The organism is Pseudomonas sp. SM4 (assembly GCF_051913165.1).
Classification (GTDB): domain Bacteria; phylum Pseudomonadota; class Gammaproteobacteria; order Pseudomonadales; family Pseudomonadaceae; genus Aquipseudomonas.
The window spans coordinates 1-56,641 of sequence record NZ_JBODOE010000015.1 but is presented as its reverse complement, the minus strand read 5'-3'; the positions used below and the strand labels follow the sequence as shown (position 1 = coordinate 56,641).

52 protein-coding genes and 1 tRNA gene (1 of these 53 cut by a window edge) are annotated in these 56,641 nt (G+C 59.7%); 39 read left to right on the top strand and 14 right to left on the bottom strand.

Features of this window, described 5'->3' with window-relative positions; translation table 11 throughout:
- The 6 genes from ACQ4MY_RS24505 to ACQ4MY_RS24480 form a co-directional block, all read left to right on the top strand.
- Positions 1–893, top strand: partial view of an amidase gene (locus tag ACQ4MY_RS24505; protein ID WP_440096741.1) — the 3' portion only. The gene continues 502 nt to the left of window position 1, outside the view; the window shows 893 of its 1,395 coding nt (coding positions 503–1,395); the start codon falls outside the window, past its left edge; the stop codon is at positions 891–893.
- A gap of 98 nt (positions 894–991) precedes the next feature.
- On the top strand, positions 992–2,326 hold the full coding sequence (locus tag ACQ4MY_RS24500; RefSeq protein WP_440096783.1) for an OprD family outer membrane porin: 1,335 nt from the start codon (positions 992–994) through the stop codon (positions 2,324–2,326).
- 98 nt (positions 2,327–2,424) lie between these two features.
- Positions 2,425–4,113, top strand: coding sequence for a vWA domain-containing protein (locus tag ACQ4MY_RS24495; protein ID WP_440096740.1), 1,689 nt, complete (start codon positions 2,425–2,427; stop codon positions 4,111–4,113).
- Between the two features lie 29 nt (positions 4,114–4,142).
- Positions 4,143–4,724, top strand: a complete 582-nt coding sequence (locus ACQ4MY_RS24490; protein ID WP_440096782.1) for an RNA polymerase sigma factor — start codon at positions 4,143–4,145, stop codon at positions 4,722–4,724.
- Entirely contained in the window at positions 4,721–5,305 is a 585-nt protein-coding gene (locus ACQ4MY_RS24485) for a hypothetical protein (RefSeq protein ID WP_440096739.1), read from the top strand. The genes ACQ4MY_RS24490 and ACQ4MY_RS24485 overlap by 4 nt, the downstream gene beginning before the upstream one ends.
- 20 nt (positions 5,306–5,325) lie before the next feature.
- On the top strand, positions 5,326–5,592 hold the full coding sequence (locus ACQ4MY_RS24480; RefSeq protein ID WP_177323302.1) for a hypothetical protein: 267 nt from the start codon (positions 5,326–5,328) through the stop codon (positions 5,590–5,592).
- Positions 5,593–5,646: 54 nt separating this feature from the next.
- Here the strand turns inward: ACQ4MY_RS24480 and ACQ4MY_RS24475 are convergent, their stop codons facing one another.
- A complete protein-coding gene (locus ACQ4MY_RS24475) occupies positions 5,647–6,687 on the bottom strand; it encodes a virulence RhuM family protein (RefSeq protein ID WP_440096738.1) in 1,041 nt (346 codons plus the stop codon).
- 203 nt (positions 6,688–6,890) lie between these two features.
- A tRNA-Arg gene (locus ACQ4MY_RS24470) sits at positions 6,891–6,967 on the bottom strand.
- 432 nt (positions 6,968–7,399) lie between these two features.
- Between ACQ4MY_RS24470 and gabD the strand changes: the two genes are divergently transcribed.
- The 3 genes from gabD to ACQ4MY_RS24455 all read left to right on the top strand — a co-directional run bounded on the left by gabD (position 7,400) and on the right by ACQ4MY_RS24455 (position 11,655).
- Positions 7,400–8,842: an NADP-dependent succinate-semialdehyde dehydrogenase gene (gabD, locus tag ACQ4MY_RS24465; protein WP_008079999.1), complete on the top strand. Its 1,443-nt coding sequence runs from the start codon at positions 7,400–7,402 to the stop codon at positions 8,840–8,842.
- Positions 8,843–9,028: 186 nt separating this feature from the next.
- The gene (gabT, locus tag ACQ4MY_RS24460) at positions 9,029–10,306 is read left to right on the top strand and encodes a 4-aminobutyrate--2-oxoglutarate transaminase (protein WP_008080000.1); all 1,278 of its coding nucleotides are present in this window, start codon (positions 9,029–9,031) and stop codon (positions 10,304–10,306) included.
- A gap of 137 nt (positions 10,307–10,443) precedes the next feature.
- On the top strand, positions 10,444–11,655 hold the full coding sequence (locus ACQ4MY_RS24455) for a response regulator (RefSeq protein ID WP_008080001.1): 1,212 nt from the start codon (positions 10,444–10,446) through the stop codon (positions 11,653–11,655).
- A gap of 163 nt (positions 11,656–11,818) precedes the next feature.
- Here the strand turns inward: ACQ4MY_RS24455 and ACQ4MY_RS24450 are convergent, their stop codons facing one another.
- Both ACQ4MY_RS24450 and desA read right to left on the bottom strand, forming a co-directional pair.
- Positions 11,819–12,808: a GGDEF domain-containing protein gene (locus ACQ4MY_RS24450; RefSeq protein WP_440096737.1), complete on the bottom strand. Its 990-nt coding sequence runs from the start codon at positions 12,806–12,808 to the stop codon at positions 11,819–11,821.
- Positions 12,809–13,044: 236 nt separating this feature from the next.
- Positions 13,045–14,226, bottom strand: a complete 1,182-nt coding sequence (desA, locus tag ACQ4MY_RS24445) for a delta-9 fatty acid desaturase DesA (protein WP_440096736.1) — start codon at positions 14,224–14,226, stop codon at positions 13,045–13,047.
- Positions 14,227–14,372: 146 nt separating this feature from the next.
- Here desA and dibA point away from each other — a divergent pair, with 146 nt between their 5' ends.
- The 9 genes from dibA to ACQ4MY_RS24400 all read left to right on the top strand — a co-directional run bounded on the left by dibA (position 14,373) and on the right by ACQ4MY_RS24400 (position 25,221).
- The gene (gene dibA, locus ACQ4MY_RS24440) at positions 14,373–16,292 is read left to right on the top strand and encodes a phosphodiesterase DibA (RefSeq protein WP_440096735.1); all 1,920 of its coding nucleotides are present in this window, start codon (positions 14,373–14,375) and stop codon (positions 16,290–16,292) included.
- A gap of 323 nt (positions 16,293–16,615) precedes the next feature.
- A complete protein-coding gene (gene oscA, locus ACQ4MY_RS24435; RefSeq protein WP_007917682.1) occupies positions 16,616–16,798 on the top strand; it encodes a sulfur starvation response protein OscA in 183 nt (60 codons plus the stop codon).
- A 158-nt stretch (positions 16,799–16,956) separates the two neighbouring features.
- On the top strand, positions 16,957–17,970 hold the full coding sequence (locus ACQ4MY_RS24430; protein ID WP_008080017.1) for a sulfate ABC transporter substrate-binding protein: 1,014 nt from the start codon (positions 16,957–16,959) through the stop codon (positions 17,968–17,970).
- Between the two features lie 228 nt (positions 17,971–18,198).
- Positions 18,199–19,017 carry a sulfate ABC transporter permease subunit CysT gene (gene cysT, locus ACQ4MY_RS24425; protein WP_008080019.1) on the top strand — a complete coding sequence of 273 codons (819 nt, stop codon included), beginning with the start codon at positions 18,199–18,201 and terminating at the stop codon, positions 19,015–19,017.
- A gap of 12 nt (positions 19,018–19,029) precedes the next feature.
- Entirely contained in the window at positions 19,030–19,902 is an 873-nt protein-coding gene (gene cysW / locus ACQ4MY_RS24420; RefSeq protein ID WP_008080021.1) for a sulfate ABC transporter permease subunit CysW, read from the top strand.
- Positions 19,903–19,905: 3 nt separating this feature from the next.
- Complete coding sequence (locus ACQ4MY_RS24415; RefSeq protein ID WP_007963490.1) at positions 19,906–20,895, top strand: sulfate/molybdate ABC transporter ATP-binding protein; 990 nt, start codon at positions 19,906–19,908, stop codon at positions 20,893–20,895.
- Positions 20,896–21,137: 242 nt separating this feature from the next.
- Positions 21,138–22,505: a cytochrome C gene (locus ACQ4MY_RS24410; protein WP_440096734.1), complete on the top strand. Its 1,368-nt coding sequence runs from the start codon at positions 21,138–21,140 to the stop codon at positions 22,503–22,505.
- Positions 22,502–23,014, top strand: a complete 513-nt coding sequence (locus tag ACQ4MY_RS24405; RefSeq protein WP_440096733.1) for a sorbitol dehydrogenase — start codon at positions 22,502–22,504, stop codon at positions 23,012–23,014. The genes ACQ4MY_RS24410 and ACQ4MY_RS24405 overlap by 4 nt, the downstream gene beginning before the upstream one ends.
- Positions 23,011–25,221, top strand: coding sequence for a GMC family oxidoreductase (locus ACQ4MY_RS24400; protein WP_440096732.1), 2,211 nt, complete (start codon positions 23,011–23,013; stop codon positions 25,219–25,221). Before ACQ4MY_RS24405 ends, ACQ4MY_RS24400 begins: the two co-directional genes overlap by 4 nt.
- 44 nt (positions 25,222–25,265) lie before the next feature.
- Here ACQ4MY_RS24400 and ACQ4MY_RS24395 read toward each other — a convergent pair whose 3' ends face one another.
- Positions 25,266–25,790 carry an Mpo1 family 2-hydroxy fatty acid dioxygenase gene (locus ACQ4MY_RS24395; protein ID WP_440096731.1) on the bottom strand — a complete coding sequence of 175 codons (525 nt, stop codon included), beginning with the start codon at positions 25,788–25,790 and terminating at the stop codon, positions 25,266–25,268.
- 84 nt (positions 25,791–25,874) lie between these two features.
- On the opposite strand from ACQ4MY_RS24395, the gene ACQ4MY_RS24390 reads away from it, so the two are divergent.
- Positions 25,875–26,552: a Crp/Fnr family transcriptional regulator gene (locus tag ACQ4MY_RS24390; RefSeq protein WP_440096730.1), complete on the top strand. Its 678-nt coding sequence runs from the start codon at positions 25,875–25,877 to the stop codon at positions 26,550–26,552.
- A 160-nt stretch (positions 26,553–26,712) separates the two neighbouring features.
- Here ACQ4MY_RS24390 and uraH read toward each other — a convergent pair whose 3' ends face one another.
- Together uraH and ACQ4MY_RS24380 are read right to left on the bottom strand one after the other, a co-directional pair.
- Entirely contained in the window at positions 26,713–27,123 is a 411-nt protein-coding gene (uraH, locus tag ACQ4MY_RS24385; RefSeq protein WP_008080038.1) for a hydroxyisourate hydrolase, read from the bottom strand.
- A 12-nt stretch (positions 27,124–27,135) separates the two neighbouring features.
- Entirely contained in the window at positions 27,136–27,621 is a 486-nt protein-coding gene (locus tag ACQ4MY_RS24380) for a GlcG/HbpS family heme-binding protein (protein ID WP_440096729.1), read from the bottom strand.
- A gap of 135 nt (positions 27,622–27,756) precedes the next feature.
- On the opposite strand from ACQ4MY_RS24380, the gene ACQ4MY_RS24375 reads away from it, so the two are divergent.
- Together ACQ4MY_RS24375 and ACQ4MY_RS24370 are read left to right on the top strand one after the other, a co-directional pair.
- Positions 27,757–28,437 (top strand): heavy metal response regulator transcription factor, encoded by a 681-nt coding sequence (locus tag ACQ4MY_RS24375; protein WP_008080043.1) that lies wholly within the window; start codon positions 27,757–27,759, stop codon positions 28,435–28,437.
- A complete protein-coding gene (locus tag ACQ4MY_RS24370) occupies positions 28,427–29,812 on the top strand; it encodes a heavy metal sensor histidine kinase (protein WP_440096728.1) in 1,386 nt (461 codons plus the stop codon). The genes ACQ4MY_RS24375 and ACQ4MY_RS24370 overlap by 11 nt, the downstream gene beginning before the upstream one ends.
- A gap of 103 nt (positions 29,813–29,915) precedes the next feature.
- On the opposite strand, the gene ACQ4MY_RS24365 is transcribed toward ACQ4MY_RS24370, so the two are convergent.
- Positions 29,916–30,920, bottom strand: coding sequence for an AraC family transcriptional regulator (locus tag ACQ4MY_RS24365; protein WP_008080047.1), 1,005 nt, complete (start codon positions 30,918–30,920; stop codon positions 29,916–29,918).
- Between the two features lie 100 nt (positions 30,921–31,020).
- On the opposite strand from ACQ4MY_RS24365, the gene ACQ4MY_RS24360 reads away from it, so the two are divergent.
- A complete protein-coding gene (locus ACQ4MY_RS24360) occupies positions 31,021–32,094 on the top strand; it encodes a fatty acid desaturase (RefSeq protein ID WP_440096727.1) in 1,074 nt (357 codons plus the stop codon).
- Between the two features lie 105 nt (positions 32,095–32,199).
- Here ACQ4MY_RS24360 and ACQ4MY_RS24355 read toward each other — a convergent pair whose 3' ends face one another.
- The 3 genes from ACQ4MY_RS24355 to ACQ4MY_RS24345 are packed head-to-tail and all read right to left on the bottom strand — an operon-like array spanning position 32,200 to position 36,235.
- The gene (locus ACQ4MY_RS24355; protein WP_440096725.1) at positions 32,200–33,810 is read right to left on the bottom strand and encodes an arylsulfatase; all 1,611 of its coding nucleotides are present in this window, start codon (positions 33,808–33,810) and stop codon (positions 32,200–32,202) included.
- 14 nt (positions 33,811–33,824) lie between these two features.
- Positions 33,825–34,640, bottom strand: coding sequence for an ABC transporter ATP-binding protein (locus ACQ4MY_RS24350; RefSeq protein WP_008080052.1), 816 nt, complete (start codon positions 34,638–34,640; stop codon positions 33,825–33,827).
- The gene (locus tag ACQ4MY_RS24345) at positions 34,637–36,235 is read right to left on the bottom strand and encodes an ABC transporter permease (protein ID WP_440096724.1); all 1,599 of its coding nucleotides are present in this window, start codon (positions 36,233–36,235) and stop codon (positions 34,637–34,639) included. The genes ACQ4MY_RS24350 and ACQ4MY_RS24345 overlap by 4 nt, the downstream gene beginning before the upstream one ends.
- 392 nt (positions 36,236–36,627) lie before the next feature.
- On the opposite strand from ACQ4MY_RS24345, the gene ACQ4MY_RS24340 reads away from it, so the two are divergent.
- Entirely contained in the window at positions 36,628–37,641 is a 1,014-nt protein-coding gene (locus ACQ4MY_RS24340; protein WP_440096723.1) for an ABC transporter substrate-binding protein, read from the top strand.
- A 77-nt stretch (positions 37,642–37,718) separates the two neighbouring features.
- Here the strand turns inward: ACQ4MY_RS24340 and ACQ4MY_RS24335 are convergent, their stop codons facing one another.
- Entirely contained in the window at positions 37,719–38,639 is a 921-nt protein-coding gene (locus ACQ4MY_RS24335) for a LysR family transcriptional regulator (protein WP_008081763.1), read from the bottom strand.
- 180 nt (positions 38,640–38,819) lie between these two features.
- Between ACQ4MY_RS24335 and ACQ4MY_RS24330 the strand changes: the two genes are divergently transcribed.
- A complete protein-coding gene (locus tag ACQ4MY_RS24330) occupies positions 38,820–39,740 on the top strand; it encodes a TauD/TfdA dioxygenase family protein (RefSeq protein WP_008081764.1) in 921 nt (306 codons plus the stop codon).
- A gap of 107 nt (positions 39,741–39,847) precedes the next feature.
- Here the strand turns inward: ACQ4MY_RS24330 and ACQ4MY_RS24325 are convergent, their stop codons facing one another.
- Both ACQ4MY_RS24325 and ACQ4MY_RS24320 read right to left on the bottom strand, forming a co-directional pair.
- Entirely contained in the window at positions 39,848–41,464 is a 1,617-nt protein-coding gene (locus tag ACQ4MY_RS24325; RefSeq protein WP_440096722.1) for an alkaline phosphatase family protein, read from the bottom strand.
- Positions 41,465–41,609: 145 nt separating this feature from the next.
- Positions 41,610–42,554 carry a LysR family transcriptional regulator gene (locus ACQ4MY_RS24320; RefSeq protein ID WP_440096721.1) on the bottom strand — a complete coding sequence of 315 codons (945 nt, stop codon included), beginning with the start codon at positions 42,552–42,554 and terminating at the stop codon, positions 41,610–41,612.
- 165 nt (positions 42,555–42,719) lie between these two features.
- Here ACQ4MY_RS24320 and ACQ4MY_RS24315 point away from each other — a divergent pair, with 165 nt between their 5' ends.
- The 15 genes from ACQ4MY_RS24315 to ACQ4MY_RS24245 all read left to right on the top strand — a co-directional run bounded on the left by ACQ4MY_RS24315 (position 42,720) and on the right by ACQ4MY_RS24245 (position 56,516).
- Positions 42,720–45,080 carry a TonB-dependent receptor gene (locus ACQ4MY_RS24315; RefSeq protein WP_440096720.1) on the top strand — a complete coding sequence of 787 codons (2,361 nt, stop codon included), beginning with the start codon at positions 42,720–42,722 and terminating at the stop codon, positions 45,078–45,080.
- Between the two features lie 23 nt (positions 45,081–45,103).
- Entirely contained in the window at positions 45,104–46,447 is a 1,344-nt protein-coding gene (locus tag ACQ4MY_RS24310) for an aryl-sulfate sulfotransferase (protein ID WP_440096719.1), read from the top strand.
- 190 nt (positions 46,448–46,637) lie between these two features.
- Positions 46,638–46,964, top strand: coding sequence for a hypothetical protein (locus tag ACQ4MY_RS24305; RefSeq protein WP_008081769.1), 327 nt, complete (start codon positions 46,638–46,640; stop codon positions 46,962–46,964).
- 166 nt (positions 46,965–47,130) lie between these two features.
- Entirely contained in the window at positions 47,131–47,454 is a 324-nt protein-coding gene (locus ACQ4MY_RS24300; RefSeq protein WP_008081770.1) for a hypothetical protein, read from the top strand.
- Between the two features lie 65 nt (positions 47,455–47,519).
- A complete protein-coding gene (locus ACQ4MY_RS24295) occupies positions 47,520–47,855 on the top strand; it encodes a hypothetical protein (protein ID WP_440096718.1) in 336 nt (111 codons plus the stop codon).
- A 262-nt stretch (positions 47,856–48,117) separates the two neighbouring features.
- Positions 48,118–48,930, top strand: coding sequence for an energy transducer TonB (locus tag ACQ4MY_RS24290; protein WP_440096717.1), 813 nt, complete (start codon positions 48,118–48,120; stop codon positions 48,928–48,930).
- A gap of 45 nt (positions 48,931–48,975) precedes the next feature.
- Positions 48,976–49,701 (top strand): MotA/TolQ/ExbB proton channel family protein, encoded by a 726-nt coding sequence (locus tag ACQ4MY_RS24285; RefSeq protein ID WP_440096716.1) that lies wholly within the window; start codon positions 48,976–48,978, stop codon positions 49,699–49,701.
- A 1-nt stretch (position 49,702) separates the two neighbouring features.
- The gene (locus ACQ4MY_RS24280) at positions 49,703–50,104 is read left to right on the top strand and encodes an ExbD/TolR family protein (RefSeq protein WP_003220570.1); all 402 of its coding nucleotides are present in this window, start codon (positions 49,703–49,705) and stop codon (positions 50,102–50,104) included.
- Between the two features lie 272 nt (positions 50,105–50,376).
- A complete protein-coding gene (locus ACQ4MY_RS24275) occupies positions 50,377–50,958 on the top strand; it encodes an alpha/beta hydrolase (RefSeq protein WP_440096715.1) in 582 nt (193 codons plus the stop codon).
- A gap of 52 nt (positions 50,959–51,010) precedes the next feature.
- The gene (locus tag ACQ4MY_RS24270) at positions 51,011–51,931 is read left to right on the top strand and encodes a sigma 54-interacting transcriptional regulator (RefSeq protein ID WP_440096714.1); all 921 of its coding nucleotides are present in this window, start codon (positions 51,011–51,013) and stop codon (positions 51,929–51,931) included.
- 260 nt (positions 51,932–52,191) lie between these two features.
- Positions 52,192–52,989, top strand: a complete 798-nt coding sequence (locus ACQ4MY_RS24265) for a MetQ/NlpA family ABC transporter substrate-binding protein (protein WP_007918708.1) — start codon at positions 52,192–52,194, stop codon at positions 52,987–52,989.
- Positions 52,990–53,562: 573 nt separating this feature from the next.
- Positions 53,563–54,228, top strand: coding sequence for an amino acid ABC transporter permease (locus tag ACQ4MY_RS24260; protein WP_440096713.1), 666 nt, complete (start codon positions 53,563–53,565; stop codon positions 54,226–54,228).
- Positions 54,209–54,868 (top strand): amino acid ABC transporter permease, encoded by a 660-nt coding sequence (locus ACQ4MY_RS24255; RefSeq protein ID WP_053116496.1) that lies wholly within the window; start codon positions 54,209–54,211, stop codon positions 54,866–54,868. The genes ACQ4MY_RS24260 and ACQ4MY_RS24255 overlap by 20 nt, the downstream gene beginning before the upstream one ends.
- On the top strand, positions 54,865–55,647 hold the full coding sequence (locus tag ACQ4MY_RS24250) for an amino acid ABC transporter ATP-binding protein (protein ID WP_158830843.1): 783 nt from the start codon (positions 54,865–54,867) through the stop codon (positions 55,645–55,647). The genes ACQ4MY_RS24255 and ACQ4MY_RS24250 overlap by 4 nt, the downstream gene beginning before the upstream one ends.
- A complete protein-coding gene (locus tag ACQ4MY_RS24245; RefSeq protein ID WP_212546434.1) occupies positions 55,644–56,516 on the top strand; it encodes a transporter substrate-binding domain-containing protein in 873 nt (290 codons plus the stop codon). The genes ACQ4MY_RS24250 and ACQ4MY_RS24245 overlap by 4 nt, the downstream gene beginning before the upstream one ends.
- The last annotated feature ends 125 nt before the right edge of the window (positions 56,517–56,641 follow it).

Below are 56,641 nucleotides of genomic sequence, written 5' to 3'. Positions count from 1 at the left end.
GCCCGCTGCATGTCGGTACCGACATCGGCGGATCGGTACGGCTGCCGGCGGGCTGGTGTGGCCTGGTCGGGTTCAAGCCAACGCTGGGGCGAATTCCGATAGACCCGTATTACACCGGCCGCTGTGCCGGGCCGATGACCCGCACGGTGGATGACTGCGCCTTGATGATGGGTTATCTGGCGCAGCCGGACGCTCGCGATGCGACCAGTCTCGCCGCGCAGGCGCTGGACTGGAACCTGCAGGCACCGTCGATGCAGGGCTTGAAAATCGGCTTGATGCTCGACCCCGGTTGCGGCTTCCAGCCCGACAACGAAGTGTGTGAGGCGGTACGGCAGGCTGCACGGCTGTTCGAGGCCAATGGTGCGCACGTGGAGTTGATCGGGCCGGTGATGGATCGCCGTTTGCTCGACGGCCTCGATGATTTCTGGCGGGCCCGGCAGTTGTCGCAACTGCAAGCCCTGAGCACGGAGCAACGCGCCAAAGTCTTGCCATACATCGAGGATTGGGCGGCGCCGGCGGCGAAGATGAGCGCGGTGCAAGCGGTCGAAGGTTTCAACCAGACGTTCGAGATTCGCCGACGCTGCGCGGCGGTGTTCGAGGATCTCGATCTGGTCTTGTCACCGACCAATCAGGTCAGCAGTTTCCCGGCCGAATGGCCTTCACCGGGCAACGATCCGCGCCAGCCTTTCGAGCACATCGTGTTCACGGTGCCGTGGAACATGGGCGAGCAACCGGCCCTGTCGATCAACTGTGGTTTCACGTCTGAGGGCATGCCGATCGGCTTGCAGATGATTGCCCCGCGATTCTCCGATCAGTGGTTGCTGAAGTGCGCCAAGGCCTATGAAAACTGGCGCGGCCCGATCAAACACTGGCCGTCCGCACCACCCCGCTGAATCCCGATGGTTGTGGTACACCGCACGAGCCTCTGGCGCTTGCGGCGGTGCACCTTCTTTTTGCAGGCGTTCCGATGAAATCACATGCACTTCGCGCGATGGTCGCGATGCTGGCGGTTGTTCCGCCCGGCTGGGCCGCCGAAGCGGTCACTGCGCAGGATCAGGCCACGGGGCTGCTGGACGGCAGCCACCTGAGCCTCAACTTGCGTCACTACTATTCCAATCAGCACACCCAGCGCAGCACGCACCTGGTGATCAAGAAAAACGGCGTCGCCGAACCGACCCGCGAGCGCATCACCTGGGTGCAGACCGGCATGCTCAATTACAGCTCCGGCTACACCCAGGGTTGGCTGGGCGTAGGGATTGATGCGGCATTGTTCAGCGCGGTCACGCTTGAGCGCGGCCAAGGTGCAGTGGCCAACGGTGGTGATCGTGTGCTGGTCGACAGTGATGGCGACGCCGTGCCGACCTGGAGTCGCCTGGGCGTGGGGGATCTGAAGCTGCGCGTTTCGAGCACCGAGCTCAAGGCCGGCCGGATGCTCACGGAAAACCCGATCCTGCGCTACAAGGACAACCGCGCCTTGCCGTCGACCTTTCAAGGCGTTGCGGTCAACAGCAACGAATTCGACTGGCTGGCGCTGCAAGCCGGCAGCTTCGAACGCGCCATCCCGCGCACCGGCAGCGGTAGCGAACGGCTGACCACGACGTTCGGTAATCGCGCCTACAGTGGTTCGCGTATCAGCTACGCCGGCGGCACGGCGACAGCCCCGGCCGGGCTGACACTCAGCGCCTACGGCTCGCGCTTCGAAGACATGTGGCAACAATATTATCTGGGCGCGACGCACCTGGTCGGCAATCGCGCAGACCTGGCGCTGAAAACCAGTTTCAACTATTACCGCACCCGCGATCAGGGCGAACAGCGCCTGGGTTTTATCGACAACGACGCCTACAGCCTGGCGGTGACGGCCGCCCACGGTGCCCATGGCCTGACCGCAGCGTGGCAACAAGTGTTCGGCGACGAATACTTTGACTATGTGTGGGAGTCCACGGGCAACTACATGGCCAACTCGCTGTACTCGGACTACAACGGCCCCAACGAAAAATCCTGGCAGTTGCGCTACGACCTCGATCTGGCCAGCTATGGCGTGCCGGGCCTGACCGCCAGCCTCTGGCACGCCAAGGGCTGGGGCATCGACGGCACGCATTACAGCGGCGACCGCGACGGCCACAACACCGGCTACAACGTGCGCGGGCTGGATGGCGCCAAACACAATGAAAACGGTTTGATGGTCGCTTACGTCGTGCAGTCTGGCAGCCTGAAAAACACCGTGTTGCGCAGTATTGTCTACAACCATAGGGCCAGTGGCGGGCAGATTGACGGCAGCTACGACGAGTTCCGGCTGGTGGCGAACGTGCCGTTCAATCTGTTCTGAATAATCCGCGAAAAATTTTTTCAGCAGGGTTAACCCGAACCGCAAGGGCTGGCCGTCTCAGTGGATGAATGCTCAATTTCATCCCGAGGTCAGCCCCCATGTCCCTTCCTCTGCCTTTCCTGCGCCCCGTTGCGTTCGGTGTTTTGCTGGCCCTCGGTGGCTGTGGCGTTTCCTCGCATCCGGAGTCGGCCGCCGTGCCAGCACCGGCGCAACCTGAAGAAGCTCAGGTTCAACACGAAGCGGTCATGGCCGCAGGCTCGATGGCCAAGCGCTCGGCGCGTCCGGCACCGATCGCCAGTTTCGCGGCGATGCCCGCCGCCGACAGTTATCCACAGGGCTATCGCGACGAGTCGCGCGAGCAGTATCAAACCCTCGCCGACAACCCGATCCACAGCGTTGCCGAATCGCCGGTTTCAACCTTCAGTGCCGACGTCGACACCGGTGCCTACGCCAACGTGCGCCGCTTGCTCAATCAAGGGCGACTGCCGCCGGAAGGCGCGGTGCGCCTGGAGGAAATGGTCAATTACTTTCCCTACGACTACGCATTGCCCAGCGATGGCTCGCCCTTCGGCGTGACCACTGAGCTGGCCGCGTCACCGTGGAACCCGCACACGCGCCTGCTGCGCATCGGCATCAAAGCCTCCGACCAGGCCGTGGCGCAACTGGCCCCGGCCAACCTGGTGTTTCTGGTCGACGTCTCCGGTTCGATGGATCGCCGCGAAGGGCTGCCGATGGTCAAAAGCACGCTGAAGTTGCTGGTTGATCAATTGCGCGATCAGGATCGCGTGTCGCTGGTGGTGTATGCCGGTGAGTCGAGGGTGGTACTGGAGCCAACTTCCGGACGCGAGAAAGCCAAAATTCGTACAGCCATCGAGCAATTGACCGCCGGCGGCTCGACCGCTGGGGCCTCCGGCATCGACTTGGCTTATCAAATGGCCCAGCAAGCCTTTATCCCCAAGGGCATCAACCGCATCCTGCTGGCCACCGACGGTGATTTCAACGTCGGGGTCAGCGACTTCGACAGCCTCAAGCAAATGGCTGTGGATAAACGCAAAACCGGGATCTCGCTGACCACCCTGGGGTTTGGTGTGGATAACTACAATGAACACTTGATGGAACAACTGGCCGATGCCGGCGATGGCAACTACGCCTACATCGACAACCTGCGTGAGGCACGCAAAGTGTTGGTCGATCAACTCGGCTCGACCCTCGCCGTGGTGGCGAAAAACGTCAAGTTGCAGGTGGAGTTCAACCCGGCGCAGGTCAGTGAATATCGCCTGCTCGGCTACGAAAATCGTGCCTTGAAGCGTGAGGATTTCAGCAATGACAAAGTCGATGCCGGCGAGATCGGCGCAGGGCACACGGTGACCGCGCTGTACGAAATTGTCCCGGCGGGCGAAAAAGGGTGGCTGGAACCGCTGCGCTACGGTAAATCAGCCCCGGTTGTTTCCGGCAAAAACGGAGAATTGGCGATGCTGCGTGTGCGTTATCAACAGCCTGAAGGTGGGAAAAGTCTGCTGATCGAGCGGCCGATTTCCGATCAGGTCGTAACCGCCAGTGAAGATCTGCGTTTTGCCGCGTCGGTCGCAGCGTTTTCCCAGCAACTCAAGGATGGCCGCTACACCGGCGACTTCACCCTGAAGGACACCGAAACACTGGCCCGTGGTGCGCGGGGCGATGATCGCTTTGGCTTGCGTAACGAGTTCGTGCAACTGGTGGAACTGGCGCAGAGCTTGCGCGCCTCGACCGTCGCGAATGCGTTGCCCACTGAGCGACGGATTGAATAGTGAGTCGTCTGAAGGGTTTCATCAGCCAGTTGTTTGCCTCGGCAGACAGCCCAACCGCCAGCAGCGATGAAGCGCTGCTGGCGCGTTATCGCGAGGGCGACGGCGCGGCGTTCGAGATTTTGTACGCCCGTCATCGTCAGGGTTTGTACCGGTTTCTGCTCGGCTTGAGCGGCAAAGCCGAACTCGCTGACGAAGTCTTTCAGGAGACTTGGTTGAGCCTGATTCGCAGCAGCAGTCAGCCACAAGGGAGGGCGACTTTTCGTACGTGGTTGTTCCAGATTGCCCGCAATCGTCTGATCGATCACTGGCGCAAGCATGGCGCCCAACAACCGCTGCACGACAGTTACGACGAGCAGGCCCACGCGGTCAGCGACGACACCAACGATCCTGCACAATTGCTCAGCCTCAGCCGCGACAGCCAGCGCCTGGACAGCGCCCTGCAAATCCTGCCGGCCGACCAGCGCGAAGTGTTTCTGCTGCGCGCCCACGGCGACCTCGACCTGGCACAAATCGCCAGCCTCACCGACACACCGCTGGAAACCGTCAAAAGCCGCTTGCGCTACGCCCAGCAAAAACTGCGTCGGCTGCTGGCCGAGGAGGTACTGACATGACTGACGCCCGCCAGACACCCGAAGATCCGCTGATCAAACATGTGCGCGAACAGCACAACGCTGAACCGCCAGCGCATATCGATGCGTACATTCTCAATGCCGCACGCGGCGAAACTCCAACGCCGAAGCCAGGCCTGTGGCAACGCTGGCTCGACGCCTGCCGCCAGCCGCGCTGGCAAGTCGCGTTCGCCAGCCTGGTCGGCGTCGCGCTGATGTTGTCGCTGGTGCAACGCACGCCCGAACCGCAGCCGCAATTCGACTACGCTCCCCCAGCTCCGGCGCCACTGGCGCGCAAACACGCGCCCGAAGCCTTGAGCGCTCCCGCTGGCGCCATGTCCGCTCCTGCGCCCATGGCGGAAATGGCCGCGCCGATGCAAAGCCAGGCGATCAGCGCCGATGAAGCCAAACTGAGCAAGCGCGCCGCCGCACCGGCCAATGGCCTCGACGCACAATTGCGCGAAGTCCTGCGCCTGCGCGAATCCGGCCAGTCGCAAGCGGCCGACAGCCTGTTCAACAACCTGCACAAACGCTACCCGAACGCCGACCTCGACGCGCGACTCGAGCAGTTGCAGAAAAAATGACCCCCTGAACCCTCAGCCATTTGGCATTGCCCCGCAAAAACGCGCACTATCGGGCCATTGCCAATACGCTGGAGGACAACGTGGCATCGAAAATTGACCGCATCGCCCAACTCCTCAACTGCCCGGAAAAGGGCGAAGAGATGCGCCGCGCGATTACTGAAGCACGTAAGGAATTTCTGCTGAACCAGCCGGAAGAAGATGTCGTTGAGGAAGACGAGGTTTTTGAGGAGGTTGAGGGGGAAGAAGATGACGATGAATATGATGAGTTTGACTGGACGACGGAGTAAATCGAGCTTCAGGCGTTGCTCCAGTTCTTGGTTGCCTGATCCAAGGCCGTGTGCTCACTGCTGGCTCTTTTGTGAAATGCCGCGGAGCGCTTCAATGGCTGACCGTTCGCCTTCTGTCTCTTTCAGAGCCCTGCGTCGTTCGGCATAGATTTCATATTGAGCTCGGGCTTTTTCTTCGGCTACTTGATTACTCGTTTGTCCCGATCCTTGCAAAATCTGGCGGCTATTGAACTCCAAAAACTGGTCCAACTTCTCTTGCCAATCCCTCAGGAAAATCTGTTTGCGCATCAATGCTTGATCTTCCGCGAAATCCAGCCACATCGTAACGATACGATTGAGAGCATTGATTTCCTCTTGAGTGAGATAGTTTTTAGCGATTGTGACATCGCTTTTACGCACCTCATCTCCCTTAAAGTTGGTTAGACCCATATCTACTTTTGAGGCGTCAACGCGCTGGAAGATTAGCTCGGCGGCAGTCAAGCCGGTGCTGGCGAAATGAAGCTTATTTTGGATGATCTGAAAGAACGCAGTCGTTTCCTTGTTGGATGGCACGTAATCGGCCGCCATCGCGAAGATATCCTTCACCCTTAAATAAACCCGTCTCTCGCTGGCACGAATATCTCGGATGCGCTCAAGCAGTTCGTCAAAATAGTCAGGTACCTGTGAGCGCCCCACGGGTGGGTTTCTCAAGCGCTCGTCGTCCATGGCGAAGCCCTTGACCAGATATTCTTCAACTACCTGCGTGGCCCATTGACGGAATTGGGTGCCTCGCTTGGAACGGACGCGGTATCCCACCGCGATAATCAATGGCAGGCTGAAATACTTGACGTTGTAAGGTTTGTTGTCGGCGGCAGTTGTTCGGTAATACCGAACAACTGAATCCTCTGACAACTCGCCCTCGACAAAAATATGGCTAATGTGTTCGCTGATAGTTGCTTTGGCCTTACCGTACAGCTCACAAATCATCGACTGAGATAACCAAAGCGTTTCGGATTCGAATCGACATTCCAGGCGTATCTGTCCCTCGGAGCTTTGAAAAAGCAAAAGCTCCCCTTGAGGGGCTGCAGGATAAGCTGTGTCGTTCTGATCAATCATTTGGGCTGTTCCGCGAGCAGTTCTGGCGAGTCTTTACATTGATCGCAAAGGGTCAGGGAGGCTACACAGTGTGGCGAAAACCGCTGATCTAATGAACCCGATTCTCGTGTAATTTTGTTTCCAATCCCCGATGTTTTCATAAAGCCATCGCCCACAAAAAAGCCCCGGACCATCACAGTCCGGGGCTTTCTCGTTTAAATCAATGGTGCACCAGGCGGGATTCGAACCCACGACCCCTGCCTTCGGAGGGCAGTACTCTATCCAGCTGAGCTACTGGTGCAGCGGGCGACATCATACCTAGGTCGGCTCGGGGCGTCCATGCCGGGGTTTGTCAGTGCGCGTGTCCGCTGAAATCACTGTATTCCTTAAAGCTGTAACGTCCTGCAAAACCCTCGCTTGGCGCTTTCACGGGACTGATCTATGGTTCTGTTGCCGCGAGGGCTTTTTGCTCGTTGATCTGAAAATTTCCACAAACGCGGCGTTTTTGTTCTTTTTTTCGAACGACCTATTGTCCTTTACCCCCTTTGATCCTACGATCCGTTTGAGATTTCAAACGCTCTTAGGCTGGGTGTTGCAGCGCTGGTGGTTCGAAACGTCCACGCTTGATGCGCCACACCCGGTCACTGATTTCCCTGACGGCAGCCTTGCGAGGCGCCTTTCTACAATCATAATTTGCTCCGCGCAGGCCGCGGTGCTGTTAAGGAAAGCCGACATGCAGCTTAAAGACACCCAGTTGTTCCGCCAGCAAGCCTTTATTGATGGCGCTTGGGTTGATGCGGACAACGGTCAGACGATCAAGGTCAATAACCCGGCCACCGGCGAAATCCTCGGTACCGTGCCAAAGATGGGCGCCGCCGAAACCCGCCGTGCCATTGAGGCGGCCGACAAGGCGCTGCCAGCCTGGCGTGCACTGACCGCCAAAGAGCGTGCCGGCAAGCTGCGTCGCTGGTTCGAACTGATGATCGAGAACCAGGACGACCTCGCGCGTCTGATGACCCTCGAGCAGGGCAAGCCGCTGGCCGAAGCCAAGGGCGAAATCGTTTACGCCGCTTCGTTCATCGAGTGGTTCGCCGAAGAAGCCAAGCGCATCTACGGCGACGTGATTCCGGGTCATCAGCCAGACAAGCGTCTGATCGTGATCAAGCAGCCAATCGGCGTGACCGCCGCGATCACCCCGTGGAACTTCCCGGCGGCGATGATCACCCGTAAAGCCGGCCCGGCTCTGGCCGCTGGTTGCACGATGGTGCTCAAGCCTGCTTCGCAAACGCCGTTTTCCGCTTTCGCCCTGGCCGAACTGGCTCAGCGTGCGGGCATTCCTGCGGGCGTGTTCAGCGTGGTGTCCGGCAGCGCCGGCGACATCGGCAGCGAGCTGACCAGCAACCCGATCGTGCGCAAACTGTCCTTCACCGGTTCGACCGAAATTGGCCGCCAGCTGATGGCTGAATGCGCCAAGGACATCAAGAAAGTCTCGCTGGAACTGGGCGGCAACGCGCCGTTCATCGTGTTCGACGACGCGGACCTGGATAAGGCCGTCGAAGGCGCGATCATTTCCAAATACCGCAACAACGGCCAGACCTGCGTCTGCGCCAACCGTCTGTACATTCAGGATTCGGTCTACGACGCGTTCGCCGAGAAGCTGAAAGTGGCTGTGGCCAAACTGAAGATCGGCAACGGTCTGGAAGACGGCACCACCACTGGCCCGCTGATCGACGAAAAAGCCGTGGCCAAGGTCAAAGAACACATTGCTGACGCCGTATCCAAAGGCGCCACCGTGCTGGCTGGCGGCAAGGCGATGGAAGGCAACTTCTTCGAGCCGACCATCCTCACCAACGTGCCGAAAAATGCTGCCGTTGCCAAGGAAGAAACCTTCGGCCCGCTGGCACCGCTGTTCCGCTTCAAAGACGAAGCCGAAGTGATCGCGATGTCCAACGACACCGAGTTCGGTCTGGCTTCGTACTTCTATGCGCGCGACCTCGGTCGTGTGTTCCGTGTCGCTGAAGCGCTGGAATACGGCATGGTTGGCGTCAACACCGGGCTGATCTCCAACGAAGTCGCGCCGTTCGGCGGCATCAAGGCCTCGGGCCTGGGCCGTGAAGGCTCCAAGTACGGCATCGAAGATTACCTGGAAATCAAATACCTCTGCCTGGGCATCTAAGCCCGGTCAAAGATCGCTGCAAACGCAAAGGGCACGAGAGCGCTGCCCCTTTGCGTCGTTTCAAAACCGGAATTTTCTCTGCGGCCGGGAACGCCGTGGCAGTCGATCATCGCATGCTGCCACCGTCGCTTCCTCCCGCTTAATCCTTGAACCACGCCGCCCGATGAGCGGCGAATGAGGACTGTAATGAGCAAGACTAACGCTGAACTGATGGCCCGCCGTACCGCAGCTGTTCCACGTGGTGTTGGCCAGATTCACCCGATCTTCGCTGAGTCGGCAAAAAACGCTACCGTGACGGACGTTGAAGGTCGTGAGTTCATCGACTTCGCCGGCGGTATCGCTGTACTGAACACCGGCCACGTGCACCCGAAAATCATCGCCGCCGTGACCGAACAGCTGAACAAGCTGACCCACACTTGCTTCCAGGTGCTGGCTTACGAACCGTACGTAGAAGTGTGCGAAAAGATCAACGCGAAGATCCCGGGTGATTTCGCCAAGAAAACCCTGCTGGTCACCACCGGTTCCGAAGCGGTAGAAAACGCCGTGAAAATCGCCCGTGCCGCCACTGGCCGCGCTGGCGTGATCGCTTTCACTGGCGCCTACCACGGTCGCACCATGATGACCCTGGGCCTGACCGGTAAAGTCGTGCCTTACTCGGCCGGCATGGGTCTGATGCCTGGCGGCATCTTCCGCGCGCTGTACCCGAACGAACTGCATGGCGTGAGCATCGACGACTCGATCGCTTCCATCGAACGCATCTTCAAGAACGACGCCGAGCCGAAAGACATCGCCGCGATCATCATCGAGCCTGTACAGGGTGAAGGTGGTTTCTACGTTGCGCCGAAAGAATTCATGAAGCGTCTGCGCGCGCTGTGCGACCAGCACGGCATCCTGTTGATCGCTGACGAAGTACAGACCGGCGCTGGCCGTACCGGTACCTTCTTCGCCATGGAACAGATGGGCGTTGCTGCCGACCTGACCACCTTCGCCAAATCCATCGCGGGCGGCTTCCCGCTGGCCGGTGTCTGCGGCAAGGCCGAATACATGGACGCCATTGCTCCAGGCGGCCTCGGTGGCACCTACGCCGGTAGCCCGATCGCTTGTGCCGCTGCGCTGGCAGTGATGGAAGTGTTCGAAGAAGAAAACCTGCTGGATCGCTGCAAGGCAGTCGGCGAGCGTCTGGTCACTGGCCTGAAGGCTATCCAGGCCAAGTACCCGGTGATCGGTGAAGTCCGCGCGCTGGGCGCGATGATCGCCGTCGAGCTGTTCGAAAACGGCGACAGCCACAAGCCAAATGCTGCTGCTGTGGCATCGGTTGTGGCCAAGGCGCGCGACAAGGGTCTGATCCTGCTGTCTTGCGGCACCTACGGCAACGTTCTGCGCGTACTGGTACCGCTGACCTCGCCGGACGAGCAACTGGACAAAGGTCTGGCGATCATCGAAGAGTGCTTCTCCGAGCTCTGATCTCCCCGTGTGACCTGATCGACAAAAAACCCGCTTCGGCGGGTTTTTTTACGCCCCTTGAAACACATCGAGCGCTTTAGCACTGTATCGAATGGCCAGCATTGGCTAAGGTTCAGGCATTGCAAGGGAGAGCGCGCATGACTGCCGTTGAATTACCCGCCGTACCGCGAGTGTTGATTGCCGAGGCTGACCCGTGGTCGCGCGACCTGCTCAAACAAGTATTGCTGAACGTGCGTTGTGATGCGCGGCTGGATCTGTGTGCCGATGGGCAGCAAGCCATGTCGATGCTCAGCGAAATTCCGTATGACTTGGCTATCGTCGATTGGGAGCTGCCCGGCGTCGATGGTTTGAACGTGCTGCGCAGCGTGCGCCAGCGCAAACGCAATCCGCCGCTGCCGTTCATTCTGATGAGCAGTCGCAATGACAGCGCCAGTGTGCGCGAAGCCATTCCGTTGGCGCCGACGGCGTATCTCACCAAACCCTTGAACATGGAAAGTCTGACCGCCCGTTTGCAGGGCTTGCTGCTCAATGCCGGGGAAGAAGTGTTCTGTGAAGTGCCGGCGCTAGCGCCGGGCATGACCTTGTCGGTGTTTCTTGAGCGTCGCCGTGAGCAAGCCGATGGCGCGCCGTTGATGACCGACGTTCAAGTGGCCGTGAAGCGCAGCCTGAATCCCAATGGCCTCGACCTGAAGCTGCTGGAAGATGAGATAAAAACCGATCCGCAAATCACCGCGGTGTTGATCGCGGCGGCCAACAGCGCCGCGCAACACCATGGTGCGCCGGTGCAGACATTGGCTCAGGCGCTGCATCGACTGGGCACCGGGCAGAGCATGAATCTGATTCTCGGCCTGGCGCTCAAGCGCAGTGCCAAACTCAGTGATCCGTGTCTGGCCGACTATGCCGAGCGTTATTGGGGTTTGTCGCTGCACACCGCTGAATACGCGCGCACCTTGGCGCGCTTGCTCGACCTGGATCAGGAACGCTGCTATTGCGCGGGCATGCTCCATCGGCTCGGTGATCTGGCGCTGTTGCGCTGCTTGCAGGAGTGGCAGCAGGCCGGTGGTGAGCTGGATGAGCTGGAGGAAGTCGGTGAGGCGCTGGCTGAGTTTGGTGCGGCTTATGGTTCGGCCTTGCGTACACGTTGGCGTTTGCCGCTGGAATTGCGGGAGTTGATTGCCTCGGTCTACCAGCTCGGCGGCGGGGTCTATTCACGCGAAGCACTGGTGATGAACATGGCGGCGCAGATGGCGCGCCTGACCGAGCATGAAGGCGTTGAGGAGCTGGCGAAGAGCCGCACGGCGCGGTTGCTCAAGATCGGCTTGCCGGAGCTGATGCGGATGCGTAAGTAACCCGCCCACACCTTTCTTAAGAGTCGAGCCTTTGTGGCGAGGGGATTTATCCCCGTTGGGCTGCGCAGCGGCCCCTCTTTTGATCCAAAAAACGCAGGGGACTGCTGCGCAGTCCAGCGGGGATAAATCCCCTCGCCACAGGTTCGCATTTCAAATCGAATATTCAGGCAGAGATGATGCGGTTCTTGCCCTGGCGCTTGGCCTCGTACATTGCCGCATCCGCACGGGCGAACAGGCTGTCGAGGTTCTCGTCATCTTCGGTGAGGCTGGTCAGGCCCTGGCTCACGGTGATAGCGAAGGTCTGGCCGTCGTGGTTGAAGCTCAACCGCTGAATCTCCTGCTGCAACCGTTCAGCCACCTGCATCGCCATATCCGGCGCACAACCCGGAAACACCGCAGCAAATTCTTCCCCGCCAATGCGTCCGAACAGGTCGCCGCGGCGCAACGATCCACGCCCGCACTCGGCAATCCGTTGCAGCACGTTGTCGCCTTCAGGGTGGCCGTAGGTGTCGTTGATCATTTTGAAATCATCGATATCCAGCAGCAGGAACGCCATCTGTGAACCTTGCAGACGCGCCTCGTCGAACTCGCGGTTGGCGCATTCGAAGAAGTGACGGCGGTTGCTGCTTTGGGTCAGCACATCAGTGGTCGCCAGACGATGCAGTTCGGTTTCCATCTGCTTCTTGTCGGTGATGTCCTCGGCAATGCCGACGATGATCACCGGCTGTCCGGGCTCGTCCTGACGATTGATAAAGCATTTGTCGCTGAGCCAGCGCACCTGGCCGTCGGCGGCGATGATCCGGTATTCGCGATCTTCCACTGCGCCCTTGTGCAGGACTTCGGCAAGACTGCGTTCGGCGTATTCGAGGTCGTCGGGGTAGATGCTGTCGCGCCACTGGTTGTAGTCGGCGAGCAACAGGCCGGCGGAACGGCCGAAAATCCGTTCATAGGCGGGGCTGACGTACAGCACCTGACGGGTTTCCCAGTTGAAAGCCCAAAGCACGGCGTTGACGCTGACCAGCAGCGAGCTGAACAGCTGCTCGCGTTCGCTCAAACGGGCGACTTCGCCTTGCGCGTGCATCAATGCCATAAGGGTTTGCGCGGCCTCGGGCCACTGCGGGAAGGATGAGTCTTTTTGGTTGTTATTGACCATCGGCACAAGTCTCAAAGGGCGTGCCGCAATCGACAACGGCCACAGTACAGCCCGCCGGGATGGCGAAGTGTCTTTGAGATAGGGGATTTTGGGCGAAGTTCCCGGTGTTTACCGGATACTGCCAAGCGGCCATCGCGGCACGCCTGTAGGAACTGTCGAGTGAAACGAGGCTGCGATCTTTTTTGATTTCAACAAAGAGAATCAAAGGATCGCAGCCTGCGGCAGCTCCTACACCGTCAGGCGGTGGGGCGTAGAGAATAGGTTTTCAGCTGGCCGGCAAAGTCGCGCAGGGACTGGATGCCGCTGGCCTCTGCTTCGTGAACCCACTCTTTGATGGCTGCGAGCATGTCGTGGCCGTTCGCGCTGGTCTTGACCCAGATCTGCTGCAGGGCCAGGCGTTTTTCGTAAATTACCTTCAGCGCCTGGCTGTGCTCGAGCATGTTCTGGATACGCAAGTGGTGACGATCTTCCAGCAGGCTGGTTTCCCGCGACAGCAGACGCTTGGCGCGGTGGAACTGGTGACGTACCGAATGATCGACCTTGGCCAGCTCTTGTTTGACCAGCGGGCCGATCACCAATTTGCGGTACTGGGCCATGATCTGGAAGCGGTTGTTGAGGATCGCCATGGCGGTGTCCATGTCCAGACTGCCTTTGCCTTCCACGCGATGGGCAATCGGTGCGACACGCTGAACCTTGGCCAGACGCAGGAAGCTGAAGACTTTGATCCACGCCCAACCGAGGTCGAACTCCCACTTCTTCACCGACAGCTTGGCCGAGTTAGGGTAGGTGTGATGGTTGTTGTGCAGTTCTTCGCCACCGATCAGGATGCCCCAAGGCACCAGATTGGTCGCCGCGTCGCGGCATTCGAAGTTGCGATAGCCGACCGCATGGCCCAGACCGTTGATTACGCCGGCGGCCCACACCGGGATCCACATCATCTGGATCGCCCAGATGGTGATGCCGATGGTGCCGAACAGCAGCAGGTCGATGACGCCCATGATCGCCACACCCAACAGCGGATACGGCGTGTAGACGTTGCGCTCGATCCAGTCGTCCGGGCAGTTCTTGCCATAAATGCGCAGGGTTTCCGGGTTCTGCGCTTCGGCGCGGTACAGCTCGGCGCCGGTACGCAGTACCGTGGACAAACCCTTGATGACCGGGCTGTGCGGGTCGTCTTCGGTTTCGCATTTGGCGTGGTGTTTACGGTGGATGGCGGTCCACTCGCGGGTGTTCTGCGCCGTGGTCAGCCACAGCCAGAAGCGGAAAAAGTGTTTCAGGCCAGCATTCAGCTCCAGCGAGCGATGGGCCGAGTAACGGTGCAGATAAACCGTGACGCCGACAATTGTCACGTGGGTCATCAGCAGGGTGACTGCGACCAGAGACCAGGCCGACAAGCCAAGAAAACCTTCGTACCACATAGGCTATAGGGCCCTCGATAAAGATAAAAACAGCCGTTGCATTATCACTAAGCACACAGATAAAACCAGTCGCCCTTTCAGATAAGAGTCGCTGGATGTTTCTTGACCTATAATTCCAACCTTTTTGTAGGGACATGGACAGCCGAATGTCTGCCACTTATCGCGATGCCTTGCGTGCAGCGCTGCTCTATCTCGTGCTTGCCGCTGTCTGGCTGCAAGGTTCTGATCATTTATTAAACAATTTCTTCGATAGCTCCGTCGATCTTGCCCGCTGGCAACTGATCAACGGTTACCTGTTTGCGGCGGTCAGCGCCGGGCTGATTTTCCTCGCGCGGGCGCATTTATGTGCGTTTCTGGGAATTGGTGCGCGTTTGCGTGAGCGCCACGCAGACCGTGAACGCTTGCGTCAGGCGGCAGCGGTGTTCGACTGCACGCGAGAAGGGGTGCTGGTGACCAATCATCAGGGGTTGATCGTGCACGTCAATCGCGCCTTCATGGAGATCACCGGTTATCAGCGCGAAGAAGTCCTCGGGCAGCAGCCGAGCCTGTTCAAGTCCGGCCATCATCCGCCGGGTTTCTATCAATCGATGTTTGCCACGCTGGAGTCGCAGGGCGAGTGGAGCGGCGAGATCTGGAACCGGCGTAAAAGCGGCGAAATTTATCCACAGTGGCAAACCATCCGGGTCATTCACGATGATCAGGCGCGGATCAGCCACTATGTGGCGGTGTTCTCCGACATCAGCGCGATCAAGGACTCGGAGTCCGAGCTCAAGCGCCTCGCCCACCATGACCCGCTGACCGACCTGCCCAATCGCCTGCTGTTCAGCGACCGCGCCGAGCAGGCGCTGGCGTCGGCGCAGACCCACAAGCGCGGCTGTGCCTTGCTGATGCTCGATCTCGATCACTTCAAGATGATCAACGACAGCCTCGGGCATAACGTCGGCGACCGCTTGCTCAAGGCGGTGGCGGCGCGCTTGCAGGAACTGTTCGGGCCGGGGATCACCCTGGCGCGCCTCGGCGGCGACGAGTTCGCCGTGCTCGCGGAAAGTTGTCCACAGCCGGTGCAGGCGGCGGCACTGGCCCAGCGCATTCACGATGCGCTGAAGGAGCCGTTCTGCAGCGACGGTCACGAACTGTTCATCAACGCCAGCATCGGCATCAGTCTGTTCCCCAGCGATGCACTGAGCGCCGAGCAGTTGCTGCGCAATGCCGATACCGCGCTGTTCAAGGCCAAAAGCAGCGGACGCAACGGTTACGCCCTGTACACCGAAGAACTCACTGTCCACGCCCAGCAACGCGTCGAAATCGCGTTTGAACTGCGCCGCGCGCTGGAACAACAGGAACTGCGTGTCTACTACCAGCCGGTGCATGACCTGAAAACCAGTCGCCTGATCGGCGTCGAAGCGTTGGTGCGCTGGCAGCATCCGCAGCGCGGTCTGGTATCACCGGCAGAATTCATCCCGATTGCCGAGCGCACCGGGCTGATCGCCGAAATCGACGCTTGGGTCATGCAGCAGGCGTGTCGGCAGATGTGTGAGTGGCAGCAGGCCGGCGTGGTGTTGTCGTTTGTTGCGGTGAATGTTTCGTCGCGATTGTTCGCCCGTCGTGAGCTGTATCAACAAGTGGCGCAGGTGCTGCGCGATACCGGGCTGGATCCGGCCTACCTGGAGCTGGAAGTCACCGAGAGCGCGGTGATGGATGATCCGGAAGTGGCGCTGGAGCAGATGCACCGTTTACGTGAACTGGGGATTCGCCTGGCCATTGATGATTTCGGCACCGGCTATTCGTCGCTGCTGAGGCTCAAGCGTTTGCCGGTGCAGAAATTGAAGATCGATCAGGGATTTGTTGCAGGTTTGCCGTGGGATGAGGACGACGCGGCGATTGTTCGGGTGATCATCGCGCTGGCGCGGAGCATGGGCATGCAGGTGCATGCGGAAGGGATCGAGCAGGCGGAGCAGGCGGTGTTTTTGCTGGAGCAGGCATGTGAGTTGGGGCAGGGGTACTGGTTTGGCCGGCCGGTGCCGGCGTTGGAGATTGATTGGATGAAAGCACCTGTTATTGGCTGACAGCTGACACAAAACCTGAGGTGCACACAAAATCTGTGGTGAATACAAAACCTGTGGCGAGGGGATTTATCCCCGTTGGACTGCGCAGCAGTCCCAAATTTTCAGGGTCGCTTCGCAACCCAACGGGGATAAATCTCCTCGCCACAGGGTTATCTGTCGCTCTGAGATCGGCGCAAACCCTTGCCCCGCCACATAATGTTTTTCAGTTATATAAACATTCTTAAATAGTCTTTTTAAGAATATCCGCGCCTCTCTTATATTGCTCCCACGCCGAACGCAGTGCCGCCCACTGCCAGGCATATCCCATTCAAAGGAGCAGCACCATGAGCGCATCCCTTCGCAGCGTTGACGGTCAGGACGAAAGCACCATCTTGCGTGAAATCCAGAGCGCCCTGCGCGATCTGCGTTTTGGCGCGGTGGAAATCACTGTGCACAACGCGCAAGTCGTGCAGATCGAACGCAAAGAGAAATTTCGTTTGCAGCAACCGGGTAAGCAACCGGGCTGAGTGAAGATCAAAAGATCGCAGCCTGCGGCAGCTCCTACGGGGGATTTATGTAGGAGCTGCCGAAGGTTCGGGCCGCGATCGGACGATCTTTAGCCGGCACACCCGATTCCAGATAGTCATAAGAAAAAGCCACCACCCGAATACCAGGAGCTTTCACCATGTCGTCGATTCGCCGTTACGCTTTGGCCGCTCTGGCCAGCGCTGTGTTTGCCGGTTCCGCGGTTGCCAAGGATTACGAACTGCTCAACGTGTCGTATGACCCGACGCGCGAGCTGTATCAGGACTACAACGCTGAATTCATCAAGTTCTGGCAGAAAGATCACGCCGGCGACACCGTGAAAATCCAGCAATCCCACGGTGGTTCGGGCAAGCAGGGCCGTGCGGTGATCGACGGTCTGCGCGCCGACGTAGTAACCCTGGCGCTGGCTGGCGACATCGATGAAATCGCCAAGCTTGGCAAGACCCTGCCCGCCGACTGGCAGAAGCGTCTGCCGGAAGCGAGCACGCCGTACACCTCGACCATCGTCTTCCTGGTGCGCAAGGGCAACCCGAAAGGCATCAAGGACTGGGGCGATCTGGTCAAGAACGACGTCTCGGTGATCACGCCGAACCCGAAAACCTCCGGCGGTGCGCGCTGGAACTTCCTCGCCGCGTGGGCCTACGGCCTGAAAGCCAACGGCGGTGACGAAGCCAAAGCCAAAGAATACGTCCAGACCCTGTTCAAGCACGTGCCGATTCTCGACACCGGTGCACGCGGTTCGACCATTACCTTCGTCAACAACGGTCAGGGTGACGTGTTGCTGGCCTGGGAAAACGAAGCGTTCCTGGCGCTGAAAGAAGATGGCGGTGCGGACAAGTTCGACATCGTCGTGCCTTCGCTGTCGATCCTCGCCGAGCCGCCAGTGGCCGTGGTCGACAAGAACGCCGAGAAGAAAGGCAACGAGCAGATCGCCGAAGCCTACCTCAAGCACCTGTACAGCCCGGCCGGGCAGGAAATCGCCGCGAAGAACTTCTACCGTCCGCGTGACAAAGAAGTCGCTGCCAAATACGCCCAGCAGTTCCCGAAACTGGACCTGGTGACCATCGACAAGGACTTCGGCGGCTGGAAAACCGCGCAACCGAAATTCTTCAACGACGGTGGCGTGTTCGACCAGATTTATCAGGCGCAGTAATCTGACTTATAACGAGCCTGATGTTTGGGCACTTGAGATGTGGGAGTGAGCTTTTGTGGTGAGGGGATTTATCCCCGATGGGTTGCGCAGCAGCCCCAACGCCGACATTTGCGGTAAATCAAATCAACCGCAAACTATGGTTTTGCGACTGCTGCGCAGTCGATCGGGGATAAATCCCCTCACCACAAGTTCACTCCCACATTGATGCGTTTTTAACCAAGGACTTTTATGTCGCGTCGTATCTCCCCCGTCATACCCGGCTTCGGGCTGACGCTGGGTTACACCTTGGTGTACCTCAGCCTGATTGTGCTTATCCCGCTGGCGGCGATGTTCGTCCACGCCGCTCAACTCACCTGGGATCAGTTCTGGGCGATCATCTCCGCACCGCGGGTGCTGGCGGCATTGAAGCTGAGCTTCGGCACCGCGCTGTGTGCCGCGATCATCAACGGCATCATCGGCACACTGCTGGCGTGGGTGCTGGTGCGCTACACCTTCCCCGGGCGCAAGGTGATCGACGCAATGATCGATCTGCCGTTCGCGCTGCCGACAGCCGTTGCCGGTATCGCGCTGACCGCGCTGTACGCGCCGGCCGGTCTGGTCGGGCAATTCGCTGCCGACCTCGGTTTCAAAATCGCTTACACCCCACTCGGTATAACCCTCGCGCTGACCTTCGTCACCCTGCCGTTCGTGGTGCGCACGGTGCAGCCGGTACTGGCCGACATCCCTCGTGAAGTCGAAGAAGCCGCCGCGTGCCTCGGTGCGAAACCCTTGCAGGTGTTCCGCCACATCCTCGTGCCCGCGCTGCTGCCTGCCTGGCTGACCGGTTTTGCCCTGGCGTTCGCGCGTGGCGTCGGCGAGTACGGTTCGGTGATTTTCATCGCCGGCAACATGCCGATGAAAACCGAGATCCTGCCGCTGCTGATCATGGTCAAACTCGACCAATACGATTACACCGGCGCTACCGCCATCGGCGTGCTGATGCTGGTGGTTTCCTTCGTCCTGTTGCTGCTGATCAACTTGCTGCAGCGGCGCATCGAAACCCCATAAGGAGGCGCGAACATGTCCCAATCGTCTATTGCGGCCGCCTCTTCGGCCAACGCTGCACGCCGTGGCAGTGCCACTTCGCGCAGAATCCTGATCGGCCTTGGCTGGCTGGTTTTTTTCCTGTTTCTGCTGTTGCCGTTGTTCATCGTCGTATCGCAGGGTTTGAAAAATGGCCTCGGTGCGTTCTTCACCGCGATTTTTGAACCGGATGCACTGTCGGCACTGAAACTCACCGTGTTCGCCGTGCTGATTTCGGTGCCGCTGAACCTGGTGTTCGGCGTCAGCGCTGCATGGTGCGTGAGCAAATACTCGTTCCGTGGCAAGAGCATGCTGGTGACGCTGATCGACCTGCCGTTCTCGGTGTCGCCGGTGATCGCCGGTCTGGTCTACGTGCTGATGTTCGGCGCGCAAGGCCTGTTCGGGCCGTGGCTGCAGGATCACGACATCCAGATCGTCTTCGCCTTGCCGGGCATCGTGCTGGCGACGATCTTCGTCACCGTGCCGTTCGTGGCCCGTGAGCTGATCCCGCTGATGCAGGAACAAGGCACGCAGGAAGAAGAAGCCGCACGCCTGCTCGGCGCCAACGGTTGGCAGATGTTCTGGCATGTCACCGTGCCGAACATCAAGTGGGGCCTGATCTATGGCGTGGTGCTGTGTACCGCGCGGGCCATGGGTGAATTCGGTGCGGTGTCGGTGGTTTCCGGGCACATTCGTGGGGTGACCAACACCTTGCCGCTGCACGTCGAGATCCTCTACAACGAATACAACCACGTGGCCGCGTTCGCCGTGGCGAGCCTGTTGCTGATCCTGGCGCTCTTCATCCTGCTGGCCAAGCAGTGGAGCGAAAACCGTATCAACCGCCTGCGCGCCAGCGCCGCGGAGGAATAATTCATGTCGATCGAAGTGCGTAACGTCAGCAAGAATTTCAATGCGTTCAAGGCGCTGGACAACATCAGCCTGGATATCCACAGCGGTGAACTGGTCGCGCTGCTCGGCCCCTCGGGCTGCGGCAAGACCACGCTGCTGCGGATTATCGCCGGTCTGGAAACCCCGGATAACGGCAATATCGTTTTCCACGGTGAAGACGTTTCCGGCCACGACGTGCGTGATCGCAACGTCGGTTTCGTGTTCCAGCACTACGCCTTGTTCCGCCACATGACCGTGTTCGACAACGTCGCGTTCGGCCTGCGCATGAAACCGAAAAACCAGCGCCCGAGCGAAAGCCAGATCGCGACCAAGGTTCACGAACTGCTGAACATGGTGCAACTGGATTGGCTGTCGGATCGTTATCCGGAGCAGTTGTCCGGTGGTCAGCGCCAGCGCATCGCTTTGGCCCGTGCCTTGGCGGTGGAACCAAAGGTCCTGCTGCTCGACGAGCCCTTCGGCGCCCTTGACGCCAAGGTGCGTAAAGAGCTGCGCCGCTGGCTGGCGCGGTTGCACGAAGACATCAACCTGACCTCCGTGTTCGTGACCCACGACCAGGAAGAAGCGATGGAAGTCGCCGACCGTATCGTGGTGATGAACAAAGGCGTGATTGAGCAGATCGGTTCACCGGGCGACGTCTACGAGAACCCGGCCAGCGATTTCGTTTATCACTTCCTCGGCGATTCGAACCGCCTGCTGCTGAGCGACGACAATCACGTGCTGTTCCGCCCGCACGAAGTGTCGTTGTCCAAACACGAACTGGAAGACCACCACGCCGCCGAAGTACGCGACATCCGGCCGTTGGGCGCGACCACGCGGGTGACATTGAAGGTCGAAGGGCAGACTGATCTGATCGAAGCCGAAGTGGTGAAAGACCACGACAGCCTGATCGGCCTGGCCAAGGGTGAAACCTTGTTCTTCAAGCCGAAGGTCTGGCAGAAAGTCGCCAGTCTCTAACGCCAAAGAACTGGGGGCGCTGCGATCTTTGATAGTGATTTTGAAGATCAACAGATCGCAGCGTACCGCAGCTCCTGCAGGGTGGCTTGTCGTGTGGCTATTGGACTTAACTCGATTTGGTCTAACGCCCCCGACAACCTTGATCGGTTCCTTGCCTAATCTCCTGTCTGTGCCAGGAGGCGCAGTGAAGAGTCCATGACGGACCGGCGTATCTCCTGGGCCCTGATGCCAAGGAGATGACGATGAGAATGGAAGTCCACCGGCCCGCGCCGTGGCTCGGCTGCGCGCTGTTCGGCGCAATGCTGAGCCCACTGGCCAGCGCCGACCCGACGCTGTCCACGCAGATACCTTTCGATGTTACGGCGACCCCGCCGTTTTCCCTGACCAGCCTGCAGCAGAACTTCGATGAAATGTCGTGGCAGACGTTTATCGCCTTGAACTGGCCGGCGCTGGACAACGGTGACCCGAACACCGGCACGCCGATCGGCCAACAGGATGGCGCGACGGTCTGGGAGAGCTGGAAAGAGAGTTATCAGATATTCCTCGCCAACGGCCAGACACCCAACCCCTGGAGCGCGCCAGCGACCCTTCCCAAAGCCTGTGAAGGCCTGGGTTCCGGGCGTTTGCTGCAACAGATGGGCAAAGTACCGGACGTGCTCGATGAGTTTATCCAGCCGTTTGAGAGCGGGCCGCTGGTCGATCAGAGCGGGGTATATACGCGCAACGAAATCGTGGTCAACCAGCCGATGTTTGACGACATCGTCAACAACGGTCTGTACAGCGTGCAGGGCCAGCAGAAGTTTTTCGCGGCGGATCCGAAGAACACGGTGGCGTTCAGTTGCGGCAATAGCGACACCCGCCAGGTCGGCTCGCTGATGGTCAAGGCCTCCTGGAAGGTCCTCGATGGCAGCGACCGTCGCGAGAGCTTCCATACGGTCGATGCGCTGGTCTACACCCCGGGCAACAGCGACCCGAGCAAGGGCCCGGTGGTGCCGGAATCGTGCAAGGCCGAACCCGTCGGGCTGGTCGGTCTGCACATCGTGCACAAGACCAGCAGCGCGCCGCAGTGGGTCTGGTCGACCTTCGAACATGTCGACAACGTGCCGGAGCAGTCCACCCCGGTGGCCGAGCGCAAAGGCCCGTATCTGTTCTACAACGCCAGCAGTCAGGCGCAAATCAATCAGCCACCGCCGCGCCCGTGGAACCCGGCGGTCAAGGCCACGCCGTCGCAGATCGTTCGCGAGGCCTCACTGACGCCGGCCACCAAAACCCTCAACAGCACCTATCAGACGCTGTTGCGCACGGTGAATCCGAAGAGTGTCTGGGCCAACTATCAGTTGATCAGCACGCAATGGCCGACATTGACGCCGCAGCCACCGTGCCAGATCTCGAAAACCGAGCCCCTGGGCCGCCCGGCGCCTTCGTTCCTCGCCAACACCACTCTGGAAACCTACATCCAGGGCACCGTGCCGCAAGCTTCGTCCAGTTGCATCGCCTGTCACGGTAATGCCGCCACCCACGTCACCGAATCGCCGCGCACCAGTTTCGCGGACTTCACCTACTTGCTCGAACGCGCACAATCGACGGGCGCGACAAGGAGTCAGCCATGAGCACCGATCTGAAAAATTTCGCCGGGCTGTCATCGGCCCTGACGGGCATCCCGCTCACCTTTATCGCGCCTTCGGTCGACCCGATCGATCTGCCGACGCAGTTTCTGGCCTTCATCGAACCGCGCATCACCACCTCGGTGTTGCAGGCATTGTTGACCCAGTACGCAACGCTGCTCGCCGATAAAGTGCCGCCCGATCAGATCGCCGAGGCCGTATTGATGAACGGCGCGCAACCGGCCACCACGCAAACGGCACAAGCCGCCCGTTCGATCATGAAGCTGTGGTTGCTGGGCGTCTGGTATCAGCCGTATGCCGTCGGCAGCCACCAGCCCGGTGATCAGATGGTCGTTTCCGATCAGGCCTACACGCAGAGCTGGGCATGGAGAATCGCCCAGGCGCATCCCATGGGTTACAGCGAGTTCTTCTTCGGTTACTGGAACGAAGTACCGCCCAGCCTTGAAGACTTCACCGGGGTTCCCGCCAGCGGACAACAAGGAGCGTCGTCATGAGTACCGAACAAGCGGACGTGGTGATCGTCGGTGCCGGTCTGGCCGGTAGCATCATCGCCTATCAATTGGGTCTGGCCGGGGTGAAAGTGTTGGTACTGGAATCGGGGCCGGAAGTGCCGGCCAACCGTAATCAGTATCTGGAGCGTTTTTACACGGCGACCCTGAAGACCCCGGAATCGCCCTATCCACCGGTGAGCACGCTGGACACGCCGCGCAAGCCGGCCGAGCAGAATGCGCCGCGCGCGACCATCGCCGACCTGATTCTTGGCTGGGACAATCCCGAGGTCAGCTACCTTGTGCAAAAGGGCCCACTGGCCTTTACCAGCACCTATGAACGGGTCGGAGGCGGCACCACCTGGCACTGGGTCGCGACCTGCCTGCGCATGGTGCCCAACGACTTTCGCCTGAAGTCACTGTACGGCGTCGGTGTCGACTGGCCGATCAGCTACAACGATCTGCAAAGCGCTTACTGCCGGGCCGAGGCGGAAATCGGCGTGGCCGCCAATGTGGCGGATCAGGCGTATCTGGGGATGACGTTCCCCGACGGTTATCAATTCCCGATGACCAGCATTCCGTTGTCACTGGTCGATGGCAGTTTTGTCGCGGCGGTTCAGGGCCAGTCGTTTGACGGCTTGCCACTGGTGGTCAGCCCGACACCGGCGGGACGCAATTCGCAGCCCTACGCGGGACGTCGGGTGTGTGCCGGCAACACCAACTGCACACCGATCTGCCCGATCCAGGCCAAGTACGACGCCACCGTCACCCTGAACAACGCGCTGAACACCGGCAATGTGCGGGTGCTGTACAAAACCGTGGCGAGCAAAGTCACGGTGGCGGCGGACAAATCCATCAGTGGCATCGAGTTCATTCAATACCAGTTGGGCGATGGCCCACCGACCGGGACTGGTGTCGCGGTAGGCCAGCGCTATGTGATTGCCGCCCATGCCATCGAGACGCCGAAACTGCTGCTCAACTCCACCAGCCCCGCGTGGCCCAAAGGCGTGGCCAACAGTAGCGGTCAGGTCGGGCGCAGCCTGGCGGATCATCCGATCTACCTGGCCTGGGGTTTGATGCCGGAAGGTAAAGCGGTATTTCCCTATCGCGGGCCGGTGTCGACGGCGGGCATCGAGAGCCTGCGCGACGGTGCCTTTCGCAGTCAGCGTGCGGCGTGGCGGATCGAGATCGGCAACGAAGGCTTCAACTGGCCGGTGGGCGATCCCTACGTCACCGTCGCCGACCTGATTGATGGCAGCAACGGCAGCGCCACCAATCCACTGCCACCGGCCAAGGGCCCGCAGCAAGTGTTGTATGGCACAGCGCTGGTACAAAAACTCAACGACTTGCTGACCCGCCAGTTCCGCATCGGCTTTCTGGTGGAACAAGTCGAGGACGATCCGGATAACGCCAACTGCTACATCGTGCCGTCGACGCAGTACAAGGATCGCCTGGGCATCCCGCGCCCGGAAATTCACTACGACTTGTCCGACTACACCAAGGAAGGCTTCCGCCAGGCGAAACTCCTCGCCACGCACATCATCACTGAACTGCTCGGCGCCACCGAGTTGACCAAGCTTCTGCCACCGGGACGGTTCACCTACAAGGGCGACGAATACAGCTTCCAGGGCGCCGGCCATTTGATGGGCACCTACCGCATGGGCGACAACCCGCTGACCTCGGTGGTCGACAAGGATCAGCGCAGCTGGGATCACCGAAACCTGTTCCTGGTCGGCGATGGCGTGTTTCCCAGCACCGGCACTTCAAACCCGAGCCTGACCATCGCCGCGTTATCAATTCAGGCCGGCGACACCTTGGCCAACGACCTGAAAACCGCCACGGTGCAGGTTCAGGCCAATCAGCCCTGGCAGGGCACCGGCGTGCAGATCAACGGGCCGAGCCCGCGCCTGGTGCGTTACCTCAGCGGGCGCTGGTTCGCTAGTCCGGTCGGGGGCATGGTCGATGGCAACGGCAGCGCAGGGCTGATCGCCAAACCCGGTTACACCTTGCCGGGCGCCAATGAGGGTGCGTTGATCGGGCGGATCGGCAGTACCGGGGCGCCGTTTCTGATCGGCGATCTGGCGCCGATTCCGCCGGGGCAGCAGGGCGAATTGCAGCTGTGCATCAACGACGATCTGGACGGCCGCTACGGTGTCGGGCTCGCCGACAATCAGGGCGCGCTGACGGTGCAGGTGACGTTCGGTACGCTGTAAAACCCGTCAGGCGAGGTGCGCGGCGGTGCACCTCGCCTGAATTTTCAATGAGCGATTTTGTGTTCGCGCAGGGTCACCGGGCCTGAGCGCTGTTCAATCGCCTGCTTCAATTCCTGGCGCAGACCGAGCATGAACGCCACTTCCGCCACCACAAACAGCGGCCCGACGATCAGCCCGCTGAGGTCATCGACAAACGCCGGTTTACGCCCTTCGTAGTGATGCCCGACAAACTGGATCACCCAGCCGATCACAAACATCGCCAGGCCGCTGCTCAGCCAGATCAGGGTGCTCTGCTGCGCCAGCGCATGCCCGGCCCAGACGGAAAGGCCCATCAGCACGGTCATCAATACGCCGAGCTTCACTTCCAATCTAAGGTAAAACCACGCCGAGGCCAGCGCCACGATAACGGCTGGAGATATCCACAACCCGCCCAGCGACCATTCCGGCCGCGACAACAATACCGCGACGGCCACCACGATCAGCGGAATGCCGATAAAGTGGCTGGCGATGTTGCGCGGATCACGGTGGTAGGCGGCGTATTGACTGAGATGGTCGACGAGGCTTTTCATTGTTGTTCCTCCGTTAGGGTTGATCGCATCATCCCTCGGGATCAGGGTTCGCTCTGTCAGGCAGGCGACAATCCAGGAGTGTTTATGCAAATACGTTCACGGCTGATAAGCGGCCAGTGGTTCAGCCATCTGCCGGCATCCTTTCAGGATAGCCTGCTGGCGGCGGCCCGGGAGCGGCGGCTGACGGCGGGGCAACGGTTGTTCCAGCGCGGCGACGCGCCGTGCGGTTTGTACGCGGTGCTCGAGGGTGCGGTGCGCATCGGCGCGGTGAGCGAGCAGGGCAAGGAGGCGTTGTTGAGTCTGGTGGAGGCGCCGCACTGGTTCGGCGAAATCTGCCTGTTCGATGGTCAGCCGCGCACCCATGATGCGTATGCAGTCGGGCCGTGTACGCTGCTGAATATCCCGCAGGCAACGATGCTGAAACTGCTCGAAGAACAGCCGCTGTACTGGCGACATCTGGCGCAGCTGATGAGCCACAAACTGCGCCTGGCCTTTATCAATCTGGAACAACTGAGCCTGCTGCCGGCCCCTGCGCGTCTGGCCCATCGCTTGCTGATGATTGCCGAAGGTTACGGCGAACTCGACGCGCCGCGCCGAGTGCTGCAGCTGCCGCAGGAGCAACTGGCGTCGATGCTGTCGCTGTCGCGGCAGACCACCAACCAGATCCTCAAGGATTTGCAGGGACAGGGAATTATCGGCCTCGGGTACGGCGAGATCGAAATCCTCGACGCCGCACGATTGCGCGCCCTGGCCACGATCTAGAATTTCACGCCGATCCACTGTTGGAACTGGCCCCTGTGGCGAGGGGATTTATCCCCGCTGGGGCGCGCAGCGGCCCTGAAAAATGGGACTGCTGCGCAGTCCAACGGGGATAAATCCCCTCGCCACAGTTGCCAGTTCCAACAGGGAATTTTTGTGGGGATCAGGAGCCGCGATAGGTCGAGAAGCCGTACGGGCTGAGCAGCAGCGGGATGTGGTAATGCTGATCGGTCTGTTTTACCTCGAAGATCACCGGGATCTCCGGGAAGAACGTGTCGTGCTTGACCTTCTTGAAGTACTCGCCGGTCTTGAACACCACGCGGTATTCGCCCGCTTCAAAAGGCTGTTTGGCCGGGAACAGTTCGGCAATCCGCCCTTGTTCATTGGTTGTACCCTGAGCCAGAGGCTGCCAGTTCTCGCCGACATGTTTTTCCAGGGTCACGTTAATGCCCGGCGAAGGCAGGCCGTTTTCCAGATTGAGCACATGCACGCTCAACGGATTACCGGCGGCCAGCGCCAGGCTTGAAAAAGCACTCAGGCCGAGCGCGGCGAAAGTCATGCGCAAAGTATTCATCGATGCATCTCCTTATTGGGAACGGGTAGTGGCCAGACCGGCCTTCTCGGCCGCCTTGATTGCACAGTTTTCGTCTTGCTCGCCGCCGCCGGAACCGGCCACGCCCATCGCACCGACCAGTTCATCAGCCGCGAACAGCGGAATACCGCCGCCAAGCAGCAGCAATTCGTCGAGGGTGTTGAGGTTGGCGGTTTGCGGATTGCTGCGAGCGCGTTCGGCGAACAAACGAGTGGCGGTTTTGGTCGACAGCGCGGTGTACGCCTTGCGCTGGCTGGCAGCGGTGTTGTGCGAGCCGACGCCATCGCCGCGCAGGGTCACCAGCAGATTGCCGCCACGGTCGAGCACCGACACCGTGCCGGTGCAATTGCTCATCGCTGTGTCGGCGAGCAGGCGTGCAGTTTTCAGGTCGAGGTCGGCGTGACGTGGCAGTTCAGGGCTGGCGACAGCCGCGCCACTGAGGCCGATCATCAGGCTTGCAACGAAGTATTTGACGGTCATGGGCAGGCTCCAAAAGCTGAGGTCGCCACCTTAATCGCCGGTCTTCGTCAGAACCTCGTCAGTCTGATTACAAGTTTGTAATGGGCAACGCCGCCGAAGGCGCCTAGCCTGTGTGCCTATCAATCGAGGTGTGCCATGCGTTTGCTGGTCGTAGAAGATGAAGCCAAAACCGCGAATTTCCTCGCCAAAGGCCTGGGCGAGTCGGGTTTTGCCGTGGACGTGGCGCTCAACGGTCTCGATGGGCGCTACTTTATCGAGCAGCAGGAATATGACCTGATCATCCTCGACGTGATGCTCCCCGGTCTCAATGGCTGGCAATTGCTGCAACTGATCCGCCAGCGCGGCGCCACGCCGGTGCTGTTCCTGACTGCCAAGGACGCCATTGAAGACCGCGTGCGCGGCCTCGAACTGGGCGCCGACGATTACTTGCTCAAACCCTTCGCCTTCGCCGAACTGCTCGCGCGCGTGCGCACCTTGCTGCGGCGCGGGCCGATGCGCGAAGCCGAGTCGTACAGCATCGCCGATCTGGAAATCGACGTGCTGCGCCGCCGCGTCAGCCGTGGTGGCCAGCGCATCGCCCTGACCAACAAGGAATTCGCCCTGCTGCAACTGCTCGCCAGTCGCCAGGGCGAAGTGCTGTCGCGCACGCTGATTGCTTCGCAGGTGTGGAACCTGAATTTCGACAGCGACACCAACATGGTCGAAGTCGCGGTGCGCCGTTTGCGCGCGAAAGTCGATGACCCGTACATGCCGAAACTGATCCATACGGTGCGTGGCGTCGGTTATCAGCTGGAAGCCCCTGACGATGCGCTCTAGGTCGATCGCCTGGCGCCTGGCGCTGGCGTTCGCATTGGTCTGCGCTTTGGTGCTGAGCGCCATTGCCGTGTTTCTCTATCGCTCGCTGGCCTCGGAAATCGCCTACCGCGACGACCTCGCGTTGCTCGGTCGGCTGGAGCAAGTGCGCGCCTTACTCGCCGACAGCGACAGCCTAGGGGCTTTGCAGGCTCGACCACGTTTGTATCAGAACATGCTCGGCAATCTCGACAGCCTGTTGCTGGTGCGGCGTGCGGATGGGTCGAGCGTGATCGCGATCAATCCACGCCAACGCGATCTACCACCGCTGAACGCGATCCCCCGCGAGCAAACGCCACAGCGTCCCGATGTGCTGACGTGGCAAGCGCCGGACGGTGCTGAACTGGCGCTCTTGTCCGGCGAAGCGCAGGGGCCGAACGGCGAGCCGCTGACGATCATCGCCGGCAAGGTGCTGAGCGAGCGCGAGCAGATGCTCGGCAGCTATCGCATGCGCTTGTATCTGTCGGTTGTCCTCGGTGCGTTGCTCGCTTTTGCCTTGGGCTTGCTGTTGCTGCGCCGGGGCCTGCAACCGCTGCGTCAGTTGAGCGAAGCAGTGCGCGGCATCGACCTGCGCAGCCTCGACCAACGCCTGCCCGCCAATGGCACGCCCGCCGAACTGCTTGAACCCGTGCAGGCGCTCAACGGCATGCTCGCGCGACTGGACGACAGCGTGCAGCGCCTGTCGCAGTTCTCCGCCGACCTCGCCCACGAAATCCGCACGCCACTGCACACTTTGCTGGCGAGCAACGGCCAGGCGCTGAATCACCCGCGCAGCACCGAGGAATATCAGGAAGTCCTGGCCTCGAACATGGAAGAGTTCGAACGGCTCAAGCGCATGGCGGAAAACCTGATGTTCCTTGCCCGTGCCGAACAGGCCGAGCGAGCGCTCAATCTGCAAACCCTGGATTTGCCCAGCGTTGGCGGTGAGCTGTGTGATTATTTTGAAGCGTTGGCGGATGACCGGGATCTGCGGCTGGACAATCAACTGCACGGTGAGTTGCTTGCTGATCAACAGTTGTTGCAACGGGCGCTCGGCAATCTGTTGGCCAATGCTGTGCGTCACGCCGATCAAGGATCAGTGATCAGTTTGCGTCGCCGCGACGAGCCGGGTGAGTGCTGGTTGCAAGTGCACAACCATGGCCCGGCGATTGCGCAGGAGCATCTGAGCAAACTGTTCGACCGCTTCTATCGCGTCGATCCTTCACGGGCAGAACCAGGGGATTCGGGTGGGTTGGGGTTGGCGATTGTGCAGTCGATCATGCAACTGCATGGGGGACAGGTGCGGGTGAGTAGTGATGCTGACGGCACTGTTTTTGAGCTGGGGTTTGTGGTGAATTAAAGGACGCTATCGCGAGCAGGCTCACTCCTACAGTTGGAATGCGTTCCCCCTGTAGGAGTGAGCCTGCTCGCGATGGCGCCAGATCAGACGACCTGATTCTGGATCAGCGCAACCCATCACGAAACTGCCCCGGCGTCATCCCCGTCCAGCGCTTGAAGGCGCGGCTGAAGCTGCTGGTATCAGCGAACCCGAGCAGATAACTCACTTCACTCAACGAACACTGCGGATCGCGCAGGTGCAGCAGCGCCAGATTCTCGCGGCTCTCGTTCAACAACGTATCAAAGCGACAACCCTCATCCGCCAGATGCCGTTGCAAGCTGCGCAAGCTCAAGTGCAACGCCTGGGCAATCCGTTCTGCGCTCGGCTCACCTTCCGGCAGTTGTTCTTCAATGGCATCGCGCACCTTGCGCTCCCAGGTCAGCGGCTGGAGTTGGGCCATCGTGCGTTTGAGTACTGTTTCATTGTGTTCGGCGAGTTCCGGGTTGGCGTCGTCGAGGTGGCTGTCGAAGTCGGCGAGGGCGAATTCCAGGCGATCCTCGGCGCAGCCGAAATGCACCGGGGCGCGAAAGACTTTGTGCCATTGGTGCGCATCGCTCGGTTCCGGGCGGCGCAGGTAAACCGCCAGCGGCGCGTAATCACGGCCGAGGCGATTGCGGCAGGTGCGCACGTAGATCGCGGTGAAGGCGTCGATGGCTTCGAAGGCCGGCGCCGGATTGCCTGACGGAATTTTCAGACGAAATTGATAGCGGTCATCGCTGCGGCTCAGTTCCAGTTCCAGCGCATCGCTGACCACCGGGTGATAACGCACGATGCGCTCGAACACCTCCCGCAAACTGCCGCTGGCCACCAGCGCATAACCGAGGGCATGGAACGTGGTCGGGCTGACGAATCGCGACACGCGCAAACCAATCGCCGGGTCGCCGCTGACCTGCACGGCAATTTCCCACAGGCGCGTGGTGCCGGAGAGCGGATAGCGCGCGTTGGGGTCGTCCATCAAATTGGGGTCGAGCCCGGCCTGTTGGCACAGGGCAATGCTGTCCAGCCCCAGCGCATCGAGTTGCTTGCGCAAGGCACGGGTCCAACTGGCGAGGGAGGTCGGTTCCTTCATGCTGATTGGCGCTTCCGGTCAACAGGTTGGCGTTCTCGGCTACCGCGATTCAAGCCCCGGCGAGGCACGATGCGAACATCATAAACCCGAGGATGGAAGCATGGACGGTACTTCTGCAAGTCCCCAGCGACACAATGCGGCCCAGCGATCAGCACATATTCGCCAAGTGGTGCTGGCCAAAGGCGTTGAATTGCGTGAGCGCTACCCGATTCTCCAGCATCAGGACGCGCTGGGGGCGGGGATTCTGGCGTTTGCCCTGATCGGGATGGTTGGCTCGGCGACCCTGTACATCACAGGCCACATGGCGTGGTGGGCGTGCCTGTTGCTCAACGCGTTTTTCGCTTCGCTGACCCATGAGCTGGAGCACGACCTGATCCACAGCATGTATTTCCGCAAGCAGCGCGTGCCGCACAATTTGATGATGGGCCTGGTGTGGCTGGCGCGGCCGAGCACGATCAATCCTTGGATTCGCCGGCATCTGCACCTCAATCACCACAAGGTTTCCGGCACTGAAACTGACATGGAGGAGCGCGCGATCACCAACGGCGAGCCGTGGGGTTTTGCGCGTTTGCTGATGGTTGGCGACAACGTGATGTCGGCGTTTATCCGCATGCTGCGAGCCAAGACCTGGGCGCACAAATTCAGCATCATCAAACGCACGTTGAAGGTCTACGCGCCGCTGGCGCTGGTGCATTGGGGCGCGTGGTATGTGTTTCTCGGTTTCCATGCGGCCAATGGCATCGCGTACCTGCTGGGCGCACCGATCGAATGGTCAGCGACGACGTTGTCGGTGATGCAGGTCATCGACATTGCCGCCGTGGTGATCATCGGCCCGAATGTATTGCGCACGTTCTGCCTGCACTTCATCAGCTCGAACATGCACTACTACGGGGACGTTGAACTGGGCAATGTGCTGCAACAGTGTCAGGTGTTGAACCCTTGGTGGTTGTGGCCGCTGCAGGCGTTCTGCTTCAACTTTGGCAGCAGTCACGGGATTCATCATTTTGTGGTGAAGGAGCCGTTTTATATCCGCCAGATGACCGTGCCGGTGGCGCATAAGGTGATGCGCGAGATGGGCGTGAGGTTTAATGATTTTGGGACGTTTGGGCGGGCGAACCGGTTTGTTCGGCAGGCTGAAGTGGTGAATGAAGAGGTGCGTACAGCTCAGGCTTGATGGCTGACTGCACGGGCCTCATCGCGAGCAGGCTCACTCCTACAAGGGGAACGCATTCCAACTGTAGGAGTGAGCCTGCTCGCGATAGCTATACCTCATGCAACATCAATCCGGCTGGAAAGGCGACTCGCTGAGAATCACCCCGGTCTCCTCGACATACTGCTGCCAATGCCCGATCAACGCGCTGAGCTTCTCCGGCCGACTCAACGCCAGATCATGAATCTCCCCCGGATCACTGCTCAAATCATACAGTTGCCAGGTCGCCGGGCCTACCGGACCGGGGATCCACACCGCTTTCCACGACCCCTGCCGAATCGCCCTTCGCCCGAACAATTCCCAACCCGTCACCGTGTGCTCGTCATGCACCTGTGCCGTCTCGCCCGACAAAAAACCCAGCCACGATTTCCCACGCAACGGCGCCACCGGTTTGCCGTGCCAGACCTTGCCCGGATGACGCACGCCTGCCAGATCGAGAATCGTCGGCGTGATGTCCATCACCGTGCCGAAGCCGTGGCTGATCTGCCCTTTGATCGCCAGCTGCGGATAGTGCAGCAGCGCCGGCACGCGAATCCCGCCTTCGGTGGTAAACGCCTTGAACAGGCGCGACGGCGCGGTCGCCACCTGCGCCCAGTTCGGCCCATACCAGACATAGGAATTGGCCCGACCGATGTTGTCGAGGCTGTTGTCGTAATGTTGGCTGAGGTACGCGACCAGTTCCGGACCGAATTTGGGGAAGGCCTCAAGCAGCGCGCCTTCGGCACCGTTGTCGGACATGAACAGGATGAACGTATTGTCGAGTTGCCCCTGCTGGCGCAGGTAGTCGACGACCCGGCCGATGTTCCAGTCCATGCGCTCGACCATCGCTGCGTAGACCTCCATCGCCCGCGCAGAAATCTGTTGTTGTTCCTCGCTCAGCGCGTCCCACTGCTGGGTCAATTGAATCAGCGGATGCGGCTCGACGTCCGGCTCGATCAGGCCCAGGGCTTTGAGTTTTTCCAGGCGCTCCAGACGCAGCACTTCCGGGCCGGCGTCATAGCGGCCACGGTATTTCTCGACGAGGTCGGCCGGCGCCTGCAACGGCCAGTGCGGCGCAGAGAACGGCAGGTAAGCGAAGAATGGCCGGGTCTGGTCACGCTCCTTGAGGTACTGCAGCAACTTGTCGCCGAAGGCATCGGAGGAATAGAAATCCTTGGGCAATTCGTCGATGAAGGTGTCGTCCTCGATGTACAGCGCCGGCGTCGATTTCAGCAGGCCCGGGGTCTGTTCGTCGTAGGTCGGTTCGAAGCCATAGTGGTTGGCGGCGCCTGGCAGCAGCGAGAACGAACGCTCGAAACCCCGGGCATGCGGGGCCAGCTCGGCGGTCAGGCCCAAGTGCCACTTGCCGCTCATCAACGTCTGGTAACCGGCTTCACGCAGCAGCTCGGGCAGCGCGACGACGCGGTCATTGAGGTGACCCTCATAACCCGGTTTGCCGATCAGCTCCGGGGTCAGGGTTTCGGCCATGGTGCCGATGCCGGCGATGTGGTGGTCGGTGCCGGTCAGCAGCATCGAACGAGTCGGCGAGCAGGTCGGTGCGGTATGAAAATCGGTCAGGCGCAGGCCGTTGCTGGCCAAGGCATCGAGGTGCGGCGTGGCGATTTCACCGCCGAACGCGCCGAGGTCGGAGAAGCCGAGATCGTCGGCCAGAATCACCAGAAAATTGGGACGTTGCGGCATCGCAAAACTCCTGTTCAGCAGGCAATGAACGTCAGCGGCAGATCGCGGATCTGTACCGGCACGCTCGGTTGGTAATGGTCGTCACTGGTCAGCTCGTGCAGCAGCTCTTCACGCAACTGATGGAAGTCGAAACTGCTGCGCTGGCGCGGGTGGGGCAGGGCGATGTCGACCACTTGCTTGATCCGCCCCGGACGCGGCTCCATCACCACCACGCGGTCGGCAAGAAAGATCGCTTCTTCGACATCGTGGGTAACGAGGATCGTGGTGATTTTCGCGCGGGCGCGGATCGCCAACAGCTCGTCCTGCATTTGTTGGCGGGTCAGCGCATCGAGCGCGCCAAAGGGTTCGTCGAGCAGCAGAATGCGCGGGCTGGCGACGAGGCCGCGAGCAATCGCCACGCGCTGCGCCATACCGCCAGAGAGTTGGTGCGGATAGGCGCGGGTGAAGTCGCGCAGGCCGACCAGATCGATGAAATCGTTGATCCGTTGTTGTTTCTGCGCAGCGCTCAGCGGCTCGTTGACCAGGCCCAGCCCGATGTTGTCGGCGACGGTCAGCCACGGGAATAAACGGTGTTCCTGGAAGACAATGCCGCGCTCGCCGCCGATGCCGCTGACGGCTTTGCCGTCGACGGTGATCTGCCCGCGAAATTGCGTGTCGAGACCGACCAGCAAGCGCAGCAAGGTGGATTTGCCGCAGCCGCTGGAGCCGACAATGGCGACGAATTCGCCTTCGGCAATGTCCAGGTTGAATTCGCGAATCGCCTCCAGTTCGAAACCGTCGACGTCGAAGGATTTGCCTACGTGGTTGAAGCTGACAATGGGTGCGTTCATGCGTGTCTCCAGCGGGTCGCGCGAATTTCCAGGCGTTGGCCAATGAGGTTGAGCAGGGCGCCGGTCAGGCCGACGAGGAGCATGCCGGCCATGATCAGGTCCATGCGCAGCAGTTGTTGTGCGCCGATCATCTGGCTGCCGATGCCGCCATTCGACGGCATGAAATATTCGGCGCCGATGGTGCCGAGCCAGGCGTAGATCAGGCTCAGCCGGAGGCCGGCGAAAATCCCCGGCGCGGCGCCCGGCAGCACCAGGCGGCGCAGGCGCTGGCCGAGGCTCAGGCGCAGCACTTGCGCGGCTTCGTTGAGTTGCGGCGAGAGGTTGGCGACACTGCGCTGGGTGGCGATGAATAGCGGAAAGAAAGCGGCGAGGGCGACGAATACCCACTTCGCCAGTTCACCGAGACCGAACCACGCGGTGAGCAATGGCACCCAGGCGAAGATGGCAATCTGGCGCAGGGCGGCGAGGGTCGGGCCGAGCAGTCTTTCACTGGTGCGCGACAGACCCAGCAGCAAGCCAAGGGCGAAACCGAGGCCACCACCCAACAGCAAACCACCAAGGGTACGCCCCAGGCTCAGTGCCATGCCGCTGATCAACGTGCCGTCGAGCAAGCCATCCCACGTGGTGCTCAACACGGCGAATGGGCTGACCAGAATATTGGCGTCGACCCACTGCTGATCGTTGGCCACTTGCCACAGTGCCAGCAAACCGAGCGGCAACAGCCACGGTTGCAGACGCTGCCAGCCTTGATAACGCGGGCCACGACGAATTTCAGCAGTGGCCGGGTGCGGCCAGTGCACCAGTTTTCGGTCCAGCAGGCCGATGCCGCGATCCATCGCCACACCGATCACACCGATGACCACAATGCACACAAAGACGATGTCGAGCATGAACAGCTGGCGTGCCCAGACCATCAGGTAACCGATGCCTTCACTGGAAGCGAGCAGCTCGACCGCCAGCAACGAGGTCCAGCCGGCCGCCAGCGCCAGACGCACGCCGGCCATGAATGCGGGGAGGGCGGCGGGCAGTACCAGTCGACGAATCAACAGGTGCGGCGGCAGGCGCAAGACGGCGGCGGCTTCGCGCAATTTTGGCTGTGCATCGCGTACGCCGACCAATGTATGCAAGGTCACCGGAACGACGATGGCTTTGATCAGCACCACCAGTTTCAGCACTTCGCCGATGCCGAAAAACACCATGAACAAGGGAATCCACGCCAGCGTCGGCACCTGCGACAGACCGGCGAAGGTCGGGAAGATCAAGCGTTCAAGACGCGGACTGAAACCCAGCGCCGCCCCCAATACCGCACCGGCCGAAATCCCTGCGAGCAAACCCCAGAACAATCGCTGCAGGCTGATCCACAAATGGCTCCACAGCTCGCCATGCGCCAGCTCGACGGCGCTGTTCCAGACCAGTGATGGCGCGGGCAGGATCTGCTCGCTCATCCAGGCATTGCGCGCGGCCAGCCACCACAGGGCGAACAGACTGAGCGGCAGCAGCCATGGCAACACGCGTTGATTGATGCTGGGCCAGGTGCGTCGGCTTTTCAGCGGCGGCACCGGCAGCGGCAGGCTGAGCAGGGATTGACGGGCCATGGGTGACCTCCGTTGTCGGGTTGGATCGAGATCGAGTCAAGATCAAAAGATCGCAGCCTGCGGCAGCTCCTACATGGCATTGCGTTGCCCCTGTAGGAGCTTCCGAAGGCTGCGATCTTTAGCGGTATTAGCTAAAAACAAATGGTTATAACAAACCTGATAAAGATTCATTTGAGAGATAAGCGAGGCCATTTAAGGCCTCCAGCCCACACGCATCCAATGCATTCGGAGAATATTTTCGATGCTGTTAATGCATACGCCGCTGCAAGCCCCGAAGTGTCTCGCTTAGCTCAAAAAGCTATAAAAATGTGCATTTATAGTATTTAAGTGAATGCATCGCTTCAGCCTACTTTCGGTTCCTCAACGCCCGTCGTGATCAAGGAGCCGCACCCATGAACCTTCCCTTTAAACGCGTTTTCAGTCTGTTTGCCGTTCCTGCGCTGGCGGGCCTGCTTGCGTTCACCGCGCAGGCTGATGAGCTAAAGGAAATTCGTATCGCCGTGCCCGACCTGAGCGCCGGCACCCAACACAGCGGTGGCGGAGTGGTCGACGTACTGCGCGATCAGCAGATCTTCGAAAAGGCCTTTGCCGACCAAGGCATCAAGATTCAGTGGAGCTTCTTCAAGGGCGCCGGGCCGGTGATCAATGAGGCGTTTGCCAATGGCCAGGTCGATCTGGCGTATCTGGGCGATCTGGCGGCGATCATTGGTAAGTCCAACGGCCTTGATACGCGATTGCTCAGTGCCGGTGCGCGTGGAGTGAAGCAGTATCTCGGCGTGGTGCCGGGTTCCGGGATCAAGACCTTGCAGGATCTGAAGGGCAAGCGTGTGGCGATCTTCAAGGGTACCGCGACGCAGTTGTCGTTCGACGCGGCGCTGGCCAGTCAGGGCTTGAGCGAGAAAGATTTGAAGGTGATCAACCTCGACTTCACCGGCGCGACCGCAGCGCTGGCGGCCAAACAGATTGATGCATCGTGGGGCAGTTCCGGGTTGGCGGCGTTGCAAGTCAAGGGCTTGGCCGAGTTGCCGTTGAACACCAAGGATTTGGGCGGTGCCGGCAGTGTGCAGTCGGTGCTGGTGGGTAGCGGCAAGTTTGTCGATGCGCACCCGGAGGCGGTGGCGAAATTGCTCAAGGCGCAGCAGCAGGCGGTGGAATGGCTGACCCAGGACAGCAACAAGGATGCCTATGTGCAGCTGGTTTCGGGGCTGGCGAGTTATCCACCGGTGATCCTCACCGAGGATCTGAAGGATCAGAAATTGAGCGAAGTGTTCCCGTCGACCCTGGATCCGGCATTTCTGGGCAGCTTGCAGGACAAGGTAGATCTGGCGGCGCAGCAGAAGCTGATTCGCAAGCCGTTCAAGGTCAATGAATGGGTGGCGCCTGAGTTGGCAGCGGCCAAGCTCTAAAAGCAATAGATCGCAGCCTGCGGCAGCTCCTACATCAATCCAGGTAGGAGCTGCCGCAGGCTGCGATCTTTTGATCTTTAAACAGCGAGGCTGACTTCCTGCCGATCCACCGCCACCAACGTCTCGATCATCGCCCGCGCCGCTGGCGACAACCTGAACCCGGTGCGACTGACGATCCCGCAGCGTGCATTCATGCTCTCCAGGTTCTGCGGCAGATTGCGCCAGTGCAGCAACACCAGCGAGCCCTTGGCAATGTCCTCGACAAACGCCTCTTCCGTGCCCACGCCAATCGCATTCGATTGCAGCACCACTTTCACCAACGCCGGAAAATGCTCGGTCTCGATGGTCGGGGAAAAATCGATGCGCCCACTGAGGTTCGCCAGCAATTTGCGAATGCCCGGCGGGATCAGCGTGGTCGCCAACGGGTAGTCGAACATGTCGTTGGTTGACAGGCTTTCCTTGGCCAGTAACGGATGCCCGGGCCGGCAGAAAAACACCCCGCGTTTGGGTGTCAGCGCCTGGGTCTGAAAGTTCGGGTCGGACTCGAAATGGCGGATGTCGGCGATGAAGAATTCGATCTCTTCACGGCTCAACGCGCGGCTGAGTTTTTCCCAGTTATCCACCTGAAAACAGGTGCGCACTTTCGGGTGCGCGTTGATGAATTGCGCCACCGCATCCGGCACCAGTTTCACCGCTGGCGCCGGGCCGCAACCGAAGTGCACTTCGCCGGCATCGAGCTTGGTCATCTGCGTCACTTCCGCGCTGAGCAACGCTGCGCCCTGCACCAGGCTCAGGGCATGTTGCAGCACCACTTGGCCTTCGGGGGTGGGGCGTAAATCCTTGTTGCCGCGATCCACCAGCACGCAGCCGAACTCTTGCTCAAGCCCTTGAATGCTGCGGCTGAACGCCGGTTGGGTGATGCCCATCGCGTCCGCCGCACGGACAAAACTGCGGTGTTCGTTGAGGGCGATGAAGTAACGCAACTGGCGAAGATCCATATGCTTTTCCGGCATCCTAAAAATAGCTCGAAGGCATTTGCGACGAGGGTTGCTAGAGGTTTTAAATGCAAGCTCTTATTCCGTCAACGAAGCATGTGAATATCTATTAGATGTAAATGGAATATAGATAGAGCGTTGTTTCGCTGCCGCCAACCGTAAGCAGTTGATGAGGGTCTACCCATGAGCAATGCCGCACTCGCCGTAAAACCCGCTGTCCACGCGCTGGAGATTCATCCGGTGGCCGGTCGTATCGGCGCCGAGATTCGTGGTGTGCATTTGTCCGGTGAGCTGGACGCCGCCACCGTCGAAGCCATTCAACAGGCGCTGATCCAGTACAAAGTCGTGTTCTTCCGCGAACAGACCCAGCTCGACGATCAGCGTCAGGAAGCCTTCGCCCATCTGCTCGGCGAGCCGGTGGCGCACCCGACCGTGCCGTCGCGTGAAGGCACGCGTTATCTGCTCGAACTGGACGGCGCTGAAGGTCAGCGCGCCAACTCCTGGCACACTGACGTGACCTTCGTCGACGCCTATCCGAAAGCCTCGATCCTGCGCTCGGTGGTGGCACCGGCATTCGGTGGCGATACCCTGTGGGCCAACACCGCCACCGCGTACAACGGCTTGCCGACCGAGCTGCGTGAGCTGGCCGACAAACTGGTCGCCGTGCACAGCAACGAATACGACTATGCCAGCGCCAAGCCGGACGTCTCCGCGGAGAAGCTGGAGCGCTATCGCAAGGTCTTCACCTCCACCGTTTACGAGACCGAGCACCCGGTGGTGCGCGTACATCCGATCAGCGGCGAGAAGAGCTTGCTGCTGGGGCATTTCGTCAAACGCATCAAGGGTTATTCGCAAGCGGATTCGGCGCACCTGTTCGGGTTGTTGCAGAGCCATGTGATCCGCCAGGAAAACACCGTACGCTGGCGTTGGCAGGCCGGTGACGTGGCGATCTGGGATAACCGCTCGACGCAGCATTACGCGATTGATGATTACGGCACTCAGGATCGCGTAGTGCGTCGGGTGACACTCAAAGGTGAAGTGCCGGTGGGCGCGAACGGGCAGCGCAGTCAAACCATCAAAGGCGCAGATATCGTCGGCGTCTGATCGGGCCCCATCGCTGGCAAGCCAGCTCCCACAGGGATTGTTGTTGGACACAAAGGATGTGAACGACGCAAAACCTGTGGGAGCTGGCTTGCCAGCGATGCTTTTAATCACCAAACGCCGATTTGCACGAGCTTTTCGGTCTCCGGCTCACCGTAACGAAACCGCTGCCCACGCAAATCAATTTCTTGATGACTGATGGTCGTCCTCCGCTTCAACCCCCGCACCCACTCAAACAAATACCCCGCATGCTCCTCGCGCACTGCCGCAAACGCCGGGTCATCACCCAGGTCACGCAGCTCCTGCGGATCATTCAACAGATCAAACAGCTGCGGCCGAAAGCCGTCGTACGCCAGGTATTTCCAGCGCTCGCTGCGCACCATGGTCATCCGGCAACGGTCGATCGGCTGGCCCAGTCGCTCGCGCGCCGGCGCCTGAAAGGCGTAGTCGTATTCGCTGATTGCATAGCGGCGCCAGTCCGGATTTTCTCCGTGCAGAAGCGGGATCAAAGAGCGCCCTTCCAGTCGATGCGCCGCGTCCGGCAACTCCAATGCCGCAAGAAATGTCGGCAACGCATCGATGGTTTCCGCCAGTCGATCATCCACCGTGCCGCGCGTGATATCCGCCGCTGCCCGAGGGTCGCGCACGATCAACGGCACGCCCACCGCCTGCTCCAGCAAAAACTCCTTCTCGCCGAGCCAGTGATCACCGAGGAAGTCGCCGTGATCGCTGGTAAACACGATCAGAGTGTCGTCCCAACGGCCGTTGCTTTGCAAAAAGTCGAACAGACGCCCGAGCTGATCATCCACTTGCTTGATCAAGCCCATGTAGGTGGGAATTACAGTCAATCGTACTGAGTCGCGGGAGAAGTTGAGGCTTTCCTCATGCTGGCGAAAGGCAGTGTATACGGGGTGTTTGCTGGCTTCGGAGGGCGTCGCCCGGACCGCTTCGAGAATCGATTTCGTACTGTACAAAGCGTGGTACGGCGCAGGTACGATGTAGGGCCAGTGCGGTTTGATATAGGAGAGGTGTAAACACCACGATTTCTCGCCTTGCTCGGTGATGAAGTCGATGGCTCGATTTGTAGTGTAGACAGTCTCTGAGTGTTGCTCGGGAATTCGTGCTGGCAAATTCGCATGACGCATTTTCCAACCGCTGAGGATTTCACCGTTTTCGCCTTCGGCGGCGTTGGCCCAGTCGTGCCAAGGGTTTTTGCCGTCGAAACCTTGTTCGCGCAAGTAATGGGTGTAGGGCGCGGATTCGCGTTTGTCGTCGAACAGCGGGTCATCGGGAAAAATGCCGTCGTGGCGAAAGTACGGTTCGAAGCCTACTTCGTTGAGCACTTCGGCCTGTTCGCTCTCCGGGTTGATCGCCAGGCGTTGCAAGGCGTCGATGTTCGCGGTCGCGTGGGTCTTGCCAACCAGCGCGGTGCGGATGCCGTGAGGGCGCAGGTAATCGCCGATCGTCAGCTCTTCAAGCGGCAGCGGCACGGCGTTCCAGGCGACTTGATGGCTGCTGACATAGCGCCCGGTATAGGCCGACATCCGCGACGGTCCGCAGATCGTGCCTTGGGTGTAGGCGCGGCTGAAACGTACGCCGGCGGCGGCCAGGCGATCGATGTTCGGCGTGTGCAAATGCGGATGACCGTAGCAGGACAGGTAATCGCGGCGCAGTTGATCGCACATGATGTACAGCACGTTGCGCACGGGGTTTGGCGGGGTGGACATGGGTTTCACCGGTCAGTGGGACAGGTGAGGGTTTTCGCTGTCGGCGGGGGTGTTCGGCAAGTGCATTTGGGGAATGGGTTTTATGCAGGGAATGCATCGGTGCCTGCACTGACGCCATCGCTGGCTTGCCAGCGATAGCGGTGGATCAGACTGCCAAATTCTGCAGCGAACACACCTCCTCATCCACCGCATCAATCGCCTTGATCTGCTCAATCATCGCTTCCGCCAGCGGCGACAACCGATACCCCGCCCGGCTGACAATCCCGTAACGCGTATACAACTCCTCCAGATCATCCGCCAACCCTTCAATGCGCAAACACACCAATTCACCCTTGGCCTGGTGCAACGCATCCGAATACGCGCCGACAATCCCGATCGCCTCCGAACGCAGCACCACACTGAGCAAGCTCGAGCTGTTTTCGCACTCCACATTCGGGGTGAAATCCGGGCGTCCGCTGAGGTCGACAATGACTTTGCGCAAGTTCGGTGGCCGGATGCTGACGGCCAGCGGATAGCTCATCAACTGCTCGGCCGTGACCCGATCAAACCCGGCGAGTGGATGCCCTGCACGGCAGCAAAAATGCCACTTGCGCGGCCGCAATCGATGCGTCTGGTAATCCGGGTCCGCCTCGAAATGCCGCGTGTCAGCCACGAAGAATTCAAACTCTTCGCTCAATAAGCGCTTGCTCAGACTCCGCCAATCCTCGACTTGAAACTGCACCCGCGCCTTCGGATAGCGACCGATAAAGCTGCCGATCGCGCGCGGGATCAATCCCGCCGCCGGCGCCGGCCCACAACCAAAACGCAATTCCCCCGCTTCCAGCCCGTTGAACTGGCTGATCTCGTTGGCCATTTGCTGCGCACCACTGACCAGCCGCCGCGCGTGTTCGAGCAGCACCTGGCCCTGTTTGGTCGGCGGCAATTCCTTGCGCCCACGGTCGACCAACTGACAGCCGACGCTGTGCTCAAGCGCCTGAATGCTGCGGCTGAACGCCGACTGCGACAGGTTCACGGCCTGCGCGCCGGCGACAAAGCTGCGTTGCTCAGCCAGGGCGATGAAGTGACGAAGTTGCCGCAAGTCGATATGCATTTTTCACATAAAAAATATCCGGGAAATGCATTGGATATGCATTAGGTCGACTCCTTATAAAGGCAATCTCTTATGCAGTAAATATTTGTAAATCCATAAATAAATAACTTAAAAGAATATGCAGCGCTGAAGATGTCTGTGTGTTTTTTGACCAGGAGCCGCGCCATGAGTCCGTTGAACCTCGCGTCACCCCTAACACCACGACGGCTCAAACGCCTGCCTCTGGCCCTGTTGCTGGCAGGCAGCGCCAGCTGGACGCACAGCTACGCGGCGGAAACGCAAGCGCCGACGCCGGTACCCGCAGGCAAACCAGCGGCGAACAGTTCGCAGTTGGAAACGGTCACCGTGACCACCCGCCGCCGCGAAGAAAGTTCGCAAGACGTGCCAACGCCGATGAGCGTGGTCAGCGGGCAGAATCTGGAAACGCAGCGGGTTTACCGGATTCAGGATTTGCAACAACTGGTGCCGAGCGTCAACGTCGCCTACATGCATGCGCGGCAATCCAGCGTGTCGATCCGAGGCCTGGGCAACAACCCGGCGAGCGATGGTCTGGAGGGCAGCGTCGGCTTGTACATCGACAACGTTTATCTTGGCCGTCCGGGCATGGCGGTGTTCGACTTGATGGACATCGAACAACTCGAAGTTCTGCGCGGGCCGCAGGGCACGCTGTTCGGCAAAAACACCACCGCCGGGGTGATCAACATCAGCACCCGCGCGCCGACGTTCACGCCCGAGCGCAGCATCGAAACCTCGGTCGGCGAGGACGGTTATTTTCAAACCAAGGGCACGATTTCCGGGCCGCTCAACGATGAACTGGCCGGGCGTTTTTCCGCTTATCGCACCCGTAGCGACGGCGACATCAAGAACGAATACAACGGCCATGATTTGAACGGAGGCTCGCGCGATGGCTTCCGCGCGCAGTTGCTGTTCAAGCCCAACGAAGACTTCAACCTGCGCTGGATCGGCGACTACAACGAAGAGGATTCCAGCGCCGGCACCCGCGTGTTGTACAACACCGGGCCGACGATCAATGGTGTCAATCTCTACTCGGCGCGCGCGGCGGCCGCTGGCGCAACCCTGGTCAACGGTTCGCACCGCAAGGTCAACCTGGACAACGACCAGCACGTCACCGTGCATCAGGGCGGTACGTCAGTCGAGGCCAACTGGACGCTGCCGAGCGATTTCACCCTGACCTCGATCAGCTCGTATCGCTTCTGGAATTTCACCCCGAAAAATGACGACGGTCTCAATGTCGCGGCGACTTACAACGCTGGTGTTTCGGTAGAAGACAAACAGTACTCACAGGAATTTCGTCTGGCGTCGCCCAAGGGCGAGTTCTTTGACTACGTCGTCGGCGCCTACTACTTCGGCAATGATCTGGACAACAAATCCTTCGCCTATTACGGCCCGCAAGCGGACATCTGGAACGGCACGCCGCGCGGTGCGTTGGCCAATGTCGGCAGTGTCGGCAACGGTCACATCAAGACCGACAGTTTCGCGCTATTCGCACAAGGCACCTGGCACCTCAGCGAGCGTCTGGATTTCACCGCCGGCGTACGTGGCACCTACGAAGAGAAGAATGCCTGGGTCACTCGCGATGCGCCGGTCGGTGGCGCGGCTGTCACAGGCGCCGCGGCAACGGCCCGGCGCGGTCGCACCGGTGCCTACGATTCCGGCGATCTCAATCAGTACAGTTCCAGCCCTTCCGGATTGCTCAACCTCAGCTATCGCATCACTGACGATGTGCTCGGTTACGCGACGTTGTCCCACGGTGAAAAATCCGGCGGCGTTAACCTCGCGGTCGGCTCCGCACCGACTGCCGGCGCCGACTCGCTGCTGATCGGCACCGAGCGCGCGAACAACGCCGAACTCGGTTTTAAAAGCACCCTGTGGGATCACCGCCTGCAGCTTAATGCCAACGTGTTCTGGACCCAGGTCAACGCCTACCAGACCAACGCCTACGACGACGTCAACCGCGTGCAATACCTGACCAACGCCGGCTCCGTGCGCTCGCGCGGCGTCGAGTTCGAAAGCACGATCATCCCGTTGCGCGGCCTCACGCTGAACTTCAACGGCTCCTTCAACGACGTCAGCTACCTCTCCTACAAAGACGCGCCGTGCCCGCCGGAAATCAGCCAGGCGCCGGGTGCCCCAGCCTCTTGCGACCTCAGCGGCCATCAAGTGGTCGGCGCCTCGAAATGGATCGGCAACGCCAACGGCGAATACAAATGGAATCTCGATAACGGCTTTGAACCGTACGTCACTGGCAGCTACGCCTTCCGCTCGAAAGCGGTGGGCACGGTCGAGGATTCCGACTACGGGCAGATCCCGAGCTACGCCGTGGTCAACCTCTCCACCGGCCTGCGTGGCGACTTCAATCAGGGCCAGTGGGACATCTCGCTGTGGCTGAAAAACGCCTTCGACAAAACCTATTACACGACCCTGTGGACGGGCGGCAACGGCGGCTATGAAGGCCTGCTCGGCACACCGCGCACCCTCGGCGTCACCGGTCGCTACGACTTCTGATAAGTCATTCAAGGAGCTGCATCATGTTGCGCATCAAAACGGCTTTTCCGCTGTTGTTGTCCGGCGCGGTGTTTAGCGCTGGCGCCTTCGCCGCACCGAGCGTTTACCCGACTGGCGTCACCCGTTACGACCCGGACAAAGCCTTCAATCAGTACGTGATTTTCAGCGGCGCCGACAAGCAGACGCACCTGATCGACATGAACGGCAACGAGGTCAAGAACTGGCCGCAGGCAGGTTTTCCCTCAGCGATCATCGACCCGAAACTGGTCGGCGGTGAGCGCGGGCATGTGCTGCTGCAACTGAGTGACAAGGACCCCGGCAAACTCGGTTCGGCCGGCAATGGCCTGGGCAATCAGAGCATCGGCGAGCTGGACTGGAATGGCAAAGTCGTCTGGCAGTGGGGCGACAAGGCGCCCGGTGGCGCGGCGCAGCAGCATCATGATCAGCGCCGCTTGAGCAACGGCAACACCGTCGTTCTGGCAAACAAAGTGCACAAGGTCAAAGGCTTCAAAGTGCCCGAGGTGATCGACGATGCGATCTATGAGGTCGGTCCCGACGGTGCGGTGAAATGGCAGTGGCTGGCGTCGGAGCACCTCAACGAATTCGGCTTCACGCCAGAGCAATTGAAACTGGTGCGAGGGAGCGAGGATGCCGATTATCTGCACATCAACAACCTCAGTGTGGTTGGGCCGAACAAATGGTTCGATGCCGGTGATAAACGCTTCAATCCGGACAACCTGCTGTTTGATTCACGCAACGCCAACTTCATCGCGATCATCGACAAAAGCAGCGGCAAAGTGGTCTGGCGCCTCGGGCCGAATCTGCCGCTGATCAATCCGAAAGCGCCCCGGACACTGCCGCGCCCAGTGGATCAGTTTGTCGGCCAGCATGACGCCCACATCATTCCTGCCGGACTGCCTGGCGCCGGCAATGTGCTGGTGTTCGACAATCAGGGGTCGGCAGGTTATCCGAACGTCACTCTGGGGCTGATCTCCGGTTCACGGGTGCTGGAAATCGACCCGGTGAAAAACGAAATCGTCTGGCAGTACAGCGCCGCCAATTCGAAGCAACCGGGGTGGGCGTTTTACAGTTCGTTTATCAGCAGCGCGCGGCGTTTGCCCAACGGCAACACGTTGATCGACGAAGGCATGAACGGGCGTTTTTTCCAGGTCACGGCCAGCGGTGAAAACGTCTGGGAATACGTCAGTCCGTACCTCGGCAGGGCGCCGGGCAGCGACGCCATCAGCAACTGGGTCTATCGCGCGTTACCTGTGAGTTATGACTGGGTGCCCGTCGGCACGCCACGTTCGGAAACGGCGGTGATTGCGCCTGCCAACGGTGTGCAACAGACCAACGCCAGCCGTTAGTTGATTTGGAATTAATGTTCGACTGATTGGCAATAAGTTATGAGTAACTCGAACAGTACTTATTGCAATTTAGTTAGTTGCTCACATGGACAGCAGGGGAATGTCGAACCATTCTCTGAGTCGTGAGTTTCCAGGAGGAAACTTGCTCTCATCGGAAGACACTTATCCCAACGATAAAGGAAGTCGCATCATGTCGAGCATTAATGGCAATTATGTAAACGCTAACGCTGGCGCCAAACTGACGATTACCGATGGCAACGACTCCAACGGCACGTTCAGCGGCAAGTTCAGCCAGAACGGCGTGAATTACGACATTGCGTACGGTCACTACCATTTCCAGAACAGCACCGGGCAGCCTACGATCATCACATTCGCGGCGTTGAATGAAGGCACGGGTTATCAGTCCTGGACCTTGTTCTCGCCGGATCATAACTATTCAAAAGTTCGTGCAGTGGGCTCACGCACTAACTTTGATGGTGATGTAGTGGGTTTGGCCGGAGAGTTTGTAAAACAGTAATCCCCTTGTAATAAAAAAGCCGCCAGACTTTCAAGAAGCCTGGCGGCTTTTTCGTACAGGAAATAAGTAGTTTTCATATGAAGCAGGCTACCTGTGGATGACAGCGTTTACCGCGAGACGCTATTAAGCTCGTTTCGCAATCCCGCACGCAGCGATGACACTTCCCATGCAAAACGCTTTTTATTCCAGCACGTTTGCTGGCCCCACCTTGACGATCGTCGACTCTGACGACCGCACCGGCAGTTTTCGCGGCACCCTGCATTACGGTGGTGTTGATTACGCGATCATCAATGGTCGTTACACCCATCTGAACGGCTATCAGCCCCCCACCACGGTCACCTTGATCGCAGCGCAGGAAGACCACGGGTATTTCGCCCTGTCACTGTTTTCATCGACGCGGGGTACCCACGAACTCCGTGGGCATTGCGTCCGGGTCACCTTCGATGGCGTGCTCAGTAGCCTGCCCGCTGACTTCCGTCGTCACCCCTGACTCTTCAGGCGCAGCCGTCGGCAGCGCCGACGGTGTTTTTTCAATCTTTAGCAAGGATGCTGACCATGTCCGCAATCAACGGCGTGTATCGCCACGAATCTTCCAACACGACGCTGACCCTCGAAGAGGGCGACGACAGCCACGGCACTTGCAGCGGAACGCTGTCGCTGGCTGGGATCGAATATCCCTTGGGATTTGCCAATTATCACTTCAAGCATGGCCTTTCCTCTGGCCCGGTAGCCATCAGTTTCAGTGTCGGATTTGCCTCGGGCATGGCGCAGGCCTGGGTGCTGTTTTCTGCTGATCAGCGGTACACGCGGCTGAGGGCCATGGGGACTGATGTCGCAAATAACGGAAACGTCGGCCTGACAGCCCGCGAATTTATCCGCCAAACGCCTTGAAACGAGGGTTTTCACATGCCTTCGCCGAATATTTTTCATGCTTGAAAAGCATTGTAAATTTCCACTGTGGCGCAAGCCTTTACCCGCCGGGGCTCACAGCGAAACGAGCAGAATTAATATTCCTTAATGATCTAAATAAATCGATAAAAATTACTTTCGGAGATAAACGATTGCTCCAATGATTCACCCAACGACCGGTCGCCCGGGGGATGTAGCGGCGATCTGTCCGGTACTTCGCAAAAAGACCGCAGGGAGTTAATCAATGGGCAATGTCCAGACCGCCGCCAGTGCACAGGAGGTGCTGTGGCGCCAGGCACCGAGTGGCGAATTGGTCGATCTCGGCCGGCCCCATCGTGTGCCGTTGGGGCAGTTGCGCCTGCAACGTGCACCCAAGGGCATTCTGAGCCGGCGCGAAGCGATTCTGCTGGGTGTGCTGGCGTTGTTGGCGCATGGCGCGGTGATCTACTGGATCAGCCAGAAGCCGACGCCGGTGCTGCCGATCGTACCGCCGGAAATTCCACCGATGACCATCGAATTCTCGCGTCCGGCACCGCCTGCGCCACCGGTCGTCGTGCCGCCACCACCGGCACCGGTGGTCGAGCCTCCGCCGCCGGTGGAAGACGAACTGGCGGTAAAACCTCCACCACCGCCGAAGCCGATTCCAAAACCGAAACCGGTGGTTAAACAGCCGCCGAAACCGGCACCGAAAGCGGTCGAGCAACCACCGGCGCCACCCCAACCGGCAGCCCCGGTCGCTGCGCCCGCGCCACCAGCACCACCGGCGCCTGCTCCGGTGACGCCCGCTTCGGCCAACGCCGCGTACTTGAAAAACCCGGCGCCGGAATACCCGTCACTGGCTCAGCGTCGCGGTTGGGAAGGCACGGTGCTGCTGCGCGTGCATGTGTTGGCCAGCGGCAAACCGGGTGAGATTCAGATAGCAAAAAGCAGTGGCCGGCAACAGCTCGACGACGCGGCCTTAAGCGCCGTCAAACGTTGGAGTTTCGTCCCGGCCAAGCAGGGCGATGTTGCCCAGGACGGCTGGGTCAGCGTACCCATCGATTTCAAGATTCATTAAACCGCAACCAAATTCGCGCGAAACGTTTACACGAGGGAATACATCATGACGTTACTGGCATCTCCACTGGAATCCATCGAAAGCGCGGTGATCTGGCTGCTGGTGGTTTTTTCCGTCGCCACCTGGGGGCTGGCATTGCTCAAGGCTGTGCAGTTCGGTCGTCTGAAGGCACAGGATCGCAAGTTTCATAAACGTTTCTGGGCGGCGTCGAGTCTCGATTCCGCTGCTGAATTGAGCGAGACCCAACCCGGTGCCGCAGCACGAGTAGCGCAGGCTGGTTACGCAGCGATTCAAGTGGGTGAGGCGCCACAGGCCACGGATTTGAGCCAGGCGATCAACCATCAGGATCGACTGGAGCGCGCGTTGCGCCAGCAGATCGTCCGTGAGCGTCGTTCGCTGGAAACCGGTCTGGCAGTAGTCGCCAGTATTGGCAGTACGTCGCCGTTCATTGGTTTGTTCGGCACGGTGTGGGGAATCATGGAAGCGTTGAAAGGCATCAGCGCGGCCGGTTCGGCGAGCCTGGAAACGGTTGCCGGCCCGATCGGTGCAGCGCTGGTTGCAACGGGTGTGGGGATCGCCGTCGCGGTGCCGGCGGTGCTGGTTTACAACTACTTTTTGCGTCGTCTGAAACTGACCGCGGCGGATCTGGATGACTTCGCCCACGACTTCTACAGCCTGGCGCAGAAGAGCTCGTTCCGCGTGTTGATCCACCCGACTGCGCACAAGGTCGCAGCGCCGGGCAACGCGGCAAAAGTGAAGGAGGCGTCCTGATATGGCCTTCTCCACGCAAGACAGTGATGAGGTGCTCAGCGAGATCAACGTGACCCCGCTGGTGGACGTGATGCTGGTGCTGCTGGTGGTGTTTATCGTCACCGCGCCGCTGCTGACCAACGCGATACCGATCAACCTGCCGAAGACCGAAGCGGTGGCGCCGGTCGAGCAGAAGGACCCGCTGGTGGTGAGCATCGATGGCGCCGGCAAGCTGTTTATCAACAAGGATGAGATTCAGCCGGACTTGCTGGAATTCAACCTCAAGTCGGCCAAGGCCAAGGACCCGGAAGTGCGCGTGCAGTTGCAGGCGGATGATGGGGTGAACTACGGCGAAGTGGCGCGCGCCATGGCTTCGATCGAGCGGGCGGGGATTACCAAATTGTCGGTGATCACCGCGCGGTAACAGGATTTACGTTTTTCCGGGGCCGTCTCCTTGGCAGGGTGCGGCCCTTTTTTTATTGGTCGAACATCAGCCCTGTAGGAGCTGCCGAAGGCTGCGATCTGTTGATTTTGATTTTTAAAAAACAAGATCAAAAGATCGCAGCCTTCGGCAGCTCCTACATAGGGTTTTGTATATGCAATTCAGGTCTTAATAAATAGCTTCTTATTCCTTAACGAATATAAATCCCCTCCCTATACTCGTTCAGGAACAGACACGACGCAGGAGAGCTCCCCATGCGCAACGAATCAATCCGCTACCTGATTGTGCCGGGCTGGCAAGGATCGCCAGAAGATCATTGGCAAAGCCATTGGCAGAATAGCCTGCCGAACAGTGCGCGGGTCGAACAGGCCGATTGGCTGACGCCGCGTCGTGAAGACTGGGTCGCGGCCCTGGCCGAGGCGATTGCCGCCGACAGCACGCCGGTGATTCTCATCGCACACAGTCTCGGCTGCATCACCGTTGCCCATTGGGCAGCCACTGCGCCGCTGCACTATCTGCGTCAGGTGCGCGGTGCCTTGCTGGTCGCGCCGGCCGATGTCGAACGTCCGGCCTGCGTACCCGCGCTGCGCAATTTCGCACCGATCCCGACTGATTTGCTGCCATTCCCGAGCCAGGTGGTCAGCTCCGACAACGATGCGGCCGTGAGTGCGCCGCGTGCCATGGAGCTGGCGCGCAACTGGGGCGCCGAGGCGGGAATTCTTGCCGGTGCCGGGCACATCAATGTGAAGTCCGGGCATCAGCGTTGGGAGCAGGGTTTTGCGTATCTCTATCGCCTGCAAAACCGTATGGAACACCACGCCCGCCGTCGCGCCTGATTTTTTTCTTTGATCGCCCCCGTCTCCCGGCGGTTTTGGGCGGGAGTCTGCCATGAGTTTTGAAACTTTCGGTCAGCCGTTGCTGACCTTTCCCGATGCGGAAAAAAGCCCCCTGAGCATTCGCGCCAAGGCGCTGGTGTTCGTCGATCCGCGCTCGCGTCAGTTGCGTGAAGAACTGGAACAACTGGCACCGCGCTCGATCTCGGTGTTGATCCGCGGCGAGACCGGAACCGGTAAAGAACTGCTCGCCCGCCATATCCACCGCGCCAGTGATCGCAGCGGTTTGTTCGTCTCGGTCAATTGCGGCGCGATCAGCCCGACCTACGCCGATGCCGAACTGTTCGGCTATGCCGCCGGCACGTTTAGCGGCTCGGCCAGCAGTCGCGCCGGTTGGTTCGGGTCGGCTAACGGCGGCACCCTGTACCTGGATGAAATCGGCGACTTGCCGCTGCCGATCCAGATCAAATTGCTCGCCGCGTTGGAAAACCATGAAGTCACCCGTGTCGGCGCGCATCAGCCGAGTCCGGTCGACGTGCGCCTGGTCGCCGCCACCAGCATTGATCTGGCACAAGCGGTGGACGCCGGGAAATTCCACGAGCGCCTCTATCACTACCTCAGCGAAGGCCATCTCGAACTGCCGGCCTTGCGCGCGCGCACCGGCGATATCCTCTCGCTGGCCGAGTATTTTCTCGGCATCTACAGCCAGCGTCTGGATCTGCCGGTACCGCTGATCAGCGAAGCGGCGCAGTACGTGCTCGAACAACACAGCTGGCCGGGCAACACCCGCGAGCTGGAAAACGTCATTCACTTTGCCTTGTTGGTGAGCACCGGCGACGAGATTTTGCCGGAACACCTGAACCTGCCGCCGCTACTGACGCAGATCGAGGCCCAGATCAACCAGATCATCGCCACCGGCTCCACGGCTGACCAAGCCGCCCTCAAAAAACTCCTGAAAAACACCGGCCTCCTGTAGGAGCTGGCGAAGCCTGCGATCCTTTGATCTTGCTTTTCAACGTTTTAACTTGTTGAAAATCAAAAGATCGCAGCCTGCGGCAGCTCCTACATGTCTAGCCTGCGTGTATGAGCAAAATGGAATAACAACGTGAATAAACGTTATTGTCCGGGAATAAAAAATCCCGGTATTGTCCGCTTCACGCCAGAGATAGCACTTCACTGGCACTCGTATTAAATGCCGTCGCCATTTGCGACCGTGATTTTCGATAAGGACACTGCATGAAAAAGGTTCTGTTGTTTACCGCATTGGCGGCCGCTCTGACTGCTTCTCTGGCCAACGCCGGCGAGAAACTGGTGGTTGCCGCGACCCCGGTCCCGCACGCTGAAATTCTTGAGCTGATCAAACCGACCCTCGCCAAAGAAGGCGTGGATCTGGAAATCAAAGTGTTCACCGACTACGTTCAGCCGAACGTACAAGTGGGCGAGAAGCGTCTGGACGCCAACTACTTCCAGACCCTGCCGTACCTGAACAGCTTCAACCAGGGTAAATACAAGGACGACAAGTCCAAGTACCTGGTGACCGTGCAAGGTGTGCACGTTGAACCGTTCGGTGGCTACTCGAGCAAGTACAAGACCCTGGCTGAACTGCCGGACGGCGCGACCATCGCCATCCCCAACGAAGGCAGCAACAGCGGCCGTGCGCTGATCCTGCTGCAGAAGGCCGGCCTGATCGAGCTGAAAGACCCGAAAAACGCTCTGGCAACGCCGAAAGACATCGCCAAGAACCCGCACAACTTCAAGTTCAAGGAACTGGAATCGGCGCTGCTGCCACGCGTTCTGAAGGAAGTTGATCTGGACATGATCAACACCAACTACGCGCTGGAAGCCAAGTTGAACCCGCAGAAAGATGCGCTGGTGATTGAAGGTGCTGACTCGCCGTACGTGAACTTCCTGGTGGCCCGTGAGGACAACAAGAACAGCGACGCGATCCAGAAACTGGCCAAAGCCCTGACCAGCCCGGAAGTCAAAGCGTTCATCGAGAAGAAATACAACGGCGCGGTACTGCCGGCGTTCTGATTTGACGCTTGAACCACCCCCTTCAAGGTGTGAAAACGCCGATGGCCAGTGATGGGCATCGGCGTTTTTGTGTGTGCTGGATTTGTAAATTCACAAAATCAGCAGCCAGAAGCAAAAGATCGCAGCCTTCGGCAGCTCCTACAGGGAAATGAACACCTGTAGGAGCTGCCGAAGGCTGCGATCTTTTGATCTTTATTGCTCAGGCCACACCAGCCTTCAACGCCCGGCGCAACGCCACCAACAATTTCACAATCTCCTGCGGATCCAGTCGCTGCGGCACTTTTACGTCCATGTTGTCTTCCTTGTAATGGGTTCGGCCGGGGAGTCTGGCCAAAAGCTGTTCGTCCTTGGAGGGCTTTTATGAAAAAAAGATCCTTCCTACAGCGCTAGGGAAAATAGCCTTCTTCTTTCTTCCCGGCAAATCGACAGGATAGTTTTTTGGGTGATATCAATATGCTTTAACGGTATTTAAATTCTTGTTTTTATACCTATAAAGTCGGTGCTTGCCGGACAGCCATCCGCTGTCCACGGACTGCACCACCGTCGCTTACCGAGCGACGTCCAGGACGTTTCATGACCTTCGATTACGCTTTTATCCTCAGCACCCTGCCGGCGTTTCTCAAAGCCGTGGGCGTGACGATGCAGGTGGGTTTTATCGCCATTGGCACCTCATTGCTGGTGGCGCTGCTCAACGCGACGATTCTGGTGTTCCGCACGCCTTACCTGCAAAAGCTGGTCGGCCTGTACGTAGAGCTGGCGCGTAACACGCCGCTGCTGATCCAGTTGTTCTTCGTCTACTTCGCCTTGCCTGCAGTGGGAATCCAGGTGTCCGGTTTCACCGCTGCGATCATCACCATGACCTTCCTCGGCGGCGCCTACCTCACCGAAGTGCTGCGGGCCGGCGTCGATGCGGTGCCACAGGCGCAACTGGAGTCCGGGCGTTCGATCGGCCTGTCCCACGGTCAGTTGCTGCGCTACGTGATCCTGCCGCAAGCGGGGATCCTCAGCCTGCCGTCGTTGTTCGCCAATTTCATTTTTCTGCTCAAGGAAACCACCGTGGTCTCGGCGGTGGCAGTGCCGGAAATTCTCTACACCACCAAAAGCTACATCGCGCTCTACTACAAAACCTACGAAATGCTCGCCGTGCTGACACTGATCTGCGTGCTGTTGTTCTTGCCGCTGTCGCTGTTGCTCAGCCGTCTGGAAAGGAGGCTCCAGCATGGCCAGTTCGGGTCTTGAACTGCTCTGGGTGTCGTTGCCGCAACTGGCCAAAGGCGCCGGGCAAACCTTGTCGATCTCGTTTCTGAGCATCGCCATCAGCACCGTCGGCGGCGTGCTCTACGGTGTATTGCGCACGTTGAACGTGACGTGGTTGAACGCGATTCTGCGGGTGTATCTGGAGCTGTTCCGGGCGATTCCGGTGCTGGTCTGGTTGTACCTGTTGTTCTTCGGCTTGCCGATTTTCTTCGGCCTGAGCATTCCGAGTTTTTGGTGCGCAGTGCTGGTGCTGTCGCTGTGGGGCGCCAGCGAGGTCGGCGAAGTGGCGCGCGGTGCGCTGCATTCGTTGCCGCGCGGGCAGCGTGAGGCGGGGCTGTCGATTGGCCTGAACGCCGCGCAACTTTATGGCTACGTATTGCTGCCGCAAGCGCTGAAACGCATGACGCCGCCGACCATCAACGTCTACACGCGGATCATCAAGACCAGTTCGCTGGCGGTGTTGATCGGTGTGGTTGACGTAATCAAGGTCGGCCAGCAGATCATCGAACGCACCTACGAATCGGTGCTGATCTACGGCGTGCTGTTTCTGTTTTTCTTTTTCATCTGCTACCCGCTGTCGGCCGCTTCGCGCGTGCTGGAGCGGCGCTGGACGCAAGCATGAGCGCATTGATCGAGTTTCACGGTTTCAACAAATTCTATGGCGAGCAGCAAGTGCTCAACGGCATTGATCTGCAGGTGCAGAGCGGTGAAGTGATCGTCATCCTCGGCCCCAGCGGTTGCGGCAAAAGCACCTTGCTGCGTTGCCTCAATGGTCTGGAAGAGGCGCACAGCGGCAGCCTGAAATTTGTCGGCCGCGAACTGCTGGACAAGGCCACCGACTGGCGCGAGATCCGCCAGCAGATCGGCATGGTTTTCCAGAGCTATCACCTGTTCCCGCACATGAGCGTGCTCGACAATTTGCTGCTCGGCCCGCTGAAAGTGCAAAAGCGTCAGCGCCGCGAAGCGCAGCAGCAAGCCGAGGCGTTGCTTGAGCGCGTGGGACTTCTGGACAAGCGCGACGCCTTCCCGCGTCAGCTCTCCGGTGGTCAGCAGCAACGTATCGCCATCGTCCGTTCGCTGTGCATGAACCCGCGCGTGATGCTCTTCGATGAAGTCACCGCCGCCCTCGACCCGGAAATGGTCAAGGAAGTCTTGCAGGTCATCCAGGGCCTGGCCCGCGAAGGCATGACCCTGTTGATCGTCACCCACGAAATGGCCTTCGCCCGCGCGGTGGCTGACCGCATCGTATTCATGGATGCCGGGCGCATCCTTGAACAGACCCCACCCGAGATTTTCTTTACGAACCCGCAAACCGCACGCGCGCAGCAGTTTCTGGAGAAGTTCTCCTTCGTTGCAACACTGCCAAAAACGAATCCGACAAAGGAACTGGAACTGTTATGAAAACTGCCGCTTTTTTACTGCCCCTACTGAGCCTCGCCTTACTTGCCGGTTGCAGCAAAACCGAAGAACCGCCAAAGCCGAAAGTCGCCAGCGAAAGCACCGCGCCGGCGGGCTACCTGGACAAGATCAAGGCCCGCGACAAACTGATCGTCGGCGTGTTTACCGACAAGCCGCCGTTCGGTTTTGTCGATGAGGCCGGGCGTTACGTCGGCTTTGATACCGACATCGGCCGGCGTTTCGCCAAGGATCTGCTCGGCGATGAAAACAAGGTCGAGTTCGTTGCCGTCGAACCGGCGAGCCGCATTCCGTTTCTGCAGAGCGACAAGGTCGACCTGATCCTCGCCAACATGACCGTGACGCCGGAGCGCAAGGAAGCGGTGGAATTCACCAACCCGAACCTCAAGGTCGCAGTGCAGGCGCTGGTGCCGCAGAGCAGCTCGGTGAAAAACCTTGATGACCTGGCGACCCGCACCACCATCGTCACCACCGGCACCACCGCCGATATCTGGCTGACCAAGAACCACCCTGACTGGAAACTGCTCAAGTTCGAAAAGAACTCCGAGTCGCTGCAAGCCCTGGCCAATGGCCGTGGCGATGCCTACGCGCAAGACAACCTGGTGCTGTTCAGTTGGGCCAAGCAGAACCCGGGCTACCGCGTGCTGGATGACAAGCTCGGCGCCGAGGCACCGATCGCGCCGGCGGTGAAGAAGGGCAATATCGAATTGCGTGACTGGGTGAATACCGAGTTGACCAAGCTCGGTGAGGAGAAATACCTGCTCAAGCTGTATGACCAATATGTGCGTAAAGAACTGAGCGATGACACCAAGCCTGAGAGCGTGATTGTCGAGGGTGGCAAGTGGCAGGGCTGATTTGCAGGGGTTGATTGAAGGGATTGATTGAAGGGATTGATTGAAGGGCAAAAGATCGCAGCCTGCGGCAGCTCCTATGTATGGACTCGCCCCATCATTCAACCGGCTTTTGAACACTGTTACCC

Coding starts and splice junctions, on each gene's coding strand:
- ACQ4MY_RS24360 (WP_440096727.1), top strand. CDS start 31,021: ATGGACGGTACTTCTGCAAGTCCCCAGCGACACAATGCGGCCCAGCGA.
- ACQ4MY_RS24275 (WP_440096715.1), top strand. CDS start 50,377: ATGCGCAACGAATCAATCCGCTACCTGATTGTGCCGGGCTGGCAAGGA.
- ACQ4MY_RS24485 (WP_440096739.1), top strand. CDS start 4,721: ATGACTGACGCCCGCCAGACACCCGAAGATCCGCTGATCAAACATGTG.
- ACQ4MY_RS24295 (WP_440096718.1), top strand. CDS start 47,520: ATGTCCGCAATCAACGGCGTGTATCGCCACGAATCTTCCAACACGACG.
- ACQ4MY_RS24310 (WP_440096719.1), top strand. CDS start 45,104: ATGTTGCGCATCAAAACGGCTTTTCCGCTGTTGTTGTCCGGCGCGGTG.
- ACQ4MY_RS24430 (WP_008080017.1), top strand. CDS start 16,957: ATGTCGTCGATTCGCCGTTACGCTTTGGCCGCTCTGGCCAGCGCTGTG.
- ACQ4MY_RS24280 (WP_003220570.1), top strand. CDS start 49,703: ATGGCCTTCTCCACGCAAGACAGTGATGAGGTGCTCAGCGAGATCAAC.
- desA (WP_440096736.1), bottom strand. CDS start 14,226: ATGTGGTACGAAGGTTTTCTTGGCTTGTCGGCCTGGTCTCTGGTCGCA.
- ACQ4MY_RS24320 (WP_440096721.1), bottom strand. CDS start 42,554: ATGCATATCGACTTGCGGCAACTTCGTCACTTCATCGCCCTGGCTGAG.
- ACQ4MY_RS24370 (WP_440096728.1), top strand. CDS start 28,427: ATGCGCTCTAGGTCGATCGCCTGGCGCCTGGCGCTGGCGTTCGCATTG.
- ACQ4MY_RS24325 (WP_440096722.1), bottom strand. CDS start 41,464: ATGTCCACCCCGCCAAACCCCGTGCGCAACGTGCTGTACATCATGTGC.
- ACQ4MY_RS24365 (WP_008080047.1), bottom strand. CDS start 30,920: ATGAAGGAACCGACCTCCCTCGCCAGTTGGACCCGTGCCTTGCGCAAG.
- ACQ4MY_RS24270 (WP_440096714.1), top strand. CDS start 51,011: ATGAGTTTTGAAACTTTCGGTCAGCCGTTGCTGACCTTTCCCGATGCG.
- ACQ4MY_RS24335 (WP_008081763.1), bottom strand. CDS start 38,639: ATGGATCTTCGCCAGTTGCGTTACTTCATCGCCCTCAACGAACACCGC.
- ACQ4MY_RS24375 (WP_008080043.1), top strand. CDS start 27,757: ATGCGTTTGCTGGTCGTAGAAGATGAAGCCAAAACCGCGAATTTCCTC.
- cysW (WP_008080021.1), top strand. CDS start 19,030: ATGTCCCAATCGTCTATTGCGGCCGCCTCTTCGGCCAACGCTGCACGC.
- gabT (WP_008080000.1), top strand. CDS start 9,029: ATGAGCAAGACTAACGCTGAACTGATGGCCCGCCGTACCGCAGCTGTT.
- ACQ4MY_RS24305 (WP_008081769.1), top strand. CDS start 46,638: ATGTCGAGCATTAATGGCAATTATGTAAACGCTAACGCTGGCGCCAAA.
- ACQ4MY_RS24395 (WP_440096731.1), bottom strand. CDS start 25,790: ATGAAAAGCCTCGTCGACCATCTCAGTCAATACGCCGCCTACCACCGT.
- ACQ4MY_RS24390 (WP_440096730.1), top strand. CDS start 25,875: ATGCAAATACGTTCACGGCTGATAAGCGGCCAGTGGTTCAGCCATCTG.
- ACQ4MY_RS24265 (WP_007918708.1), top strand. CDS start 52,192: ATGAAAAAGGTTCTGTTGTTTACCGCATTGGCGGCCGCTCTGACTGCT.
- dibA (WP_440096735.1), top strand. CDS start 14,373: ATGTCTGCCACTTATCGCGATGCCTTGCGTGCAGCGCTGCTCTATCTC.
- ACQ4MY_RS24340 (WP_440096723.1), top strand. CDS start 36,628: ATGAACCTTCCCTTTAAACGCGTTTTCAGTCTGTTTGCCGTTCCTGCG.
- ACQ4MY_RS24350 (WP_008080052.1), bottom strand. CDS start 34,640: ATGAACGCACCCATTGTCAGCTTCAACCACGTAGGCAAATCCTTCGAC.
- ACQ4MY_RS24450 (WP_440096737.1), bottom strand. CDS start 12,808: ATGGTCAATAACAACCAAAAAGACTCATCCTTCCCGCAGTGGCCCGAG.
- ACQ4MY_RS24380 (WP_440096729.1), bottom strand. CDS start 27,621: ATGACCGTCAAATACTTCGTTGCAAGCCTGATGATCGGCCTCAGTGGC.
- ACQ4MY_RS24300 (WP_008081770.1), top strand. CDS start 47,131: ATGCAAAACGCTTTTTATTCCAGCACGTTTGCTGGCCCCACCTTGACG.
- oscA (WP_007917682.1), top strand. CDS start 16,616: ATGAGCGCATCCCTTCGCAGCGTTGACGGTCAGGACGAAAGCACCATC.
- ACQ4MY_RS24495 (WP_440096740.1), top strand. CDS start 2,425: ATGTCCCTTCCTCTGCCTTTCCTGCGCCCCGTTGCGTTCGGTGTTTTG.
- ACQ4MY_RS24315 (WP_440096720.1), top strand. CDS start 42,720: ATGAGTCCGTTGAACCTCGCGTCACCCCTAACACCACGACGGCTCAAA.
- ACQ4MY_RS24250 (WP_158830843.1), top strand. CDS start 54,865: ATGAGCGCATTGATCGAGTTTCACGGTTTCAACAAATTCTATGGCGAG.
- ACQ4MY_RS24245 (WP_212546434.1), top strand. CDS start 55,644: ATGAAAACTGCCGCTTTTTTACTGCCCCTACTGAGCCTCGCCTTACTT.
- uraH (WP_008080038.1), bottom strand. CDS start 27,123: ATGAATACTTTGCGCATGACTTTCGCCGCGCTCGGCCTGAGTGCTTTT.
- ACQ4MY_RS24260 (WP_440096713.1), top strand. CDS start 53,563: ATGACCTTCGATTACGCTTTTATCCTCAGCACCCTGCCGGCGTTTCTC.
- ACQ4MY_RS24415 (WP_007963490.1), top strand. CDS start 19,906: ATGTCGATCGAAGTGCGTAACGTCAGCAAGAATTTCAATGCGTTCAAG.
- ACQ4MY_RS24285 (WP_440096716.1), top strand. CDS start 48,976: ATGACGTTACTGGCATCTCCACTGGAATCCATCGAAAGCGCGGTGATC.
- ACQ4MY_RS24355 (WP_440096725.1), bottom strand. CDS start 33,810: ATGCCGCAACGTCCCAATTTTCTGGTGATTCTGGCCGACGATCTCGGC.
- ACQ4MY_RS24500 (WP_440096783.1), top strand. CDS start 992: ATGGTCGCGATGCTGGCGGTTGTTCCGCCCGGCTGGGCCGCCGAAGCG.
- ACQ4MY_RS24405 (WP_440096733.1), top strand. CDS start 22,502: ATGAGCACCGATCTGAAAAATTTCGCCGGGCTGTCATCGGCCCTGACG.
- cysT (WP_008080019.1), top strand. CDS start 18,199: ATGTCGCGTCGTATCTCCCCCGTCATACCCGGCTTCGGGCTGACGCTG.
- ACQ4MY_RS24475 (WP_440096738.1), bottom strand. CDS start 6,687: ATGATTGATCAGAACGACACAGCTTATCCTGCAGCCCCTCAAGGGGAG.
- ACQ4MY_RS24290 (WP_440096717.1), top strand. CDS start 48,118: ATGGGCAATGTCCAGACCGCCGCCAGTGCACAGGAGGTGCTGTGGCGC.
- ACQ4MY_RS24255 (WP_053116496.1), top strand. CDS start 54,209: ATGGCCAGTTCGGGTCTTGAACTGCTCTGGGTGTCGTTGCCGCAACTG.
- ACQ4MY_RS24455 (WP_008080001.1), top strand. CDS start 10,444: ATGACTGCCGTTGAATTACCCGCCGTACCGCGAGTGTTGATTGCCGAG.
- ACQ4MY_RS24330 (WP_008081764.1), top strand. CDS start 38,820: ATGAGCAATGCCGCACTCGCCGTAAAACCCGCTGTCCACGCGCTGGAG.
- ACQ4MY_RS24400 (WP_440096732.1), top strand. CDS start 23,011: ATGAGTACCGAACAAGCGGACGTGGTGATCGTCGGTGCCGGTCTGGCC.
- ACQ4MY_RS24345 (WP_440096724.1), bottom strand. CDS start 36,235: ATGGCCCGTCAATCCCTGCTCAGCCTGCCGCTGCCGGTGCCGCCGCTG.
- gabD (WP_008079999.1), top strand. CDS start 7,400: ATGCAGCTTAAAGACACCCAGTTGTTCCGCCAGCAAGCCTTTATTGAT.
- ACQ4MY_RS24410 (WP_440096734.1), top strand. CDS start 21,138: ATGAGAATGGAAGTCCACCGGCCCGCGCCGTGGCTCGGCTGCGCGCTG.